At 62.3% G+C, this 54821-nt stretch carries 59 protein-coding genes (2 of these 59 cut by a window edge); 39 read left to right on the top strand and 20 right to left on the bottom strand.

What is annotated here, in order from left to right:
• Window positions 1-749 carry the 3' portion of a HesA/MoeB/ThiF family protein gene (locus AB8A23_RS04545; protein ID WP_439060302.1) on the top strand. 52 nt of this gene lie to the left of the window's left edge, so 749 of the gene's 801 nt are visible here — the last part of the coding sequence; its start codon lies off the left edge, out of view; it ends in the stop codon at window positions 747-749.
• Window positions 750-814: 65 nt separating this feature from the next.
• On the opposite strand, the gene AB8A23_RS04540 is transcribed toward AB8A23_RS04545, so the two are convergent.
• The gene (locus tag AB8A23_RS04540; RefSeq protein WP_439060303.1) at window positions 815-1816 is read right to left on the bottom strand and encodes an aldo/keto reductase; all 1002 of its coding nucleotides are present in this window, start codon (window positions 1814-1816) and stop codon (window positions 815-817) included.
• A gap of 118 nt (window positions 1817-1934) precedes the next feature.
• Between AB8A23_RS04540 and AB8A23_RS04535 the strand changes: the two genes are divergently transcribed.
• Window positions 1935-2888: a LysR family transcriptional regulator gene (locus AB8A23_RS04535; protein WP_439060304.1), complete on the top strand. Its 954-nt coding sequence runs from the start codon at window positions 1935-1937 to the stop codon at window positions 2886-2888.
• Here AB8A23_RS04535 and AB8A23_RS04530 read toward each other — a convergent pair.
• Window positions 2865-3968, bottom strand: a complete 1104-nt coding sequence (locus AB8A23_RS04530; RefSeq protein ID WP_089266433.1) for a DUF2336 domain-containing protein — start codon at window positions 3966-3968, stop codon at window positions 2865-2867. The two genes, AB8A23_RS04535 and AB8A23_RS04530, sit on opposite strands and share 24 nt — an antisense overlap.
• 361 nt (window positions 3969-4329) lie before the next feature.
• On the opposite strand from AB8A23_RS04530, the gene rimP reads away from it, so the two are divergent.
• From rimP to AB8A23_RS04465, 13 genes are all read left to right on the top strand, one after another.
• Window positions 4330-5109, top strand: a complete 780-nt coding sequence (rimP, locus tag AB8A23_RS04525) for a ribosome maturation factor RimP (RefSeq protein WP_439060305.1) — start codon at window positions 4330-4332, stop codon at window positions 5107-5109.
• Window positions 5110-5112: 3 nt separating this feature from the next.
• Entirely contained in the window at window positions 5113-6717 is a 1605-nt protein-coding gene (nusA, locus tag AB8A23_RS04520; protein ID WP_068734140.1) for a transcription termination factor NusA, read from the top strand.
• Between the two features lie 16 nt (window positions 6718-6733).
• A complete protein-coding gene (locus AB8A23_RS04515) occupies window positions 6734-7522 on the top strand; it encodes an RNA-binding protein (RefSeq protein WP_175369427.1) in 789 nt (262 codons plus the stop codon).
• Between the two features lie 9 nt (window positions 7523-7531).
• Window positions 7532-10315 carry a translation initiation factor IF-2 gene (gene infB, locus AB8A23_RS04510; protein WP_175369428.1) on the top strand — a complete coding sequence of 928 codons (2784 nt, stop codon included), beginning with the start codon at window positions 7532-7534 and terminating at the stop codon, window positions 10313-10315.
• 168 nt (window positions 10316-10483) lie between these two features.
• Window positions 10484-10900: a 30S ribosome-binding factor RbfA gene (gene rbfA, locus AB8A23_RS04505; RefSeq protein ID WP_068734171.1), complete on the top strand. Its 417-nt coding sequence runs from the start codon at window positions 10484-10486 to the stop codon at window positions 10898-10900.
• On the top strand, window positions 10897-12057 hold the full coding sequence (gene truB / locus AB8A23_RS04500) for a tRNA pseudouridine(55) synthase TruB (RefSeq protein ID WP_093757901.1): 1161 nt from the start codon (window positions 10897-10899) through the stop codon (window positions 12055-12057). Before rbfA ends, truB begins: the two co-directional genes overlap by 4 nt.
• Window positions 12058-12059: 2 nt before the next feature.
• A complete protein-coding gene (rpsO, locus tag AB8A23_RS04495) occupies window positions 12060-12329 on the top strand; it encodes a 30S ribosomal protein S15 (RefSeq protein ID WP_068734145.1) in 270 nt (89 codons plus the stop codon).
• Window positions 12330-12652: 323 nt separating this feature from the next.
• Complete coding sequence (pnp, locus tag AB8A23_RS04490) at window positions 12653-14800, top strand: polyribonucleotide nucleotidyltransferase (RefSeq protein ID WP_089266441.1); 2148 nt, start codon at window positions 12653-12655, stop codon at window positions 14798-14800.
• Between the two features lie 250 nt (window positions 14801-15050).
• Window positions 15051-15503 carry a MarR family winged helix-turn-helix transcriptional regulator gene (locus AB8A23_RS04485; RefSeq protein WP_439060306.1) on the top strand — a complete coding sequence of 151 codons (453 nt, stop codon included), beginning with the start codon at window positions 15051-15053 and terminating at the stop codon, window positions 15501-15503.
• Window positions 15504-15532: 29 nt separating this feature from the next.
• On the top strand, window positions 15533-16096 hold the full coding sequence (locus AB8A23_RS04480; protein ID WP_439060307.1) for an isochorismatase family protein: 564 nt from the start codon (window positions 15533-15535) through the stop codon (window positions 16094-16096).
• Between the two features lies 1 nt (window position 16097).
• Window positions 16098-16427: a hypothetical protein gene (locus AB8A23_RS04475; protein ID WP_439060308.1), complete on the top strand. Its 330-nt coding sequence runs from the start codon at window positions 16098-16100 to the stop codon at window positions 16425-16427.
• Window positions 16424-17668, top strand: coding sequence for an MFS transporter (locus tag AB8A23_RS04470; protein WP_439060309.1), 1245 nt, complete (start codon window positions 16424-16426; stop codon window positions 17666-17668). The genes AB8A23_RS04475 and AB8A23_RS04470 overlap by 4 nt, the downstream gene beginning before the upstream one ends.
• Before the next feature lie 136 nt (window positions 17669-17804).
• On the top strand, window positions 17805-18551 hold the full coding sequence (locus tag AB8A23_RS04465) for a superoxide dismutase (RefSeq protein ID WP_439060310.1): 747 nt from the start codon (window positions 17805-17807) through the stop codon (window positions 18549-18551).
• A gap of 167 nt (window positions 18552-18718) precedes the next feature.
• On the opposite strand, the gene AB8A23_RS04460 is transcribed toward AB8A23_RS04465, so the two are convergent.
• Together AB8A23_RS04460 and ftsY are read right to left on the bottom strand one after the other, a co-directional pair.
• Window positions 18719-19318: a septation protein A gene (locus AB8A23_RS04460; protein WP_439060578.1), complete on the bottom strand. Its 600-nt coding sequence runs from the start codon at window positions 19316-19318 to the stop codon at window positions 18719-18721.
• Window positions 19319-19331: 13 nt separating this feature from the next.
• Window positions 19332-20276: a signal recognition particle-docking protein FtsY gene (ftsY, locus tag AB8A23_RS04455; RefSeq protein WP_439060311.1), complete on the bottom strand. Its 945-nt coding sequence runs from the start codon at window positions 20274-20276 to the stop codon at window positions 19332-19334.
• Between the two features lie 163 nt (window positions 20277-20439).
• Between ftsY and AB8A23_RS04450 the strand changes: the two genes are divergently transcribed.
• Window positions 20440-21075, top strand: coding sequence for an RluA family pseudouridine synthase (locus AB8A23_RS04450; RefSeq protein WP_439060579.1), 636 nt, complete (start codon window positions 20440-20442; stop codon window positions 21073-21075).
• Between the two features lie 3 nt (window positions 21076-21078).
• Here the strand turns inward: AB8A23_RS04450 and dapF are convergent, their stop codons facing one another.
• Window positions 21079-21951 (bottom strand): diaminopimelate epimerase, encoded by an 873-nt coding sequence (gene dapF, locus AB8A23_RS04445; RefSeq protein WP_439060312.1) that lies wholly within the window; start codon window positions 21949-21951, stop codon window positions 21079-21081.
• A 193-nt stretch (window positions 21952-22144) separates the two neighbouring features.
• Between dapF and AB8A23_RS04440 the strand changes: the two genes are divergently transcribed.
• Both AB8A23_RS04440 and AB8A23_RS04435 read left to right on the top strand, forming a co-directional pair.
• The gene (locus AB8A23_RS04440; RefSeq protein WP_439060313.1) at window positions 22145-22870 is read left to right on the top strand and encodes a GyrI-like domain-containing protein; all 726 of its coding nucleotides are present in this window, start codon (window positions 22145-22147) and stop codon (window positions 22868-22870) included.
• A 70-nt stretch (window positions 22871-22940) separates the two neighbouring features.
• On the top strand, window positions 22941-23654 hold the full coding sequence (locus tag AB8A23_RS04435; RefSeq protein WP_184512632.1) for an SIMPL domain-containing protein: 714 nt from the start codon (window positions 22941-22943) through the stop codon (window positions 23652-23654).
• Window positions 23655-23821: 167 nt separating this feature from the next.
• On the opposite strand, the gene AB8A23_RS04430 is transcribed toward AB8A23_RS04435, so the two are convergent.
• On the bottom strand, window positions 23822-24886 hold the full coding sequence (locus AB8A23_RS04430; protein WP_439060314.1) for an MBL fold metallo-hydrolase: 1065 nt from the start codon (window positions 24884-24886) through the stop codon (window positions 23822-23824).
• Between the two features lie 109 nt (window positions 24887-24995).
• On the bottom strand, window positions 24996-25604 hold the full coding sequence (locus AB8A23_RS04425) for an NAD(P)-dependent oxidoreductase (RefSeq protein WP_184512636.1): 609 nt from the start codon (window positions 25602-25604) through the stop codon (window positions 24996-24998).
• A 105-nt stretch (window positions 25605-25709) separates the two neighbouring features.
• On the opposite strand from AB8A23_RS04425, the gene AB8A23_RS04420 reads away from it, so the two are divergent.
• The 4 genes from AB8A23_RS04420 (at window position 25710) to rimM (ending at window position 28750) form a co-directional block, all read left to right on the top strand.
• Window positions 25710-26120: a winged helix-turn-helix transcriptional regulator gene (locus tag AB8A23_RS04420; RefSeq protein WP_439060315.1), complete on the top strand. Its 411-nt coding sequence runs from the start codon at window positions 25710-25712 to the stop codon at window positions 26118-26120.
• Between the two features lie 199 nt (window positions 26121-26319).
• The gene (ffh, locus tag AB8A23_RS04415) at window positions 26320-27837 is read left to right on the top strand and encodes a signal recognition particle protein (RefSeq protein ID WP_439060316.1); all 1518 of its coding nucleotides are present in this window, start codon (window positions 26320-26322) and stop codon (window positions 27835-27837) included.
• A gap of 49 nt (window positions 27838-27886) precedes the next feature.
• Window positions 27887-28219, top strand: coding sequence for a 30S ribosomal protein S16 (rpsP, locus tag AB8A23_RS04410; protein ID WP_089266465.1), 333 nt, complete (start codon window positions 27887-27889; stop codon window positions 28217-28219).
• Window positions 28220-28225: 6 nt separating this feature from the next.
• Window positions 28226-28750: a ribosome maturation factor RimM gene (gene rimM, locus AB8A23_RS04405; RefSeq protein ID WP_439060317.1), complete on the top strand. Its 525-nt coding sequence runs from the start codon at window positions 28226-28228 to the stop codon at window positions 28748-28750.
• 3 nt (window positions 28751-28753) lie between these two features.
• On the opposite strand, the gene AB8A23_RS04400 is transcribed toward rimM, so the two are convergent.
• Complete coding sequence (locus AB8A23_RS04400) at window positions 28754-29185, bottom strand: hypothetical protein (protein ID WP_439060318.1); 432 nt, start codon at window positions 29183-29185, stop codon at window positions 28754-28756.
• Between AB8A23_RS04400 and trmD the strand changes: the two genes are divergently transcribed.
• The 5 genes from trmD (at window position 29184) to AB8A23_RS04375 (ending at window position 33489) form a co-directional block, all read left to right on the top strand.
• On the top strand, window positions 29184-29942 hold the full coding sequence (trmD, locus tag AB8A23_RS04395; protein WP_439060319.1) for a tRNA (guanosine(37)-N1)-methyltransferase TrmD: 759 nt from the start codon (window positions 29184-29186) through the stop codon (window positions 29940-29942). The genes AB8A23_RS04400 and trmD overlap by 2 nt on opposite strands.
• A gap of 121 nt (window positions 29943-30063) precedes the next feature.
• Window positions 30064-30462 (top strand): 50S ribosomal protein L19, encoded by a 399-nt coding sequence (rplS, locus tag AB8A23_RS04390; RefSeq protein ID WP_089266471.1) that lies wholly within the window; start codon window positions 30064-30066, stop codon window positions 30460-30462.
• A gap of 112 nt (window positions 30463-30574) precedes the next feature.
• Window positions 30575-30703 carry a hypothetical protein gene (locus AB8A23_RS04385; RefSeq protein WP_256438178.1) on the top strand — a complete coding sequence of 43 codons (129 nt, stop codon included), beginning with the start codon at window positions 30575-30577 and terminating at the stop codon, window positions 30701-30703.
• Window positions 30704-30815: 112 nt separating this feature from the next.
• On the top strand, window positions 30816-32231 hold the full coding sequence (gene leuC / locus AB8A23_RS04380) for a 3-isopropylmalate dehydratase large subunit (protein WP_439060320.1): 1416 nt from the start codon (window positions 30816-30818) through the stop codon (window positions 32229-32231).
• An 88-nt stretch (window positions 32232-32319) separates the two neighbouring features.
• Window positions 32320-33489: a winged helix-turn-helix domain-containing protein gene (locus AB8A23_RS04375; protein ID WP_439060321.1), complete on the top strand. Its 1170-nt coding sequence runs from the start codon at window positions 32320-32322 to the stop codon at window positions 33487-33489.
• Between the two features lie 85 nt (window positions 33490-33574).
• Here the strand turns inward: AB8A23_RS04375 and AB8A23_RS04370 are convergent, their stop codons facing one another.
• The 4 genes from AB8A23_RS04370 to AB8A23_RS04355 form a co-directional block, all read right to left on the bottom strand.
• On the bottom strand, window positions 33575-34237 hold the full coding sequence (locus AB8A23_RS04370) for a hypothetical protein (protein ID WP_231078554.1): 663 nt from the start codon (window positions 34235-34237) through the stop codon (window positions 33575-33577).
• Window positions 34238-34547: 310 nt separating this feature from the next.
• Window positions 34548-34991, bottom strand: coding sequence for a hypothetical protein (locus AB8A23_RS04365; RefSeq protein ID WP_184512651.1), 444 nt, complete (start codon window positions 34989-34991; stop codon window positions 34548-34550).
• A gap of 163 nt (window positions 34992-35154) precedes the next feature.
• Window positions 35155-35445, bottom strand: a complete 291-nt coding sequence (locus tag AB8A23_RS04360; RefSeq protein WP_120287769.1) for a hypothetical protein — start codon at window positions 35443-35445, stop codon at window positions 35155-35157.
• Between the two features lie 237 nt (window positions 35446-35682).
• Complete coding sequence (locus tag AB8A23_RS04355) at window positions 35683-36000, bottom strand: hypothetical protein (protein ID WP_439060322.1); 318 nt, start codon at window positions 35998-36000, stop codon at window positions 35683-35685.
• 175 nt (window positions 36001-36175) lie between these two features.
• On the opposite strand from AB8A23_RS04355, the gene AB8A23_RS04350 reads away from it, so the two are divergent.
• From AB8A23_RS04350 to AB8A23_RS04340, 3 genes are all read left to right on the top strand, one after another.
• Complete coding sequence (locus AB8A23_RS04350; protein WP_089266478.1) at window positions 36176-36577, top strand: metallopeptidase family protein; 402 nt, start codon at window positions 36176-36178, stop codon at window positions 36575-36577.
• 71 nt (window positions 36578-36648) lie between these two features.
• On the top strand, window positions 36649-37254 hold the full coding sequence (gene leuD / locus AB8A23_RS04345) for a 3-isopropylmalate dehydratase small subunit (RefSeq protein ID WP_089266479.1): 606 nt from the start codon (window positions 36649-36651) through the stop codon (window positions 37252-37254).
• Window positions 37255-37275: 21 nt separating this feature from the next.
• A complete protein-coding gene (locus AB8A23_RS04340) occupies window positions 37276-38067 on the top strand; it encodes a hypothetical protein (protein WP_439060323.1) in 792 nt (263 codons plus the stop codon).
• Between the two features lie 232 nt (window positions 38068-38299).
• Here the strand turns inward: AB8A23_RS04340 and AB8A23_RS04335 are convergent, their stop codons facing one another.
• Window positions 38300-39178 (bottom strand): HpcH/HpaI aldolase/citrate lyase family protein, encoded by an 879-nt coding sequence (locus AB8A23_RS04335; RefSeq protein ID WP_439060324.1) that lies wholly within the window; start codon window positions 39176-39178, stop codon window positions 38300-38302.
• A 209-nt stretch (window positions 39179-39387) separates the two neighbouring features.
• Between AB8A23_RS04335 and AB8A23_RS04330 the strand changes: the two genes are divergently transcribed.
• On the top strand, window positions 39388-40023 hold the full coding sequence (locus AB8A23_RS04330) for a carbonic anhydrase (protein ID WP_320446209.1): 636 nt from the start codon (window positions 39388-39390) through the stop codon (window positions 40021-40023).
• Between the two features lie 60 nt (window positions 40024-40083).
• Here AB8A23_RS04330 and AB8A23_RS04325 read toward each other — a convergent pair whose 3' ends face one another.
• Window positions 40084-41118, bottom strand: a complete 1035-nt coding sequence (locus tag AB8A23_RS04325; RefSeq protein ID WP_068737914.1) for an aspartate-semialdehyde dehydrogenase — start codon at window positions 41116-41118, stop codon at window positions 40084-40086.
• A gap of 115 nt (window positions 41119-41233) precedes the next feature.
• Between AB8A23_RS04325 and AB8A23_RS04320 the strand changes: the two genes are divergently transcribed.
• Together AB8A23_RS04320 and AB8A23_RS04315 are read left to right on the top strand one after the other, a co-directional pair.
• The gene (locus AB8A23_RS04320; RefSeq protein ID WP_439060325.1) at window positions 41234-42037 is read left to right on the top strand and encodes a hypothetical protein; all 804 of its coding nucleotides are present in this window, start codon (window positions 41234-41236) and stop codon (window positions 42035-42037) included.
• Between the two features lie 186 nt (window positions 42038-42223).
• On the top strand, window positions 42224-42601 hold the full coding sequence (locus tag AB8A23_RS04315) for a hypothetical protein (protein WP_089266485.1): 378 nt from the start codon (window positions 42224-42226) through the stop codon (window positions 42599-42601).
• Between the two features lie 224 nt (window positions 42602-42825).
• On the opposite strand, the gene leuB is transcribed toward AB8A23_RS04315, so the two are convergent.
• The gene (gene leuB, locus AB8A23_RS04310; RefSeq protein ID WP_439060326.1) at window positions 42826-43938 is read right to left on the bottom strand and encodes a 3-isopropylmalate dehydrogenase; all 1113 of its coding nucleotides are present in this window, start codon (window positions 43936-43938) and stop codon (window positions 42826-42828) included.
• Between the two features lie 138 nt (window positions 43939-44076).
• Here leuB and AB8A23_RS04305 point away from each other — a divergent pair, with 138 nt between their 5' ends.
• On the top strand, window positions 44077-45264 hold the full coding sequence (locus AB8A23_RS04305) for a YbfB/YjiJ family MFS transporter (protein WP_439060327.1): 1188 nt from the start codon (window positions 44077-44079) through the stop codon (window positions 45262-45264).
• On the opposite strand, the gene AB8A23_RS04300 is transcribed toward AB8A23_RS04305, so the two are convergent.
• From AB8A23_RS04300 to AB8A23_RS04290, 3 genes are all read right to left on the bottom strand, one after another.
• Entirely contained in the window at window positions 45251-46033 is a 783-nt protein-coding gene (locus tag AB8A23_RS04300; RefSeq protein WP_439060328.1) for a molybdopterin-dependent oxidoreductase, read from the bottom strand. The genes AB8A23_RS04305 and AB8A23_RS04300 overlap by 14 nt on opposite strands.
• A gap of 11 nt (window positions 46034-46044) precedes the next feature.
• On the bottom strand, window positions 46045-46680 hold the full coding sequence (locus AB8A23_RS04295; protein WP_120287775.1) for a cytochrome b/b6 domain-containing protein: 636 nt from the start codon (window positions 46678-46680) through the stop codon (window positions 46045-46047).
• A gap of 256 nt (window positions 46681-46936) precedes the next feature.
• A complete protein-coding gene (locus AB8A23_RS04290; protein WP_068737906.1) occupies window positions 46937-47524 on the bottom strand; it encodes a fasciclin domain-containing protein in 588 nt (195 codons plus the stop codon).
• 408 nt (window positions 47525-47932) lie between these two features.
• On the opposite strand from AB8A23_RS04290, the gene AB8A23_RS04285 reads away from it, so the two are divergent.
• A complete protein-coding gene (locus tag AB8A23_RS04285) occupies window positions 47933-49447 on the top strand; it encodes a malonate--CoA ligase (RefSeq protein WP_439060329.1) in 1515 nt (504 codons plus the stop codon).
• A gap of 74 nt (window positions 49448-49521) precedes the next feature.
• Here AB8A23_RS04285 and AB8A23_RS04280 read toward each other — a convergent pair whose 3' ends face one another.
• A complete protein-coding gene (locus tag AB8A23_RS04280; RefSeq protein WP_439060330.1) occupies window positions 49522-50382 on the bottom strand; it encodes a cation diffusion facilitator family transporter in 861 nt (286 codons plus the stop codon).
• A 232-nt stretch (window positions 50383-50614) separates the two neighbouring features.
• Window positions 50615-51463, bottom strand: a complete 849-nt coding sequence (locus AB8A23_RS04275; protein WP_439060331.1) for a sulfite exporter TauE/SafE family protein — start codon at window positions 51461-51463, stop codon at window positions 50615-50617.
• Between the two features lie 246 nt (window positions 51464-51709).
• Between AB8A23_RS04275 and sdhC the strand changes: the two genes are divergently transcribed.
• The 4 genes in view from sdhC to AB8A23_RS04255 are tightly spaced (at most 24 nt apart) and all read left to right on the top strand, a layout consistent with a single transcriptional unit that may run on beyond the window.
• Window positions 51710-52108 carry a succinate dehydrogenase, cytochrome b556 subunit gene (gene sdhC / locus AB8A23_RS04270; RefSeq protein WP_439060332.1) on the top strand — a complete coding sequence of 133 codons (399 nt, stop codon included), beginning with the start codon at window positions 51710-51712 and terminating at the stop codon, window positions 52106-52108.
• Window positions 52105-52506 (top strand): succinate dehydrogenase, hydrophobic membrane anchor protein, encoded by a 402-nt coding sequence (gene sdhD / locus AB8A23_RS04265; RefSeq protein WP_439060333.1) that lies wholly within the window; start codon window positions 52105-52107, stop codon window positions 52504-52506. The genes sdhC and sdhD overlap by 4 nt, the downstream gene beginning before the upstream one ends.
• A gap of 3 nt (window positions 52507-52509) precedes the next feature.
• The gene (gene sdhA, locus AB8A23_RS04260) at window positions 52510-54348 is read left to right on the top strand and encodes a succinate dehydrogenase flavoprotein subunit (protein WP_439060334.1); all 1839 of its coding nucleotides are present in this window, start codon (window positions 52510-52512) and stop codon (window positions 54346-54348) included.
• Between the two features lie 24 nt (window positions 54349-54372).
• Window positions 54373-54821, top strand: partial view of a succinate dehydrogenase iron-sulfur subunit gene (locus AB8A23_RS04255; protein WP_068737894.1) — the 5' portion only. The gene runs 334 nt beyond the window's last position; only the first 449 of its 783 coding nucleotides appear in the window; its start codon is at window positions 54373-54375; the stop codon falls past the right edge of the window.

Genomic DNA, 54821 nt, shown 5'->3' with positions numbered 1-54821 from the left:
AGGTCGGCGGTCCCGGCCAGACCGCGCTGCAGGGCGCGAAAGTGCTTGTGATCGGCGCCGGCGGGCTCGGCGCACCGGCACTGATGTATCTCGCGGCCGCGGGCATCGGCACGCTCGGTGTGGTCGATGACGACACGGTGTCGCTGTCGAACCTGCAGCGGCAGGTCATTCACGCAACGCCGGATATCGGCGCATTGAAGACCGACAGCGCCGCAGCAAAAATCCATGCGCTCAATCCGCATGTCAGATTTATCGGCCATGCCGTCAGGCTCAATGCAGCTAATGCGATGACGCTGTTGTCGGGCTACGACATCGTGCTCGATGGTTCCGACAATTTCACCACGCGCTATCTGCTGTCGGATGCTTGCTATCTTGCAAAGAAGCCGTTGATCTCCGCGGCTCTCGGCACTTTCGATGCCTCGCTGACCACGATCCGTGCCCATGAGGCCAATGCATCGGGCGCATTGAACCCGACCTATCGCTGTCTGTTTCCCGAAGCGCCGCCGCCGGGCACTGTGCCGAGCTGCCAGGAAGCCGGCGTCATGGGTGCGCTGGCCGGTATGGTTGGCTCGATGATGGCGCTGGAAGCGATCCGCGAGATCGTGGGCTTTGGTGAAGGGCTGGTCGGGCGTCTGCTGATGATCGACGCCCGCAACATGCGCTTCGAGACGCTGCGTTACGGGCGCGATCCGGCGAATCCGCTGAACGGGGATGCACCGAGCATCAGGGATTTGAGCGCGTATTTGTGAGGCGCTTCTTGTCCCTCCCCACTGCGCTGCGCTTGGGGGAGGGAGGCCACTAGCGTCTTCGCGTCTCACGCCCGCTTCTTTTCACTGTCCATATGCGCGAGATGCTCGTCCGGATAACGGCCGCCGGCTGCCGCATCGGCCGGGATCGCCTCCGCCAGCGCCCTGAGATGCGCGGGCGTGAGTTTCACCTCCAGCGATCCCAGCGCTTCAGTGAGCCGATCCCGTCGCCGGGCGCCGACCACGGGCAGGATGTCGTGGCCCTGTGCGGCCACCCAGGCGATCGCGACCTGTGCGACCGAGGCGCCGATCTCGTTGGCGATGGCGCGGATTTTTTCAACCAGAGCCAGATTCTGATCGATATTCGCAGCGCTGAAGCGCGGGCTGTGGCTGCGATAGTCCTTTGCGTTCATCCCGCTCTTGGTGAAGTGGCCACCGATCAGGCCGCGCGAGAGCACACCGTAAGCCGTGATGCCGATGCCAAGTTCGCGGCAGGTCGGCAGGATGTCATCCTCGATACCGCGCGAGATCAGCGAATATTCGATCTGCAGGTCGGTGATGGGATGCACCTTGTGGGCACGGCGGATGGTCTCGGAGCCGACTTCGGAGAGGCCGATATGTTTGACGTAGCCGGCCTTGATCAGGTAGGCGATGGCGCCGACGGTGTCCTCGATGGGCACATTGGGGTCGAGCCGCGCGGGGCGGTAGATGTCGATGACCTCGACGCCGAGCCGCACCAGCGAATAGGCCACGAAATTCTTGATCGCTATCGGGCGGTTGTCGAAGCCCATGAAGGCACCGGCGGGATCGCGCATACCGCCGAATTTGACCGAAAGCTGCAGGCTGTCGCGGCTGCGGCCGCGCAGGGCTTCGGCGATCAGGAGTTCGTTGTGGCCCATGGCGTAGAAGTCACCGGTGTCGATCAGGGTGACGCCGGCCTCCAGCGCGGCGTGGATGGTGGCGATGCTTTCGCCTCGGTCGGCCGGGCCGTAGACATCCGACATGCCCATGCAGCCGAGGCCGAGCGCGGCCACTGTGGGGCCAGTCTTTCCGAGTTGAAGGTGGTTCATGGTGGTTCTCCCAGAAGGCGGCCGGACCGATCCTCCGCCGCTGCCGCCCCGATATGAGCCCGCTCCATTGATCCGATAAGCTGGACAATCCCGAAAGGCTTGTTCACTCTGTCGAACAATGAGCGATCTCGATCTGCGCGATCTGGCGGCCTTTCTGGCAGTGGCACGGACCCGGAATTTCCGGCGGGCGGCGGTGGAGACCCATGTGTCGGTGTCCAGCCTGAGTCAGCGGTTGCGCGACATGGAAGAGCGGCTTGGCGTTCGTTTGCTGCATCGCACAACGCGTAGTGTTGCGCTTACCGAGGCAGGAGAATTGCTGCAGCGCAAAATCGCTCCGGCCATGGGTGATGTCCATGCTGCGCTGCAGCAAGTTCGCGATTTCGGTGATGTGCCGTCTGGCCGACTGAGGATCAACGGTCCAGCACCAGCCATCGATATCGTGGTGGCGCCGATGGTTACGCCATTTTTGCAGCAATATCCGCAGGTTGAGCTTGAGATCGTTGCCGAGACGTCATTGATCGACATCGTCGCCAAGGGTTTCGACGCCGGCATTCGCTATGGCGAGGATCTGGCGCAGGACATGATCGCGGTCTCGCTGGGGCCGCCGCAACGCTTCGTGATGGTGGCTTCTTCGCAATATATTGCGCAGCATGGACGACCTATTGCACCGCAGCAATTGCTGCAGCATTGCTGCATCAGAACGCGTTTCGACAACGGTTCTATCCCGGAATGGGAGTTCGAAAAGGACGGCCAGGTGGTCCGGATACCGCCCCGGGGGCCTCTGCTGGCGAGCTATTCCCGGCTCGGGCTGGAAGCGGCACGGGATGGGCTCGGCTTTTACGCGGTGTTTGAGGGCTATGTGCGGGACGACCTCGCGACCGGGAGGTTGGTCAGCGTTCTGGAGGACTGGTTGCCGCCATTCCCGGGCCCGTTCCTGTATTATCCAAGTCGTCGGCAGCCACCGCCGGCTTTGGCGGCGTTCGTGAGTTTTGTGGCGGAGTGGCGCAAACGGGAGCGACGGGCAGCCGCCCCGGGGAACCCCAGCGGATCAGAGCGGCAGGGGGATCGCTGAGGCGGTCTCGCGGGTCTGCCAGAAGGTCAGCACGCGCTGTGCCGTGGCAGGCACCAGGCGCTCGAAATTCTGTCGGGCTTCCTCGACATCGGCGGCGGCAGGCGAACGGCCGGGGCCGAGACGCAGCGTCATCAGGGCGCGGACGGTGGCCCAGGAAATCCCGATCGATTTGCCGAGTATCAGCATCGGATCGTCGCGGTCGCCTTTGAGGAGCTGGTCGATGGTCCCGATCCGCACGCCCGACAGAGCGGCGAGGGCGGCGGCGGTTTCCTCATATTGATGGGCGCGGGCAAAGCGCAACAAAGCGCCTTCGTCCAGCTCGTCGGCCTGGTGGAGCTTGCGAATGGCACGCTGCGCGGTGGCGAAGTCGCGGGTGACGGCCAGATGCGTCGGCGTACCGGTGATGTCTTGCATCGCGCGGTTGATCGCGTTGCGCAGTTGGGGGGCGGCGGCGTCGAACAGCCGACGGCGAACCACCTCGACCGACTGTGCCAACAGGTGTTTGAGTTGTTCCGGCGCGAGATCGTCGCGCTGCCCGACCGTGACGGCGAGGGCGCCATCGTCGCTGGCGCGGCGAATGAGGCCGGTATAGCCAAGTTGCGAGAAAGCGGCACCGGCATTGCCGGCGACCCGGCGGATCACGTCGCGGTCGCCGCGGCGGACGATCACGTCGGTAATGCGCGGGGTCAGCGTCGAGCGATCGGAGATCGCCAGCAGATGCGACTGGCCCTGGGCCTTGGCGATGTCGACCAGTGTCGGTTCGTCGATCAAAGGTGAGCGGCGCAACAGCGGCCCGGCGATCAGGATTTCGTCATCGCGGACGAGCAAGGCCACCAGTTGCGGCGGTGCGTTGACGAGATCGGACAGCCGTTCGGCCAGCTCGGTGCGTGCTTCGACCTCGGTTTGTGGAACCAGACTCGTCAGAACGCCGTCGAACAGATCGACATGGGCCGGCTGAAAACGGGACGCGCCCCGCAGGAAAAGCTCGGAAATCTTACGGACCGCCTCGCCGCGGCGCTTGGGATCGCCATCTCTGACGATGTTCTCCAGCCCGGGAATGAGCGATTTCGCCTCAGCCATCAAAAAATACTCAACACCACCATACGGAAAGGCTGGGGCACCCTAGATGGGGTTGATGAAGGAACGGTTAGTCCGCAGGATTGGGCTACCGCGGGTTGCAGAAATATTGCGGGGCAGCCACTGCGGCCTTGCCGGGGCGCCGGAAAAGGGCTATATCGCCCACAACTTATTAGGTTCTCATACGATCGCGTTTGAGAGTGGGCCCCTCGGGACCCGCTCTTTTTTATTACCTGAACGGACCTTGGCCATAATCCGGCGGGGGCTCGCAGGGTCCAAAAGGGCCGAAAGCCCGACGCGATACACTTCTGCAGGCTGCACGCGCATTCAGACATCCTCCAACCGGAATACTTCGATCCTGGACATGACCGACCAAAACCCAGAAACCGTTGATACCGAGCTGCTTTCCGAGCCGCGCCTGGTGATCGAGCCGGGTGCTGCGGCGCGGGTATCGGCAGTCGCCACGCCCGTGCTCGAAAACCTCGGTTACCGGCTGGTGCGGATCAAAATTTCCGGCGAGCTCGGCTGCACCGTGCAGATCATGGCGGAGCGGCCGGATGGCACCATGCTGGTCGAGGACTGCGAGGCGATCTCACACGCGCTGTCGCCGGTGATGGACGTCGCCGATCCGATCCAGCGCGCCTATCGCCTCGAAATTTCCTCGCCCGGCATCGATCGCCCGCTGGTCCGACGCTCCGATTTCGAGCGCTATCATGGCTATCTGGTTAAGATCGAGATGGCTGTCGCCGTCGGCGGCCGCAAACGCTTCCGTGGCCTGCTCGGCGCTATCGAAGGCGACGTCGTCCTGATCGATCGGGAAGGCGCCCGCGACGGCGAGGACTCCATCACGCGGTTGCCGCTGGAAGACATCTCCAATGCCAGCCTGGTGCTGACCGACGAGCTGATCGCCGAGTCGATGCGCCGCGGCAAGCACGCCGAGCTTGATCTCAAACGGGAGCTCGGTCTCGCGCCGCCGCCGGCACCGCATGCCAAGCGCAGCGATCCGAAAAAGAGCTTTGCGCCGAAGCCGAAACTCAAGGTCGCGAAAGCTACCAAGAAGCCTTTGCCGAAGAATACCAAAGAACATCGTCTGGCCGCCGACCGTGCGCGCCGAGGCGAAATCGATCCCATCGAAGGAGAATGAGCTATGGCCGCTGTCAGCGCCAATAAACTCGAACTGCTGCAGATCGCCGACGCCGTCGCGCGCGAAAAATCGATCGACCGCAACATCGTCATCCAGGCGATGGAAGAGGCGATCGCGAAAGCGGCCCGCGCGCGCTACGGTTCCGAGACCGATGTGCATGCCGAGATTCATCCCAAGACCGGCCAGCTCTCTCTGACCCGCCACATGCTGGTGGTCGAGGACGTCGAGAATTCGTCTTTCCAGACCTCGCTGTTTGACGCGCAGCGCGCCAATCCGGGTGCGCAGATCGGCGACACCATCGCCGACACGCTGCCGCCGCTGGAATACGGCCGTATCGCCGCGCAGTCCGCCAAGCAGGTCATCGTGCAGAAGGTGCGCGAAGCCGAGCGTGACCGGCAGTATCAGGAATTCAAGGATCGCATCGGCGAGATCGTCAACGGCATCGTCAAGCGCGTCGAATACGGTTCGGTGATCGTCGATCTTGGTCGCAGCGAAGCCATCGTGCGTCGCGACGAGATGCTGCCGCGCGAAGTGTTCCGCAACGGCGACCGCGTTCGCGCCTATGTGTTCGACGTGCGCCGCGAGACCCGTGGTCCGCAGATCTTCCTGTCGCGCACCCATCCGCAGTTCATGGCCAAGTTGTTCGCGCAGGAAGTGCCTGAAATCTATGACGGTATCGTTGAAATCAAGGCCGTGGCCCGCGATCCCGGTTCGCGTGCGAAAATTGGCGTGATCTCGCGCGACTCGTCGGTGGATCCGGTCGGCGCCTGCGTCGGTATGCGTGGTTCCCGCGTGCAGGCCGTGGTCAACGAGCTGCAGGGCGAGAAGATCGACATCATTCCGTGGTCGCCGGATATCGCTACTTTCGTGGTGAACGCGCTGGCGCCGGCAGAAGTCTCGAAAGTCGTGATCGATGAAGATCGTGAGCGCATCGAGGTTGTCGTTCCCGACACGAATAACCAGCTATCCCTTGCGATCGGTCGTCGCGGCCAGAATGTGCGCCTGGCTTCGCAGCTGACCGGCTGGGATATCGACATCCTGACCGAGCAGGAAGAATCCGAACGTCGCCAGGCCGATTTCGAAAATTCCACGCGCGTCTTCATGGAAGCGCTGAACGTCGACGAAGTCGTCGGTCAGCTGCTCGCGTCGGAAGGTTTCACCTCGGTGGAAGAACTTTCGATGGTCGATGCCAAGGAACTGTCGGGCATCGAGGGCTTCGACGACGAAACAGCGGCCGAATTGCAGAGCCGTGCACGTGAATACCTTGAGCAGCTCGAAGCTGAACTCGAAGGCAAACGTAAGGAACTGGGTGTGGAAGACGCTTTGAAGGACGTTCCGGGCGTGACCCTCAAGATGATGGTCAAGTTCGGCGAAAACGACATCAAGACCGTCGAGGATCTTGCCGGCTGCGCCACTGACGATCTGGTGGGCTGGACCGAACGCAAGGAAGGCTCCGAGCCGACCAAGCACCCGGGCATTCTCGATGCCAGCGAAATTTCGCGTGAAGACGCCGAGCATCTGATTATGCAGGCCCGCGTCGTGGCCGGCTGGATCACCCAGGCCGATCTCGACAAGGGTGCGCCGCTCGACGCCACCGAAGAAGCGTAAGGACAATGCCACGCGCATGCTCGCCATTGCTGACCAAGCAGATCTGGACAACGGCCCCCGGAGCACCAAGCCCGGGACGATGCGGATGTGCGTGGTTACGCGGAGCGTGCGCCCGATCGATGATCTGATCCGGTTCGTCGTCGCGCCCACGGGCGAGGCGATCCCGGATCTGAAGCGCAAGCTTCCTGGCCGCGGCCTCTGGGTCACGGCCTCCCGCAAGGCGGTGACCGAGGCGGCGAAGCGCAATCTTTTTGCCAAGGGCTTCAAGAAAGCGGTCAAGGCGTCGCCGACCCTGGCCGACGACACCGACAAGCTCATGGTGCGCGGCGTCATCGAGGCGCTGGCCATAACTGCCAAGGCCGGTCAGGTGGTTTCCGGCTTCACCAAGGTCGAAGACGCCCTGCGCCGCGGAACGGTCGGTGTTCTTCTCCACGCCTCCAATGGCGCCCCCGACGGAATCCGCAAACTGGACAGCGTTGCCCGGCAACGCGTGGAATTTGACGCGGAATCCGGCGACGACGCGCCGAAACTGCCGATCATTACGGTTTTAAGCTCCGATGAATTGGATTTGGCATTGGGGCGGTCAAATGTGATACATGCTGCCGTGCTTACGGGCCCGGCGGGCAAAACGTTCCTGTCGCGCAGCCAGACTCTGGTCCAATACCGGCTGGCTGACGACGACATCAACGCAAGCGCCAAAGCTTCGCTGACAACTGCTGCGCCGGAGACGGAGCCGCTGACGCCAACGATCTCGCTGATCGAAACTTCGACGACTGTGCGACCGCGCACAACGCAACAAGATTAGGACTGCTGAATGGTTGATACGAAAACGCCTGGTGACAAGACTCTGAGCGTTCCCAGCAAGACCTTGACGCTCAAGCCGCGCGTCGAGCAGGGCACTGTGCGCCAGAGCTTCAGCCATGGCCGCACCAAGCAGGTGGTGGTCGAGAAGCGCGGCAAGCGCCGTATGCCCGGCGATGCGCCCGCGACTGCGCCTGTCGCCGCGCCAGCAACTGCTGCTCCCGCACCTGTCGAGACTGCTGCACCAGCTCCCGTTGCTGCTGCGCCGGCTGCTCCCGCTGCAACTGCTGCGCCCGCGGCGCCGGTTGCGCGCGCTGCTGCGCCTGCACCGGCCGCACCGGCTTCCCGCACCGCTGCCCCTTCTCCCGCAGGACGCAGCTCCGCTCCGCCTCCCGCAGCGCAGCCGTCGCGCGCGCCGCAGCGCCCGCAGCCTCCGGCCCGTTCAGGTTCGGGCGTCGTGCTCCGCACCCTGACCGAAGAAGAGCGCAATGCCCGCGCCAGCGCGCTGGCCGATGCCCGCGTGCGCGAGCAGGAAGAGCGGCGCCTCGCCGAGATTGAGGCTGCCCGCCGCAACACCAAGGAATTCAAGGAACAGGAAGAGCGTGAAGCTGCCGAAGCCCGTCGTAAGGCCGAGGAAGAGCGTCACCGCCAGGAAGAAGAAACCAAGCGCCGCGCCGAAGTCGAGGCCAAGCGCCGTCAGGCTGAAGCCGATGCGAAGGCCGCCAAGCCTGCCACGACGACGGCCCGTCCTGGCGCCACCTCAACTACGCCAGCGCGTGCGCCCGGCGTTGCTGCCGACGGCACCGACGAGGATGAAGGTCCACGCGTCATTCGCCGTGGTCCCGGCGGCGCCGCGCGCCCCGTGATCGCGCCGAAGCCCACTGCCAAGCCCGGTCCGCAGAAGGAGCGCGGCCGTCTCACCGTCGTTACCGCGCTGTCGGCTGGCGACGTGCGCGAGCGTTCGATCGCCTCGTTCCGTCGCCGCACCCAGCGTCTGAAGGGTCATCAGTCGAACGAGCCGAAGGAAAAGCTGGTTCGTGAAGTCACGATCCCGGAAGCGATCACGATTCAGGAACTCGCCAACCGTATGGCCGAGCGCGCCGTGGACGTTATCCGTCTGCTCATGAAGCAGGGCGCGATCCACAAGATCAACGACGTCATCGACGCCGACACCGCGCAGCTGGTGGCCGAGGAAATGGGCCACACCGTCAAGCGCGTTGCCGAATCGGACGTTGAAGAAGGTCTGTTCGACAAGGTCGACGATTCCACCGATACCGAGCCGCGTTCGCCGGTCGTGACCGTCATGGGTCACGTCGACCATGGCAAGACCTCGCTGCTCGATGCGTTGCGTCATGCCAATGTGGTGTCCGGCGAAGCCGGCGGCATCACGCAGCATATCGGCGCTTATCAGGTCACGTCGCCCGAGAGCGGCAAGAAGATCACCTTCATCGATACGCCAGGCCACGCTGCGTTCACCGCGATGCGTGCCCGCGGCGCCAAGGTCACGGATATCGTCATCCTGGTGGTCGCGGCCGATGACGGCGTCATGCCGCAGACCATCGAAGCCATCAACCACGCCAAGGCAGCCGGCGTGCCGATGATCGTGGCGATCAACAAGATCGACAAGCCCGACGCCAAGGCGGAGCGCGTGCGCACCGAACTGCTGCAGCATGACGTGCAGGTCGAATCCTTCGGCGGCGACGTGGTCGACGTCGAAGTGTCGGCGAAGAACAAGACCAACCTCGACAAGCTCTTGGAAATGATCGCGCTGCAGGCCGATATTCTCGACCTGAAGACCAATTCGGAGCGTCCGGCGGAAGGTACCGTGATCGAAGCCAAGCTCGATCGTGGTCGTGGTCCGGTGGCGACCGTGCTGGTTCAGCGCGGCACCCTGAAGGTTGGCGACATTATCGTGGCCGGTGCCGAAATGGGCCGTGTCCGCGCGCTGATCTCCGATCAGGGCGAGACGTTAACCGCGGCAGGTCCGTCGGTGCCGGTCGAAGTGCTCGGTTTCAACGGTCCGCCGGAAGCTGGCGATCGCATGGCCGTGGTCGAGAACGAAGCCCGCGCCCGTGAAATCACCGGCTACCGTGCGCATCAGAAGCGCGAGAAGTCCGCGGCCTCCACCAACGGCATGCGCGGCTCGCTCGAGCAGATGATGAGCCAGCTGAAGACCTCGGGTCGCAAGGACTTCCCGCTGATCATCAAGGCCGACGTGCAGGGTTCGCTCGAAGCCATTCTCGGCTCGCTCGAGAAGCTCGGCACCGACGAAGTCGCTGCGCGCATCCTGCATGCGGGCGTCGGCGGCATTTCGGAATCGGACGTCACGCTGGCGGAAGGCTTCAACGCCGCCATCATCGGCTTCTCGGTTCGTGCCAACAAGGAAGCCGCCGCTGCTGCCAAGCGCAACGGCATCGAAATCCGCTACTACAACATCATCTACGATCTCGTGGATGACGTGAAGAAAGCCATGTCCGGTCTGCTCGCGCCCACACTGCGCGAAACCATGCTGGGCAATGCGCAGATCCTCGAAGTGTTCAACATCTCGAAGGTCGGCAAGGTTGCGGGTTGCCGCGTCACCGACGGAACCGTGGAACGCGGCGCGAATGTGCGCCTGATCCGCGACAACGTCGTGGTGCACGAAGGCAAGCTGTCGACACTGAAGCGCTTCAAGGACGAAGTGAAGGAAGTGGCGTCAGGCCAGGAATGCGGCATGGCGTTCGAGAACTACGGCGACATGCGCGCCGGCGACGTGATCGAGTGTTACCGCGTAGAGACCATCCAGCGCTCCCTGTAAGTCCAAATCTTACAGAGAGACCGGATTTAAACGAGACGTCATGCCCGGCCTGCGCGAAGCTAGCTTCGCTAGATGGCCGGGCATCCACGTCTTTGAATTTCAAAAGAGCAGTCGTGGATGGCCGGGACAAACCCGGCCATGACGAATTTTGTTTTCGTAGGGAAACCGATGCCCAAGCATCACCAAAAATCTGCCGCGCCGGGCGGCTCGCAGCGTCAATTGCGCGTTGGCGAGCTGATGCGCCACGCGATTGCCGATATCCTGTCGCAGGGTGGGGTCCACGATCCCGTTCTGCAGACCACCATCATCACCGTGCCCGAGGTGAAGATGTCGCCCGATCTCAAGCTCGCCACCGTCTATGTGATGCCGCTCGGCGGCCAGAACACCGAACCGGTGCTGAAGGCGCTTGCGGCGAACAAGAGCTTCCTGCGAACCGAGGTCGCGTATCGCGTGAACCTCAAATACGCCCCCGATCTTCGCTTCCGCATCGATGAGCGCTTCGACGAAGCCGAGCGCATCGACAAACTCCTGCGCACGCCTGCCGTTGCGCGCGACCTCAAACCAGACTCGGACGAAAACGAATGACTGTGACGACCCCAGCCGCCGCCCTCGATTCACGTCTCGATGAAGCGGGCAATGGCGAGCCCACCCTGTCTCCGGCCGTGCAGCACGGCGACCACGGTCAGCAAGGTGACCGCGGCGGCAATGACCAGCGTCAGCATCAGGGCCATCGCGGCAATAACGATCCCCGCCATCAGGGCGGCAAGCAGCGTCAGCAGGGCCAGGTCCGGCGCGACAAGCGCGACGTTCATGGCTGGGTGATCCTCGACAAGCCGATCGGCATGACCTCGACCCAGGCGGTCGCGATCGCCAAGCGCCTGTTCCAGGCCAAGCGCGCCGGCCATGCCGGTACCCTCGATCCGTTGGCGTCCGGCGGTCTGCCGATCGCGCTCGGTGAAGCCACCAAGACGGTTCCGTTCGTGATGGACGGCCGCAAGCGCTATCGCTTCACGGTCGCCTGGGGCGAGGAACGCGATACCGACGACACCGAGGGCCGCGCGACCTTCACCAGCCCGAATAGGCCAACGGCGGACCAGATCCGGGCGTTGCTGCCGCAATTTACCGGCAATATCGAACAGACCCCGCCGCAATACTCGGCGATCAAGATCCAGGGCGAGCGCGCCTATGATCTCGCCCGCGACGGCGAGGTGGTGCCGCTGGTTCCCCGACCGGTTGTGATTCACGAATTAGTCCTGACAGAACAGCCAGATAGCGACCATGCCGTGTTCGAAGCCGAGTGCGGCAAGGGAACTTACGTGCGTGCGCTGGCCCGCGATATCGGCCGTTTACTCGGCTGCTACGGCCATATCAGTGCGCTCCGGCGTACCCTGGTCGGACCTTTCGCCGAAGCCGACATGATTCCGCTGGAACAGTTGGAGGCTTTGTGCGATAGAGCCGCGTCTGGCGAGGGTAGCCTCGCCGACGCGCTACTGCCCGTTGAGACCGCGCTGGACGACATCCCGGCACTGGCCGTCACACGGGCGGATGCGGCAAGGCTCCATCGGGGCCAAGCCGTTCTGTTGCGCGGACGGGATGCGCCCGATTGTAGCGGCACAGTTTATGTCACGGTGGCAGGGCGATTATTGGCCCTCGCTGAAGTTGGCAACGGCGAACTCATCCCCAAGCGCGTGTTTAACCTGACCGGACTGACCGCCAGTTCGGCCCGCAAAGAAAGTAACTGACGATGTCGATTACCGCAGAACGCAAAGCGGAAGTCATCAAGACCAATGCCAACAAGACCGGCGACACTGGTTCGCCGGAAGTCCAGGTTGCGATCCTCTCCGAGCGCATTGCCAACCTGACCGGACACTTCAAGACCCACACCAAGGACAACCATTCCCGCCGTGGTCTTTTGAAGCTCGTCTCCACGCGTCGTTCGCTGCTTGACTACATCAAGCGCAAGGACGAGGCGCGCTACAAGGCGCTGCTCGAGAAGCACAACATTCGCCGCTAAGCGAAATCACGCGCGCAAAAACCCTTTGCGCGCGTTTTTTGTAGCGGAAGCCATGTGCGGCTTTCGCGATAACGTTCAGAAGCAATCCGGCAACTGGACGATGACGGGCAAGGTGCCCGTCGCGCGGCGCGATCCTCCAAAGATCCCCGCGACCATCGGAAGGATGGACGCCATTCAGAATACCAGAGCCATGGCAGGATCGCCGGACGCTGATTTCGCGACATCGCGAACAGCTTCTTGCCGTCTTGCGCATGGCTTTTGTGTTTTGGACTTCAGTGTTTTTGGCCGTCACGTCCTCCGTGAACCCATGAAAGAAACCTAAGATGTTTAATGTTCACTCCGTCGAGATCGATTGGGGCGGTCGTCCGCTCAAGCTGGAAACCGGCAAGGTTGCCCGTCAGGCTGACGGCGCCGTCATCGCCACCTATGGCGAGACCGTCGTTATCGCCACCGTCGTCGCCGCGAAGACTGCCAAGGATGGCATCGACTTCCTGCCGCTGACCGTCGACTACATCGAGAAGACCTATGCAGCCGGCCGCATTCCCGGTGGCTACTTCAAGCGCGAAGGTCGTCCGACCGAGAAGGAGACGCTGGTCTCCCGCCTGATCGATCGCCCGATCCGCCCGCTGTTCGTCGATGGCTGGCGCAACGAAACCCAGATCGTCGTCACCGTGCTGTCGCACGACATGGAAAACGATCCGGACATTCTCGCGCTGGTCGCCACCTCGGCTGCGCTGACGATTTCCGGCGCCCCGTTCCAGGGCCCGATCGGTGCGGCCCGCGTCGGCTTCATCAATGATGAATACGTGCTCAACCCGACCCTCGACGAAATGGCCGACACCAATCTCGACCTCGTCGTCGCCGGCACCGGCGATGCCGTGCTGATGGTGGAATCGGAAGCCAAGGAGCTCAACGAAGACGTGATGCTCGGCGCCGTGATGTTCGGTCACCGCCACTTCCAGCCGGTCATCAAGGCGATCATCGAGCTCGCCGAGAAGGCCGCAAAGGAGCCGCGCGAGGTCAAGACCATCGATGACAGCGAAATCGAGAAGGAAATGCTCGGTCTCGTCGAAACCGAGCTGCGCGCTGCTTACGCGATCCCTGTGAAGCAGGACCGCTACGCCGCCGTCGGTGCCGTCAAGGCGAAGGCGATGGCGCACTACTTCCCGGAAGGTCAGGAGCCGAAATACGACAAGCTCCGCATCGCCGGCGTGTTCAAGGAACTGGAATCGAAGATCGTTCGCTGGAACATCCTCGACACCAAGAAGCGCATCGACGGCCGCGACCTGACCACGGTTCGTCCGATCGTCGCCGAAGTTGGCGTGCTGCCGCGCGCCCACGGTTCGGCGCTGTTCACCCGCGGTGAAACCCAGGCGCTGGTCGTGACCACGCTCGGCACCGGTGAAGACGAGCAGTACATCGACTCGCTGTCGGGAACGTACAAAGAGACGTTCCTGCTGCACTACAACTTCCCTCCCTACTCGGTCGGCGAGACCGGTCGTATGGGCGGCACCAAGCGTCGCGAAATCGGCCACGGCAAGCTCGCCTGGCGCGCAATCCATCCGGTTCTGCCGGGTCACCACGAATTCCCGTACACCGTGCGCGTGGTGTCGGAGATCACCGAGTCCAACGGTTCGTCGTCGATGGCATCGGTTTGCGGTGCTTCGCTGGCGCTGATGGATGCGGGCGTTCCGATGAAGCGTCCGACGGCGGGTATCGCCATGGGCCTGATCCTCGAAGGCGCACGCTACGCGGTTCTGTCGGATATCCTGGGTGATGAAGATCACCTCGGCGACATGGACTTCAAGGTGGCTGGTACCGATACCGGCATCACCTCGCTGCAGATGGACATCAAGATCGCCGGTATCACCGAAGAGATCATGAAGGTCGCTCTGGGTCAGGCCAAGGAAGGCCGCATTCACATTCTCGGTGAGATGTCGAAGGCGCTCAACAACGCCCGTGCCGAGCTCGGCGAATACGCGCCGCGCATCGAGACCTTCAAGATCGCCACCGACAAGATCCGTGAAGTGATCGGCACCGGCGGCAAGGTGATCCGCGAGATCGTCGAAAAGACCGGCGCCAAGGTCAACATCGAAGACGACGGCACCGTGAAGGTGGCTTCGTCGGATGGTGAGTCGATCAAGGCTGCGATCAAGTGGATCAAGTCGATCGCTTCGGATCCGGAGCTCAACGCGATCTATGAAGGCACTGTGGTCAAGGTCATGGAGTTCGGTGCATTCGTGAACTTCTTTGGCGCCAAGGATGGTCTGGTTCACATCAGCCAGCTCGCCGGCGGCCGCGTGCAGAAGACCTCCGACGTCGTCAAGGAAGGCGACAAGGTCAAGGTCAAGCTGCTCGGCTTCGACGATCGCGGCAAGACGCGTCTGTCGATGAAGGCTGTCGATCAGGAGACCGGCGAAGATCTCGAAGCCAAGCAGAAGGCCGCCGAAGGCGCGACTGCAGCGGAGTAATTTTCGCGACATTGCGAAGTACGAAAGGGCGGCCGAAAGGCCGCCCTTTTTGTTTGTGATTGTTCTGCGAGGCCCGGGTGGGGTCTCCCCACAGACGCTGCCGTCCGTGGCACCCCCACCCGACTGGCCTGACGGCCAGCCACCCTCCCCACAAGGGGGGAGGAAAGGCGCCATGCGGCGCACAGAGATGTGATGCCAAACTAAAAAGTCTTCCTTTGTAGTTTTCCTTAGTATCCTGTAGTCCGAGGGCATGACGGACCATCATGACAACCCCGAAGATGCCCAGGCGCTGGCATTGGCGACCGAGATTCGCGACCTGATCGGTCAGGTGAAGCGCAGATTACGTGAAAAGGCCGGCATCGGCGACCTGACGATGTCCCAGGTGTCGGTGCTGAGCCGGCTGGATCGCGACGGCCCGGCGACGGTGACCCACCTCGCTCGCGCCGAGGGCGTGCGGCCGCAATCCATGGGCGCCACGGTGGCAGCGCTGGAGACCACCGGTCTGGTCAGCGGCACCCCCGATCCGAATGACGGTCGCCAGACCATTTGGGCGCTCACCCCCGCCTGTAAGGAATGGATCCGTGTCGGTCGCGCCGCCCGTGAGGACTGGCTGTTCCACGCCATCCAGAAAACCCTGACCACCGTGGAGCAGGATCAGCTTGCCGGCAGCATCGGGTTGCTTAAGCGCATCGTCGACGCCTGATCGCGCCGTCGCATTCAAAGGACAGCCCCATGCCCCTCACCACGCTCGATCTGAACACCGCACTTGTTGTCGTCGATCTGCAGCAAGGCATCGTCACGCTGCCGACGGTGCATCCGATCGGTGATGTCGTGAAGCAGACACGTTTGTTGCTCGACGCGTTTCGCGTCCGCGAATTGCCGGTCGTGCTCGTCAACGTGGCCGGCGGTGCGTCGGGCCGCACCGAGCAGCCGCGCCGATCGGTGCCGCTTGCCGAGGACTGGACCGATCTCATCCCCGAACTCGATCAGCAACCCCGCGATATCACCGTGACCAAGCACAGCTGGGGCGCGTTCGCCACGACCGATCTCCAACAGCAACTGGAGTCCCGCGGTGTCACGCAAGTCGTCATCGCCGGTGTTGCGACGGGGACCGGTGTCGAAGCCACTGCGCGCCAAGCCTATGAAGCGGGCTTCAACGTCACGCTCGCCGTCGATGCGATGACGGATATGCGCGCCGAAGCGCATGATTGCAGTATCGCCAAAGTCTTCCCCCGTCTCGGTGAGACCGGCACCACGCAGGACGTCATCAACCTGCTCGACAAACGGAGTGCGTGAGATGCTTTGGCTTCATTATCTCGCCTGGTTCTTCGGTGGCGCTTTCCTCATCAATGTGATCCCGCACCTCGTGAGCGGCGCATCCGGCCGGCCGTTTCAAAGTCCCTTCGCCACCCCATCCGGCAAAGGCTTGTCCTCATCGACGGTCAATGTGATCTGGGGCTTCGTCAATCTGGTGATCGGCTATCTCCTCGTCGTCCGCGTCGGTGATTTCGATCTGCATTCCACGATCGACGTCACCGCTTTCGGTCTTGGTGCTCTGCTGATGGCAATCTTTACGGCGCGGCTGTTCGGGCGCCTTCACGGCGGCAACACACCGCTCGGTTCATGAATATATCGGCCACCGGTACGTTCCGCTCGCTGCGCGGTTTCAACTACCGCGTCTGGGCAGGTGGTGCGCTGGTGTCGAATATCGGCTCGTGGATGCAGCGCACCACGCAGGACTGGGTGGTGCTCACGCAACTCACCGACAACAACGCCACCGCGGTCGGCATAGTGATGGCGCTGCAGTTCGGGCCGATGCTTCTGCTGTTGCCATTCACGGGCTATGCCGCCGATCATCTGGATCGCCGCAAGCTACTGATCGCGACGCAGGTGGCGATGGGGCTGCTGGCGCTTGGGCTGGGACTCCTTCTCCTCAGCGGTCACGTGCAGCTCTGGCATGTCTATGTGTTCGCGTTCCTGCTCGGCTGTGTTGCGGCCTTCGATTTTCCGGCACGGCAGACCTTCGTCTCCGAACTGGTCATCGAGGCCGATCTGTCGAATGCCGTCGCGCTCAACTCGACCTCGTTCAACGCGGCGCGGATGATCGGTCCGGCGGTTGCTGGCCTCTTGATTGCCCATGTCGGCTCCGGATGGGTGTTCATTCTCAATGCGGTCTCGTTCATGGCGGTGCTTGGCTCCCTCATGCTTCTGCGCGCCGATGAGATGTATCCGGCGCAGCGTTCTGCAGGTGGCCGCGGCAGTCTGGTCGAAGGCTTTCGCTATGTCTGGAAACGGCCGGACCTGAAAGCCATCTTGCTGATGCTGTTCCTGATCGGCACCTTCGGTTTGAACTTTCCGATTTTCATCTCGACCATGTCGGTCACGGCATTTCATGCCGGCGCCGGTCAATATGGCGTCCTGACATCGGTCATGGCGATCGGGTCGGTGATCGGTTCGCTGCTGGCAGCGCGGCGCGACAGGCCGCGCATCAGTCTTCTGATCGTCGGGGCCGCTGTGTTCAGCGCGGGCTTCGCCCTCGCCGCCGCCATGCCGAATTACTGGTTGTTCGGCCTTACGCTGATCGTGATCGGTATTGCAGCTCAAACCGTGACCACCTCGACAAGCAGCCTGGTGCAGCTCTCGACCGAGCCGGCCATGCGTGGTCGCGTGATGGCGATCCTGCTAGCCATTGCACTTGGTGGTACGCCGATCGGTGCGCCGATTGTCGGCTGGGCCGCTGATCGATTCGGTCCGCGCTGGGCGCTAGCCATCGGCGCGATCTCGGGAATGGCTGCGGCCCTGGTCGGCCTGCATTATCTCCTGAAGCACCGCGACGGCCAACGCAGCGTCCGGCCCGGTGGATCATGATTCGCCCCATGTGAGACGGTATCTCAGACCTGTGATGTGCTATGTCGCGCTGCGTCACAATGCCCGCACACGAAACTGCCAGAGATGCGGTGCGTATTTGCCAGACGTAGCAGTTCATATTCAAGGGAGAAGCCCCATGTCATCGATGTCCCGACGCCATCTCATGCTCGCTGCGACCGGCATCGCTGCCGCGGCCGTCGCGCCCCGTCTTGCTTTCGCCCAGGCGGCTGCGCCGGCCACCCCTGCTGCCGGCAATGCGCCATTCATCCTGCCGCCGCTGACCTATCCGGTCACGGCGTTTGAACCGCATATCGATGCCAAGACGATGGAGATCCATCACGACAGGCATCACGCCGCCTATGTCGCAAACATGAACAATTTTGCCAAGGATACCCCGGTGATCGGCGAGAAGCCGCTGGTCGAGGTGCTCGGCAATCTCAACAGCGTGCCTGACGCGATCCGCACCGGCGTGCGCAACAATCTCGGCGGCCATGCCAACCACACCATGTTCTGGCAGATCATGGGCCCGAATGGCGGCAAGCCGGAAGGCGATGTGCTCGCGGCGATCGATCGCGACCTCGGCGGCCTCGAGAAATTCCAGACCGATTTCAACGCCGCCGGCGGCCGTCAGTTCGGTTCTGGCTGGGTGTTCGTGATCGTCGACAAGGACGGCAAGCTGTCGATCGAGACGCGTCCGAATCAGGACAATCCGATCATGGACGGCAAGCGCGCGCTGATGGGCAACGACGTCTGGGAGCACGCTTATTATCTGACCTACCAGAACCGTCGCGCTGATTATCTCAAGGCGTGGTGGAATACGGTCAACTGGACGAAGGTCGGCGAGCGCTATGCGGCGGCAAAGGCCGGCACGCTGGCGGTGTGATGTTTTCCTTCTCCCCGCTTGCGGGGAGAGGGTGGCGCGGACGAAGTCCGCGACGGGTGAGGGGGAGCTAACGAGTGAAACACTGGCTCCCCCTCACCCGGATTACTCGCTGCGCTCGCAATCCGACCTCTCCCCGCAAGCGGGGCGAGGTTAAGTAAGAGCCGCTTCTACTTCCTCAGATCGCCTTCGTCCGCCGTGCTCTCCGCGAGGGTCGCCGGCTCGATGCTGTAACGCTTGATCAGCGGCATCTGCGCCACCGCGAAGACCATGGTCAGCGGGATGACGCCGAACGCCTTGAAGGTCACCCAGAAATCGGTGCTCTGGGTGCGCCAGATCGCTTCGTTCAGAATCGCCATGGCGAAGAAGAACAGCGCCCAACGCAGCGTCAGCGCGCGCCAGCCTTCGGGCGTGAGATTGAACATCTGGTCGAACATGATGGCGATGAAGGAGCGGCCGAACAGCAGGCCGCCACCGAGGATCGCTGCGAACAATCCATAGATGATCGTCGGCTTGACCTTGATGAAGGTCTCATCATGCAGCACCAGCGTCAGCGTGCCGAACACCAGCACGATGACGGCGGTGACAAGCGCCATGATCGGCACATGCTTGACCACGACGTAGGACGCGATCATCGCAGCCACGATGGCCACCATGAAGGCGCCGGTGGCGACGAACAGGTTGAACTTGGCATTGGCGACGAAAAACACGATCAGCGGGCCGAGCTCGGTGGCGAGCTTGAATAGCGGATGCGGCTGCTTCTTGTCGATCACGTCAGTCATGTCAGCTTTCAATTCCTGCAATCGCCTGCGCGAAATCCCTGGCGGTGAAAGGCGCGAGATCATCGATGCCTTCGCCGACGCCGATGAAATGCACCGGCAATTTGTATTTCTCCGACAGTGCCACGAGGATACCGCCGCGCGCGGTGCCATCGAGCTTGGTCATCACAAGGCCGGTGACGCCAGCCGTACGATGAAACGCTTCGACTTGCGACAGCGCGTTTTGTCCCACTGTGGCATCGAGGACCAGCAGCACCGCATGCGGCGCTGTGGCATCGACCTTCTTGATCACGCGCACGACCTTCTCGAGCTCGACCATGAGTTCGGTCTTGTTCTGCAGGCGGCCGGCGGTGTCGATCAGCAGCACGTCGCGATTGTCGTCGCGGGCTGCGGTGACGGCGGTGAAGGCGAGGCTCGCGGAATCCGAACCCTGCGCGCCGGCGATGACCGGCACCTTGTTGCGTTCGCCCCAGACCTTGAGCTGCTCGATGGCTGCCGCGCGAAACGTATCGCCGGCGGCGAGCATGACCTTGCGGCCTTCGGCGGAGAAGGTGGACGCCAGTTTGCCGATGGTGGTGGTCTTGCCGGAACCGTTGACGCCGACCACGAGGATCACGAACGGCTTGTGCGAAGTATCGATCACCAACGGCTTGGCGACCGCCGAAAGCACTTTCTCGACTTCGGTGGCTACGACGGTTTTGACCTCGTCGGCGGAGATCGCCTTGTCATAGCGGCCATGGCCGACGGCGGCGGAAATCCGCGCCGCCACTTCGGTACCCAGGTCGGCGCGCAACAGCACGTCCTCGATGTCCTCGAGCATGGCGCGGTCGAGCTTGCGCTTGGTCACGAGGTCGGCGACCGCGGTGCCAAGGGCGCTCGAGGTGCGCTTCAGCCCGCCGGAGAGCCGTCGCCACCAGCTCAGTTTTGGCGTTTCGGGAGTGTCGCTCATGTCGGGGGTGTGTTAGCCGTTTCGCGCCATGATTCAAAGTATGACCAGTGAAAGTGACGAAGACGTAAGCTTGGAGGCCGAGCCCCGGCTGGAACCCCGCACCGATGCGGTGGAGCTGACCGAAGCCGAGATCCTGGCGCGAGTGCTGCACCGTGACGGCTTGATGCTGGTGATCGACAAGCCCGCCGGCCTGCCGGTGCATCGTGGCCCCAAGGGCGGCGCCAATCTGGAAACTTCGTTCGAATTCCTGCGCTATGGCCTGCCGCGTGCGCCGGTTCTGGCGCATCGGCTGGACAGGGATACGTCGGGCTGCCTGGTGCTCGGCCGGCACCGCAAGGCGACAGCGTCGCTGGGCCTCCTGTTCAAGCACAGCCGTATCCGCAAAACTTATTGGGCGGTGGTCGAGGGCGGGCCTGCCGAAGATTCGGGCGTGATCGACATGCCGCTCGGGCGGCTCAATGCCGACCGGGGCTGGTGGATGAAGCCGGATCCCGGGGGGCTCAAGGCCGTCTCGAACTTCACGGTGCTCGGCCGCGGCGGTGGCATGAGCTGGCTGGCGCTGGAGCCGGTGACGGGTCGCACGCATCAGCTCCGCGTGCACTCTGCGTCATCCGGATTTCCGATTGTCGGGGACAATATCTACGGCAACGGGCCACGCTTCGGCGAGCCGACACTGCATCTGCATGCCCGCGAGATCGTGATCCCGATTTCGCGCAACAAGGACCCGATCCGTGTCGTCGCGCCGGCCCCGCCGCATCTGCATGAGCGGCTGAAGGAGTGCGGCTGGAACGGGGAGTAGGGCTTACGCGATCGAAGCGAACAGCTTCGGATCGAACGTACCTTCATATTCAAACGCGGCCGGCCCCGTCATCAGCACGTGGTCGTCGCTCTCGCGCCATTCGATGGTGAGTTCACCGCCGGGCAGTGTCATATGCACGGTGCGATTGGTCCGGCGCAGGCGAGCGGCGGCAACAGCGGTTGCGCAAGCCGCGGAGCCACAAGCCTTGGTGAGGCCGGCGCCGCGCTCCCAGGTGCGCATCGCGATGTGATCACGATCTACGATATGGGCCAGCGTGATATTGGCGCGGTCCGGGAAGATCGGGTGGTTTTCTAAGAGCGGCCCGAACTTTTCGAGATCATAGGCCTGGATGTCGTCGACCCAGAAGATCGCATGCGGGTTGCCCATCGAGACCACTGACGGGGTGTGCAGGATGGGCGCGTCGATCGGGCCGATCTGCAGCTCGATGCCGCGGGTGTCACGGAATTCCTCGGCCAGCGGAATGTCCTGCCAGCCGAACTTCGGCGTGCCCATGTCCACCGTGTAGAGATCCGGCGTCGGGCCCTGCCAGCAATTGATCAGGCCGGCCTTGGTCTCGAAAGTCAGCGCCGTCTTGTCGCCGCCGGCAAACGTCTGCCGCGCCACGCAGCGCATGCCGTTGCCGCAGGCGCCGGCCTCGGAGCCGTCATTGTTGTAGATCGAGACGAAGGCGTCGGTGCCGGCCAGCCGGGGCTTCTGCAGCACCATCAACTGGTCATAGGGCACGCCTTCGGGGGTGGCCACAGCGCGGGCGTCGGCAGGCGTGATACCGGATGCCGTATCGCGCAGGTCGATCACGACGATCTCGTTGCCGATACCGTTCATCTTGGCGAAGGAATGGTTGGCCAGTGCGCTCATGTCGTGTCCCGTTATCCCTGCCTTATATGGCGAGCCCGGGCAGATTGGCCAGTGCGGCGATTCTGTGTCGGCTGTTTTGAATGGCCCTGCGCAATTTGGGGAGGGGACGAATGCCGCGGCTGCGTGTTACCATGGTGCCGTATCGCGCATGTTGCCGGACGCTGCGCGCAGGATGTCACTGGAGACCCTTCGAATGACCCGTTCTCGCCTGTCCCGCCTCGCCACTGCGGCGCTGATCCCGGCAGCCGCGCTGACGCTGAACGCCGCGGCCTGGGCACAATCTCCGCCCGCCACGCCGCCAGCGGCAAGCTCCCCGGCCACCCCGCCCGCGCCGGCGACACCAGCTCCAGCCACACCCGCTCCCGCCACACCGGAGACGCCGGCCCCTGCCGCGCCGGCAACGCCGCCTGCTGCAGCGCAGGCCCCTGCAACGCCACCCGCGCCTCAGGTCCAGGTTGCCGATCCGTTCGGCGAGGAAATCACGCTGTCGCCGAAGCAGATGGTGACGTTCGTCGGCAAGGCGAATTGGGATTCGGCCTTCGACACGCTGATGGATGCGTTCAAGCAGATCACCACCGTGCTCGACAAACAGGGCGTCAAATCATCGGGCAATCCGATGATCGTCTATACGACCACCGATGACACCGGCTTCACCTTCCTCGCGGAAATCCCGGTCGATCAGGAGGTGAAGAACCTGCCGAAAGCGATGAAGATGGGCCTGTCGCCGGATGGTAAGGCGCTGAAGTTCGTCCATCGCGGCTCCTACGACAATATGGACAACACCTATGAGGCGATCACCAATCACCTCGATGACAAGAAGTTAGAGGCGAAAGACACGTTCATCGAGGAATACATGACCGATCCCTTGAAGACGGCGGAAGACAAGCTGGTCATCAATGTCTATGTGCCGCTGAAGTAACAGAGCCGTAGCTCGGCGATAAAGAATCTCCGGTCATAAAGAAGCCTTGGACGGTCGCGAGAGAATGGGCATGACAAATCATTTCGCTCTCGCTTCGCTGGCCATTGCGCTCATCGCCACTCCTGCGCTCGCGCAGGTCAATCCACCGCCGGTGATTTCCGTCTCCGGGGAAGGCACCGTCTCGGTGCCGCCGGATCTTGCTGTCGTCGATGGCGGTGTCACGACTGATGCCAAGACGGCACGCGAGGCCGCCGAGGCCAACAATGCCGCAATGGCCAAGGTGTTGGCGGCCCTGAAGAGTGCCGGCATCGCCGAGAAGGACATGCAAACGTCGCGGCTGTCGCTGTTTCCGCAATATGCGCAGCAGACCCGTCCCAATCCCAATCCTGGCCCCAACGTCATCTCGGGCTATCGCGCCAGCAACCGCGTCACCATCCGCGTACGCGACGTGACCAAGGTGGCCGGCACGATCGACGCGCTGGTGTCGTCGGGTGCCAATGAGGTTGGCGGCATCAATTTCATGGTGACCAAGGCGTCGCAACTTCTCGACGATGCGCGCAGCGACGCGATCGCGGATGCGCGGCGCAAGGCGGAGATTTACGCCAAGGCTGCCGGCGTCAAGCTCGGCGCGCCGATCAGCATTTCCGAGGACTCCGGCAGCGCGCCAGCGCCAATGATGTTGCGCAAGATGGGCGCCGATGTGGCATCGGCTCCGGTGGCGCAAGGCGAGGAAGTGCTGCGCGTGAATGTCAGCGTGAGCTGGGAAATCAAGCCGGCGCAGTAACTACAAACTCGGTCATGGCCGGGCAAAGCGCGAAGCGCGGCTTCGCCAGATGTCCCGGCCATCTATGCCTTAGTCTTCAGTCTTCGCTAAAGACCTGGATGCCCGGCACATCTAGCGAAGCTCGCTTCGCGCTGGTCGGGCATGACGACTGAGAGTTCGCGCTCTCCTTAAATCTCCACCACCTGCCCCGGCTTCAGCGCCATAAACTTCTCGCCGGGCAATTCGGCCGCGCTGCATGCGGCAGCCAATCCTTTCACCGGTCCGTCAATCGCCTCATCGGTGAGCTGGAATGTGCTGTGATGGCTGGCCAGCGCCTGCTGCGCGCCGCAATCGCTCAGGGCCTTCACGGCGTCTTCCGGATTCATGTGCTGGTCCTTCATGAACCAGCGCGGCTCATAGGCACCGATCGGCAGGATCGCGAGTCTGATAGCACCATGGGCTTCGCGCACGCGGCGGAAGTGCAGGCCGTCGCCATAGCCGCTGTCGCCGACGATGTAGATCTTGCCCGCCGGCGTCTCCAGCACGAAGCTCGCCCACAGCGACTTGTTGCGATCGAACAGACCGCGCGCGGTCCAGTGCCGCGTTGACACCAGCGTCACGGCGAGGCCGTTGCCAAGCTCGACGCGATCTGTCCAGTCATAGGCCTCGGCTTTGATCGCGCTGTCGGCGCTCTTCATGGTGATGTCATTGCCAAGCGGCGTGATCACGCGCGGCGCAAATTTTGCGGCGAGCTTTGAGAGCGTCGGAAGATCGAGATGGTCGTAATGACCGTGCGACACCAGCACGATGTCTATTTTCGGCAGCTTGTCGAACGCGATGCCGGGTGCGGTGTGGCGCTTCGGGCCGGCGAACGAGAATGGCGAGACACGGTCGGACCACACCGGGTCGAACAGGATGTTGATTCCCGCGGTCTGGATCAGCCAGCTCGCGTGACCCACGTAACTAAAGCGAACGCCCGTACCCTCGACCTTGGCCGGCGGCGTATCGGCAAACTCGTTCTCGACCCAGTCGGGCCAGACCTCGCGCGTACGGCCGCCGCCGAATTGCCACCGCAGCACTTCGCCGAGTGACTTGGGCGGCACGCCGTCGGGATCGAAGAAGATCTTGCCGTCGAAGTGATCGGAGACGGGGCCGTCATAATTGGTCATGCGGGAAGCCCAGAAGGCCGACAGCCCAGCGGCTGCGGCGAGACCGCCCAGCGACGTCAGAAGGCGGCGGCGGGTGAGAATCATGGAGCTGGATCAAATCCGGTGGGACGACGAGCTGCGCCCAACGAGGCGCAGCCCGCATCACATGGAATTTGTCAGTGGATTCCGCAACCCGCGCCGATCCTTTGTTCGCTCAGTAGCCGACGGTGAACCGCTTGCGCGCATGCGCAGGCGTCTCGATCTCGTCGGCCATGGCGATGGCATAATCCTCAAAGGAAATGCTGCTGCCCTTGTCGTTGGCGAGCAGTTGATCGCCGCCAAGCCGGAATGTCCCGGTGCGCTCGCCCGGGATGAACAGGGCCGAGGGCGACAGGAAGGTCCAGTTGAGCTCTTTGTCGTGGCGCAGGATGTCGAGGAACAGGCCGCCCACCGCGGCCTCGGCCCGGTATTCCGCCGGAAATCCCGGGGTCTCGATCAGCTTCAGGCCGGGAGCGACTTCGAGGCTGCCGGCGCCGCCGACCACCAGATAGCGCGGAACGCCCGCCGCCTTCACGGCCGCGATCAGTTTGTGCGGGTCGCTGACGAGGAAATGGATCGCGCTGACGGCGACGTCGTGGCCCTTCAGGGCGGCAGTGAGACCGGCAACATCGTTGGCGTCGGCCTTCAGTGGCGTCACCCCGGCCAGAACAGGGGCTTTCTCCGGGTTGCGGGCGATGGCGGTGACGGTATGACCGCGGCGGGACAGTTCAGCGACAATTTGCGAGCCGGCGCGGCCGGTGGCGCCGATCAGGGCGATTTTCATTTGATATCTCCATGTAGTAACCAATAGAAACTTGCTATTCATTTCGGCAGTAGCTGTGAAGAAGGCACTTTTGCGTTAGCTGGTTACCCCGAGGAGACCGCCGCCATGCAGACCGATATCGAAAGCGCCGCCCAGCGCCGGAAAGCCGGCAACGTCTATGCGAGCAGCTGCCCAACCCGGCTGGTTCTGGACCGGATCGCCGATAAATGGGCGGTTCTGGTGCTGGGCCTGCTCACGGACGGCCCCGTTCGCTTCAACCAGCTGCGGCGGCAGATCGAGGGAATCTCGCAGAAAATGCTGTCGCAGACCCTGAAAAGCCTGGAGCGCGATGGCCTGGTGAGCCGCAAGGCGATCCCCACCGTGCCGGTCACGGTCGAATATGCGATCACTCCGCTCGGACGAACCCTGTCGGATACCGTCGATGCGCTGCGGGTCTGGGCTGAAAACCATATGGGCCAGGTGCTTGAGGCACAGCAGCACTATGATGCCGGCGGAACCCGGAGCGCGGCCGCCTGACCAGGCGATCGCCCTGCAAACCTTGACTTATCGGGCTCCAGCACTGTAAATCCCGCCACTTCTCGAAAAGTTCTCTTTTCGACCCGCCGACCGGTCCTGGAGTCCGGAGGTCAACGCCCGACAGCGCGATGCGCCCTCGGGCGCAAAAGTGTTTGGTTATTTGCCATCATGGGGATGGCACGAGCGGAAGCGACAATCGATGTTCGACAGTCTGTCGGAACGGCTTGGCGGAATTCTCGATCGGCTCACCGGGCGCGGTGCGCTGTCGGAGGCTGATGTCGATGCCGCCATGCGCGAAGTCCGCCGGGCGCTGCTCGAGGCCGACGTCTCGCTCGACGTGGTCCGCAGCTTCATCGATCGCGTGCGCGAACAGGCCATCGGCGCCACCGTCGTCAAGTCGGTCACCCCCGGCCAGATGGTCGTCAAGATCGTCCATGACGAGCTGGTCGCCACGCTCGGCGCCGACGGTGAAGGCGGCATCGATCTGCAAGCCGTGCCACCCGTCGCCATCATGATGGTCGGTCTGCAGGGTTCCGGTAAAACCACCACCACTGCAAAGCTCGCCCGCCGTCTCACCCAGCGCGACAAGCGCAAGGTGCTGATGGCCTCGCTCGACGTCTATCGTCCGGCCGCCATGGAACAGCTCGCGGTGCTCGGCCGCGATCTCGACATCCAGACGCTGCCGATCGTCGAAGGCCAGAAGCCCGCTGAGATCGCCAAGCGCGCGCTGTCCGCTGCGAAGCTCGGCGGCTACGACGTGGTTCTGCTCGACACCGCCGGCCGCACGACGCTCGACGAAGAAATGATGTCAGAAGCGATCGAGATCAAAGCGATTGCTAACCCGCACGAAGTGCTGCTGGTCGCGGACGCGCTGACCGGTCAGGACGCCGTCAATCTTGCACGCTCCTTCAACGAACGCGTCGGCCTCACCGGTATCGCGCTGACCCGTGTGGACGGCGATGGCCGCGGCGGTGCTGCACTCTCGATGCGTGCGGTCACCGGCAAGCCGATCAAACTGATCGGCACCGGTGAAAAGACCGATGCACTGGAAGACTTCCATCCGAGCCGCATCGCCGGCCGCATTCTCGGCATGGGCGACGTGGTGTCGCTGGTCGAGCGCGCTGCTGCGAATATCGACGCCGAGAAAGCTGCGCGCACCGCCGAGCGCATGCGCAAGGGTCAGTTCGATCTCACCGATATGCGTGAGCAGCTGATTCAGATGACCAATATGGGCGGTCTCTCCGGCCTGATGGGCATGATGCCCGGCATCGCCAAGATGAAGAACCAGATCGCCTCCGCCGGTCTCGATGACCGCGTGGTGAAGCGCCAGATCGCGGTTATTGATTCAATGACGCGTCAGGAGCGCAAGAATCCCGACCTCCTCAAGGCCAGCCGTAAAAAGCGCATCGCTGCCGGCGCCGGGCTCAAGGTCGAGGAAGTCAACAAGGTGCTGAAGATGCATCGGAACATGGCCGACATGATGAAGGCCATGGGCTCCGGCAAGCGCGGTCCGATGGCAGGCATCGCGCAGGCCATGGGCTTCGGTGGCGGCGGCATGCCGTCGCCCGAACAGATGAAGGCGATGGCCGAGAAGATGCCAGGCGGGATGCCGCAGGGCATGCCGTCATTGCCGAAAGATTTCCCGGGCCTGTCGGGCCTGGGCAAACCGACGCTGCCGGGACTCGGCGGCTTTCCCGGTCTCGGGAAAAAGAAATAACGCGATCCATTCAACTCACATTCAAATCGAACATACTTAGGAGAATCCCATGTCCGTCGTTATCCGCCTCGCTCGTGCAGGCACCAAGAAGCGCCCCGTCTATCACGTCGTCGTCGCCGACTCGCGTTTTCCCCGCGATGGCCGCTTCATCGAGCGTCTTGGCTACTTCAATCCGCTGCTCGCCAAGGACAATGAGCTGCGCCTGAAGCTCGACCTCGACAAGACCAAGGCCTGGATCGCCAAGGGTGCACAGCCGTCGGATCGCGTCGCTCGCTTCCTCGATGCTGCTGGCGTTCAGAAGCGCGAAGCCCGCAACAATCCCGAGAAGGCCGTGCCGCGCAAGGAGCGCAAGGCCAACGCTGAAGCCGCCGCCAAGAAGTAAGGCGGAATGCCAACCGCGCAAATCTGCGTCGCGCGCATCGGCGCGCCGCATGGTGTGCGCGGTCAGGTCCGGCTGTGGACCTTCACCGAAGATCCATTCGCCGTGCTCGACTACGGTCCGCTTGCCACCAAGGACGGCAAGCGGAGCTTTGAGGTCGATGACGTGCGCGAGGCCAAGGGCCATCTGGTCGCGACGCTGAAGGGCGTTGCGTCCCGCGAAGACGCCGAGCGCCTCAATGGCGTCGAGCTCTATGTGGCGCGCGATGCGCTACCTGACACCGAAGACGACGAATATTACCACGCCGATCTGATCGGCCTCGCTGCGGTCAATGCCGCGGGCGATGCGATCGGCCGTGTCGTCGGTATCCATAATTTCGGCGCCGGCGATATCATCGAGATCGCGCCGCTAGAGGGCGCGACCCTGCTGTTGCCGTTCACCAATGCGGTGGTGCCAACGGTCGATATCAAGGCCGGCAAGGTCGTGATCGAATTGCCCGGTGAGATCATCGGCGACGATCCCACCGCGGCGTAGGGTTTACGCTTTCAACGCCTCCGCTATCGTTCTTGCGAACGGCGTCGTCTTCCGCCCGATCAGCTTACTCAGCGTATGGCTGTCATCGAACAGTGCGCCGTCGGCTGCCGCCGTGTTTGACGTCGCGATCAGATCCGCGAGTTCTTCCGGAAGGCCCGCATTGAGCATGATGGCCTTGAATTCGGCTTCCGGCAGACGAACGTATGGGACTGTTTTGTCGCTCTGCTTTCGGTCGAATATCGGCTGTCGCCGCTGGGACAATCGGCCCTCGGGCCGCTGGCCGGCCTGATCGACTGGGCTGAGCGCAGCTTCGCGGAGATCAAGGCCGCTCGCGCCGCCTTCGATGCCGGTGACACCAGCGAGCAGATGTCGGCGGCCTGACGCGGCGATCGCGGGGGTTTGACGCCTCGCGCCGGACGCGCGATGGAAGGCCATGATTTCCGATCCTTCATCCGCGCCATGGCGCGCGACGGTGCTGACGCTGTTTCCGGAGATGTTTCCGGGCCCGCTTGGCATCAGCCTTGCCGGAAAGGCGCTGGCTTCCGGCCTGTGGGCGCTGGAGGCACGGGACATCCGCGCCTCGGCCACAGACAAGCATCGCAGTGTCGATGATACGCCTGCCGGCGGCGGACCGGGCATGGTGCTGCGGGCTGACGTGCTGGCGGCGGCGATCGATGCGGCGGATGCGCAGGATCGCCCCAGGCTCGTCATGAGCCCGCGCGGTCGGCCATTGACCCAGGCGCGGGTGGTGGAGCTGGCGGCCGGGCCGGGGCCGCTGATCGTCTGTGGCCGCTTTGAAGGCATCGATCAGCGCGTCATCGACGCCCGAGGGCTCGAGGAAGTCTCTATTGGCGACTACGTGCTGTCCGGCGGCGAAATCGCCGCCATGACGCTGATTGACGCCTGCGTCCGGCTTCTGCCGGGGGTCATGGGTAAGTTGGCGTCTGGAACCGACGAGAGTTTCTCTGATGGGCTACTGGAATACCCGCAATACACCCGCCCGCAGACCTTCGAGGGGCGTCAAATCCCGGATGTCCTGATTTCGGGCGACCATGCGAAGGTTGCCAAATGGCGGCTGGCCGAGGCGGAGGCGCTTACCCAGGAGCGCCGGCCCGATTTATGGGCGGCTCGCCCGAAAGCCCCGGAATCGGGCAGAAAGCGAAAACCGCCAAAAATCACGACCGGCGAGTGACAGAGACGGTGACAACGGCTTCGCTTTCCCGTATAGCAGCGCCAAATCCGTGCAATGGCAGGGTAAGAGTTTCGAGCGCAGCCCGCGCAACGTCTGGGCGCGCCGCCGATGGAGATTTTCGATGAACCTGATTCAGACGCTTGAAAAAGAGCAGTTCGACCGCCTTTCCGCCACCAAGTCGATCCCGGAATTCGGTCCCGGCGACACCCTCATCGTCAACGTGAAGGTTGTCGAAGGCGAGCGCTCCCGCGTGCAGGCCTATGAAGGCGTCTGCATCGGCCGTAACGGCGGTGGCATCAATGAGAGCTTCACCGTTCGCAAGATCTCCTACGGCGAGGGTGTCGAGCGCGTGTTCCCGCTGCTCTCCCCGATGATCGACTCGATCAAGGTTGTGCGTCGCGGCAAGGTGCGTCGCGCCAAGCTGTATTACCTGCGCGATCTGCGCGGCAAGTCGGCCCGCATCGTCGAGAAGAAGACCGAGCGTCCGGCCAAGGTCGCGGCTGTGGCTGCAGCTAAGTAATTTTCCGCATCATCGAATGTGCGAGACGAAAAGCGCGGCGCGAGCCGCGCTTTTTTGTTACGTGAAGACTGCATACCTCCGTCGCATTGGCGTCGTGATCGCTGAGTGCTATATGACTGGAATGTTTCTAGACCTGCACCAGCACGCTTTGCGCATCGTCATCGACGATCATAGTCGGCTGCCCGGTCGCTTCTTCGGTCGCTTCACCACGTCGATCGTGGGCGCGCTTAGAAGCGCGTGAGCAATCTCACGCGTTTCTTTTCCCGTTTCTCAGTTGTGCGCTTTGCGCCGCCGATGCGGCGAATCGTTAGCAGCACGCAACTGGCCCACGTTTTCTTTTGAGGCCTGATCTCATGACTGACTCTGCAAAGCCGACCACCCTGTACGACAAGATCTGGAACGACCATCTGGTCGAGGAAGCCGCCGACGGCACCTGCCTGCTCTATATCGATCGCCATCTGGTGCACGAAGTGACGAGCCCGCAGGCCTTCGAAGGCCTGCGCGCCGCCGGCCGCCGTGTGCATGCGCCGGAGAAGACGCTCGCCGTCGTCGATCACAACGTGCCGACCACCGATCGTACCAAGCCCAATCCCGATCCGGAAAGCACCGAGCAGATCGCGACTTTGGCCGAGAACGTGCGCGAATTCGGCATCGAATATTACAACGAGTTCGACAAGCGCCAGGGCATCGTCCACGTCATCGGTCCCGAGCAGGGTTTTACGCTGCCGGGCACGACGATCGTTTGCGGCGACAGCCACACCTCGACGCATGGCGCATTCGGCGCGCTGGCGCATGGCATTGGCACGTCGGAAGTCGAGCACGTGCTGGCGACGCAGACGCTGATCCAGAAGAAAGCCAAGAACATGCGCGCCACCGTCGATGGCGTGCTGCCCGAAGGTGTCACCGGCAAGGACATCATACTGGCAATCATCGGCGAGATCGGTACCGCTGGCGGCACCGGCTATGTGCTGGAATATGCCGGCGAGGCGATCCGTGCGCTGTCTATGGAAGGCCGCATGACCGTTTGCAACATGTCGATCGAAGGCGGCGCTCGCGCCGGCCTGATCGCGCCCGACGAGAAGGCCTATGAATTCCTCAAGGGTCGCCCGATGTCGCCGAAAGGTGATGTCTGGGAGCAGGCGGTGCGTTACTGGGAAACGCTGCGCTCCGACGAAGGCGCGCATTTCGATCATGAGATTCGTCTCGATGCTGCGAAGCTGCCGCCGATCGTCACATGGGGCACGTCGCCCGAGGACGTCATCTCGATCTCCGGCAAGGTGCCGAATCCCGCTGACATCGCCGATGAAGCCAAGCGCCTCTCCAAGGAGCGCGCGCTGGCCTATATGGGTTTGACCGCGGGCACCAAGATCACCGATATCAAGCTGGATCGCGTGTTCATCGGTTCCTGCACCAACGGCCGTATCGAGGACTTGCGCGCCGCAGCCAAGGTCGTCGACGGCAAGACCGTCAACGGCCATGTCTCGGCGATGATCGTGCCGGGCTCGGGTCTGGTGAAGGAGCAGGCGGAAGCCGAAGGCCTTGACAAGATCTTCCTGAAGGCCGGTTTCGAATGGCGTGAGCCGGGTTGCTCCATGTGCCTGGCGATGAATCCCGACAAGCTGGCGCCGGAAGAACGCTGCGCTGCCACCTCAAACCGCAACTTCGAGGGCCGCCAGGGCCACAAGGGCCGCACTCATCTGGTGTCGCCGGCGATGGCGGCTGCGGCTGCAATCGCGGGGCACTTCGTCGATATCCGCGAGTGGCACTAATCTAGCTGCACACGGCGGTACATCCTCGATAAGATCGACGGCCTGCTGATGCAGGCCGTCTTTTTATGAGCCATGTTGAACGCTGTCGATGCCCCGCACACCTGCCAAACCCATCGCACTCACCAACACCGCCGCCCGCCGCATCTGGCTGCGTGCGCAACGGCTCGATGCGCGTGCGCCATTCGGCGATGGCGCGGAGGCGGTGAAGGCCGCGGTTCAGCATCTCGGCTATGTGCAGATCGACACCATTAATGTGATCGAGCGCAGCCATCATCACATCCTGTTCTCGCGGATTCCGAACTACAAACGCGCGGATCTCAGGCAGGCGCAGACCCATGACAAGAGCGTGTTCGAATACTGGACCCACGCGCTTGCTTATGTGCCGACCGATGACATCGGCTTCTTCGTGCCGGACATGAAATATTATCGCCGTGAGGGGCATGGCTGGTTCGCGACCGTGACTCCCGCAGACAAGCGCAAGGTGATGCGGCTGGCCAAGGCTGGTCCGCTGTCGATCCGCGATATCGATGACGATGTGCTACGCGAGAAGGATCATGAATGGGCCAGCCGCAAGCCGTCAAAGCGCGCGCTGCAGCTGGCATTCTATGAGGGGCATCTCACGATCTCTGAACGGCAGGGCATGCTGAAGACCTATGACCTGTTGTTGCGGCACTTTGACTGGGACAAATTGCCGAAAGCGGCATCGGCGAGCGAGAAATTCGCCTATCTGCTGGATCGCGCGCTGCGATCGCAGGGCATCGTCAGTCTGGACTCGATCTGTCATCTCGATGCGCCGAGCAAGGCCGGCATACGCAAGCTGATTGAAGCGCGGGTACGCAAGGGCGCGTTGGTGGCCGTTACGCTTGATGGCGCCGGCAAGCAGGAGCACTGGACGACGCCCGCGGCGATCGAGGACACCAGCTCGGGCGAGGCGGGGCTCGTGCATGTGCTGTCTCCGTTTGATCCCCTCGTGATCCAGCGCAAGCGCACGAATTTTTTCTTCGGGCATGACCATCGCTTCGAGGCTTATGTGCCGAAGGAAAAACGCCAGCTCGGTTACTTCGCACTGCCGGTGCTGGTGGATGATCAGATCGTTGCAGCGGTCGATCTCAAGACCGATCGGCAGAAGCGCAAATTGCTGATGCAGCAATGGAGCTGGGTCGGTGACGGTGCGAAGTCGAAAATGCCGCGCAAGGAATGGAAGCGCCGTATCGAGGAAGAGCTCGGGCGGTTCGAGGCGTTTCAGTTGGGGGAGTGAGCGACTAACACTCAGTTGTCATGACCGGGGAAAGCCCCGCCATGACGGAGTGTGTGGAGAGTCGCTTCAGTCAACCCGACCCATCTCACCAATAAATGTTGAAGCGATGGTGATGCCGCCGGTAGTGCCAGTGGCGGTGATGCCAGGGGCGATAGCGGCAGATCTTGCGTGGGCCGTAATAGGTCCAGACGATCCGGCAGAAGCGTCGCGGCTGGTAGTAGCGCGGGCCGTAATAATAGCTCGGCGCATAGGCGTAATAGCGCGGGCGGAAATGGCGGCGATAGCCGTAATGGCGCGCGCCGTAGTAACGCGCCGGCGCATAATAGGGGCGACGGGCGATCAATGGCGCCGCGTAGCGATAGCCGCCGCCATGGAATGCAGGGCCGCGCCGGAAGCCGCCGCCGACAAAGGCCGGGCCCGGGCGGAAGCCGCCACCGCCACGGAACGCAGGCGCTGCGGCTCGGAAGCCTCCGCCGCCACCGCCACCACGAAACGCCGGCATGCCGCCGCCACGAAATCCGCCGCCGCCTCCGCCATGAAAGGCGTGACCGCCGCCGCCACCGCCGCGGAAACCTCCTCCGCCACCGCCGCCGCGTCCACCGCGATGCTGGACCGGCATGAGCAGCGCGTCGCTAGCCTGTTTGGCTGCGGGTGCCGCGCCGGGATTGATCAGCGAGACCGCCCGTGCCGATGGCGTCAGCGATATCATCATCGCTGCGGCGGCAGCCACGCCGAGCGAGCGCGTCATGAATTGTCTGATCGCAAAACCTCGATCGGCATTCAGGACAGGTTGTCGATTCTGAACATCTCTCATCGGAAACATCCTCCCTCGATCGGCGCATGGGACATGGATCGCGCAAACCTGACAGTGCAGGTCCTCGTTTGCGCGAACGCTGCGTTTGCGCATGGTCGTGTCATGTGAATTGTCGCGCCTTGACCGAAAATTAAGGATGTCGATCTGAACGCGTCATGAATGACGCAGGCGGAAGCCGCGCGGCGCGCACAAAAAAAAGGCGCCGCAAAGGGCGCCTGTCGATGTCGTCTAGAGATCCTGGAATTTACCAGCGGCCGAAGCTGAAGCCGACGCTGAGCGGGCCGCCGAAACCGACGCCCGGGCCATAGCCATAGGCGCCGTAGGGACGATAGCCGCCATAATAGCCGTAGGGCCGGTAGCCGTATCCGCCGTAGTAAGCAGGGCGATAGGCATAGGGGCGTCCGTAATAGGCCGGGCCGTAATAGGAGCGATACGGGCGATAGCCGTATCCGTAGCCATAACGCGGGCCGTAATAGCTGCGATACCCGTAGTGCCGGTGGCCGAAGTGATGATGGCGGTGGTGAAAGTGACGATGGCGCCGCTGCGCGCTGAAGTCCGTGGCCTTTGCCTTGTTGTCTGCCGCAGCCTTTTGAGGCGTCTGTGCGTCAGCCATTGCGGGGGCGCTGGTCAATGCGCCACCAAGTGAAAGTGTTGCAGCCAGCATGGCTGCGCCTACCCAGTTCTTCATGATTTTTCCTTGCCTCGATCGCTTTCCATCGATCGTCTTTCGTCGCCTTCACCCCATAACGCATATAGCTGCAATGATTTCCCGCGACAGACCGACGCGGTCAACATCTCGTCAAAGAAAACAGGCGCGCTTGCGCACGCCTGTTTGGACTTTAGAGGGAGTCTCAGTAGCGCCAGCCGTGACGACGCACATGGTGCGGCCGGTGCCAGCCATGATGGCGGCGGATGTGATGCGGACGATGCCAGCCGTGGTGACGCCGCATGCCGTGGTGCCCGCGATAGCCGCGATTGTGGTGATGACGATACTGCACCTCAGTCGTCAGCTTCTCACCGCCCTGTACGGACGATGCGATGCCCGGGCTGTTCAGCGAGACTGCATTTGCCTGCTGCGTCGGCGCTGCGACGAACAGCAATCCTGCGATGGCGGCGAGGCCGAAAAATTTCTTCACGTTCACGTGTTCTCTCCTGAGTCTGCTGCGTTCATGTCGAGATGCAGCTTCACGAATGGATCATCGCCCATGTGCATGACGCTAGGGCGCAGGAGGTGAACGCGATGTGAATATGCTCGGTGCGATATGTCGCATGGTTTTGTGACGCATCGCTGGAACGAAAGTCAGCGCATGCGAACGCCATCTCCGCAGTTGCAAAGCCTCGGCCTGACGTTATTCAAAATCAAAGTATGAAGTGTCTACTCAGCCGCGGCGCCAGTAGCAGTTCATGCGCGGCACGATCACGGTGCCGCTCGGGCGATATTCCTGCACCAGATTGGCGGTGCAATCGCGGACGGCATTCGGGCCGGGATTGTAGCTGGGATAGACACCGCGTTCGTCCGGGGTGCGATAGATACGAACGCGCGGGCGCGCACGGCGGGGCTGAACGCTGTCGCCGGATTGGGCGACCTGCGTGGCCGTCTGCGCCTGTGCGGTGTTCGCCGTCGGCAACGCGCCGAGCGCAACCGCCAATCCCAGTGCCGCCATCATGATCCGCATCTTAACGCCCCAAACCGCCATACGTATGATCCCGAAAAGTAAATGCCGGTTTTCGCCGACAAACGGGTTCGTTTGTCGAGAGATCATGCCTCAAACGCCGCCGCAAAGTCTCCGATTGACGCCCGCCCGTCAACCGCTCGTGAACGCACTGCACCGGCGCATTGCCATGTCATGGGAATTGGCTAGACAGGGAAACATGTGGCACCAGGCAAAAGCTCCCGATCTCGCGGAAATGGAAGACATGGCCCATGCCATGCTCGCCCTCCTGCCGGAGGATTTTCGCAAGCTCTGCGCGGGCGTGATCATCCGGGTCGACGATTTCCCGACCGATGAGGTGCTGGAGGAGATGCAGGCCGAGACCGAATTCGACCTGCTGGGTCTGTTCCAGGGCGTCGGCCTGCCATTCCAGAGCCAGGACAATACCGGGCAGTTGCCCAACATGATCTGGCTGTATCGCCGGCCGATCCTGGATTACTGGGCCGAACACGACGAAACCCTCGGCCATATCGTCCGCCACGTGCTGATCCACGAGATCGGCCACCATTTCGGGCTCTCGGACGCCGATATGGAGGCCATCGAGGCTGGCGTCGCCGATTAGCCCTGCATAAATCCCCCTTGGACGGACCGCCCGATCGGGCTAAAACGCCCGCTCAATCCGAGGATACGTTCATGGACAAGTTCACCACGCTGGAAGGCGTCGCGGCGCCGCTGAAGATCATCAATGTCGATACCGACATGATCATCCCGAAGCAGTATCTGAAGACCATCAAGCGTACCGGTCTCGGCAAGGGCTTGTTCTCGGAAGCGCGCTACCTCGATGACGGCAGCGAGAACCCGGATTTCGTGCTCAACAAGCCGGCCTATCGCAACGCCAAGATCATGGTGGCCGGCGATAATTTCGGCTGCGGCTCGTCGCGCGAACACGCGCCCTGGGCGCTGCTGGATTTCGGCATTCGTTGCGTGATCTCGACCTCGTTCGGGGACATCTTCTACAACAATTGCTTCAAGAACGGCGTGCTGCCGATCCGCGTCTCGCAGAAGGATCTCGACGCGTTGTTCGACGATGCCGAGCGCGGCGCCAATGCGACGATCACCATCGACCTGCCGAACCAGGAAATCCGCGGCCCTGATGGCGGCACGGTGAAGTTCGAGATCGATCCGTTCCGCAAGCATTGCCTGCTCAACGGTCTCGACGATATCGGCCTGACGATGGAGAAGAAGGCCTCCATCGACAGCTACGAAGAGAAGCTCAAGACCGCACGCGCCTGGGCCTGATCTCACTTCGGAAGGTGACGCGTGATTCCTGACGTCGTCACCTTTTGGGAGGGCCCACTCGATGCGCTGCGCCGGCTGTGCCTGAGATCGCAGGTCGAGGCCGGCCACCGCGTCACGCTCTACAGTTTTGCACCGATCACCGATCTGCCGGATGGCGTGAGCAATGCCGATGCAGAAGCCGTGTTGCCGCGGGCTTTCGCCGAGCGGCTGCGCCCATCAGCTCCCGATGGCGCGTGGGTTGGCTGGACCCCACTGCAGTTCAGCGATTTCTTTCGCATCCGGCTGATGGCCGAAGGTCTCGGCCTCTGGCTCGACGCGGATGTGCTGTTGCTGAAGCCGATCGAGATCGATTCCGCAAAACCCTATTTCGCCTGGGAGAAGCGACGTCAGCTCGGCAATTCGGTGCTGTATCTGCCGCCCGACGATCCGATCGTCGCGGCGTTCGAGGCGCTGATCAGGCAGGACGAGTTGACGCCAGACTGGATGTCATTGCGCCATCGCCTCGCTTTCGCATGGCGCAAAGGGCGCGACAGGTCCAAGCGCGCCAGTGACGTCCGCGTCGCGATCTTCGGCCCGGCATCGCTGACGGCGCTCGCGAAGCGCCACGGCGCGCAGCATCACGCGCTGCCGCGGAAGTCATATTATGCGATTCACGCGGAACCGAAGTTGTTCTTCGAGCCGTCGAACTTTGCAGGGCTGATTGGCGATCCCGAAGTATTGGGCTTTCATATTTCGCCGAAGGGGCGCGGCAAAGAAGCGCCGGTGCCAGGAAGTTTTTACGCGTGGGCGACGGAGCGGGTCGGCGCACGTTAGTATCAGCCTTTGAATCTACAAATTTCGCGCTACGGCCCGCGGTATCCCTCCCCCTTGCGGGGAGGGTCGGCCGAACCTGACGATGCGAAGCATCGTTCAGGTGGAGGCCGGGGTGGGGGTGCCACACGTGAGAGCATCGCCTGTGGCACCCCCACCCGTTGCGCTGCGCTCGCAACGCGCCACCCTCCCCGCAAGGGGGAGGGTGAAGAAAGCGCGTCGTTGCTGACTGGTACTAGTTCCCCATCGCCGCAATCGCGTCCGAAATCGCGATCGTGCGCTTCGCCATGTCCGCATGCAGCCGCTCGACCATCTTGCCGTCGAGCTGAATCGCGCCGCGCTTGGCGTTTTCCGGCTGTTCGAAGGCGGCGATGATGCGGCGGGCCTGGGCGACTTCGTCGTCCGGCGGCGTGAAGACCTTGTTGCAGGCCTCGATCTGGCTCGGATGGATCAGCGTCTTGCCGTCGAAGCCGATGTCGCGGCCCTGTTCGGCTTCGGCGATGAAACCCTCGGTATCGCTGAAATTGCTGTAGGGACCATCGAGAATTTCGAGACCATGCAACCGCGTCGCCAGCACGCAATGCGTGATCATCGGCAGCATTGCCGCGCGACCGGGCATCATGCGGATGCGGGTCTCGCGGGCGATGTCGTTGGGGCCGAACACGAAGCCGGCCAGGCGATTTTCGGAATCGCGCGAGGCGGCCGCGAGTTCTTCCGCATGCAGGATGGCGCGCGAGGTCTCGATCATGGCCCAGACCTTGATCGACATGTCGGCGCCAATGTCACTCAGCCGATCAGCAACGGCTGAGAGATCCTCGACGCTGGAAATCTTCGGCACCAGGATGCCATCGGGCTTGGCCTTGCCGGCCATGGTCACGTCGTCGATCCACCACGGCGAATCCAGCGCATTGATGCGGATGATGACCTCGCGCTTGCCGAAGCCGCCGGCGGCCAACGTCTGCGCGATGGCGTCGCGCGCGGTTCCCTTGGCATCCGGCGCTACGGCGTCTTCGAGGTCCAGGATGATGCCGTCAGCGGCCACGGTACGGGCCTTTTCCAGCGCGCGCGGGTTCGAGCCGGGCATGAACAAATGGCTGCGGCGCGGACGGATCATGGCGTCATTTCCCTGTGATTATGGCCTGTTCGTTATTCAGGCATCCGCGATAACATTTCAGCCCGCCGCCCGGAAGGCTTGTTCGCGCTGGCGTCCTATGGTTATCCGTGGGGACCGTATGTTTGAGCGTGATCTCTCGACAAACGACCCCGTTTGTCGGCGAAAACCGGTATCCACTTTTCGGGATCATGCTCCGAACGAGGCAGACCATGACATCATTTCCGAAGCAGCTCATTGCCGGTTACCAGACCTTTACGTCGGAGCGATTGCCGACCGAGCAGTCGCGCTTCCGCGAATTATCAGAAAAGGGCCAGTCGCCGGAAGTCATGGTGATCGGCTGCTGCGACTCGCGCGTGTCGCCGGAGGTCATCTTCGATGCTTCGCCCGGCGAACTGTTCGTGGTGCGCAACATCGCCAACCTGGTGCCGGTCTATCAGCCCGATGGCGGCGCCCATGGCGTTTCGGCGGCGCTGGAATATGCGGTGCAGGTGTTGAAGGTGAAGCACATCGTCATCCTCGGTCACGCGCAATGCGGCGGCATCCGCGCTTTCGTCGACAATGCGGCGCCGCTGTCGCCGGGTGACTTCATCGGCCGCTGGATGTCGATGTTCATCAAGCCCGACGAGAAGGTCGAGATTCGCAATCACGAAACGATCGTAGATTTCGCCACCCGCATCGAGAAGGCCGCGGTGTTCCGCAGCCTCGAAAACCTGATGACGTTCCCGTTCGTGAGCAGCAAGGTCGAGAGCGGCGAGCTGGAATTGCACGGCGCCTACTTCGGTGTCGCCGTCGGCTCGCTGTCCGTGCTCGATCAGGTCGCGAAAGAGTTTAAGCCAGTGGCGTAAAACAAAAAAAAGCCGGATGCTGAGCATCCGGCTTTTGATTGTTGGAGATCGAAGGTCCGCTTACGCGGCCTTCTTCTTCGCCGTGATCAGCTTGCGGTTGATCAGGCATTCCGCGATCTGTACGGCGTTGAGCGCCGCGCCCTTGCGCAGGTTGTCCGACACGCACCAAAGAACCAGACCGTTATCGACCGTCGAATCCGTGCGGATGCGGCTGATATAGGTGGCGTCTTCGCCGGCGGCCTCATAGGGCGTGACGTAGCCACCCGGCTCGCGCTTGTCGATCACGAGGCAGCCTGGCGCATTACGCAGGATGTCACGGGCTTCATCTTCCGAGATCGGGTTCTCGAATTCGATGTTGACCGCTTCCGAGTGGCCGACAAACACCGGCACGCGCACGCAGGTCGCGGACATTTTGATTTTGGGATCAAGAATCTTCTTGGTCTCCATCATCATCTTCCACTCTTCCTTGGTGTAGCCGTCCTCCATGAACACGTCGATCTGCGGGATCACGTTGAAGGCGATACGCTTCGGGAATTTGTTATTGACCAGCTCAGAGTTGGTGTAGACGGCCTTGGTCTGCGAGAACAACTCGTCCATCGCATCCTTGCCTGCACCCGACACCGACTGATAGGTCGAGACGACAACGCGCTTGATCGTCGCCTTGTCATGCAGCGGCTTCAGCGCCACCACGAGCTGCGCAGTCGAGCAGTTCGGGTTTGCGATGATATTCTTCTTGGTGAAGCCATCGACGGCCGAGGCGTTCACTTCCGGTACGATCAGCGGCACGTCGGGGTCCATGCGCCAGGTCGACGAGTTGTCGATCACGACGGCGCCGGCTGCGCCGATCTTCGGCGACCATTCCTTGGACACGGCTCCGCCGGCCGACATCAGGCAGATGTCGACATCGCTGAAGTCATAGGTCGCGAGGTCTTTGCATTTCAGGGTTCTATCGCCGAAGGACACCTCAACGCCCATGCTGCGGCGCGACGCGAGCGCCACGACCTCGTCAGCGGGGAATTTACGTTCATCCAGAATGCTGAGCATTTCACGCCCGACATTGCCGGTCGCTCCGACCAGCGCGACTTTGTAACCCATCGTTCACTCTCCGAAGAAAAATGCTTCACCCCCACATACCGTGGAAAGGGAAGAGCCGCGCTTCTATGCGAGAAACGTCGCAAAGACAACGTCCTAAGCGTGTTTGCGTGGTTTGATGCGTTCAATTTTGGTTTCGCACCACCCAAAGTCGGCAGGTGTCCATCCGGCCCTGCAGAGCTTTGCCGACGAGTGCGGTGCCATCGCCGTGCGTCTGCTCGCCTATATGGGGGTGCTGGCACTGGTTGTCATGGCCGCGGCTACGGTTTTCGACGGACTGGAATTCGACCTCAGCAGCGAACCAGCCGCCAAGGCTGGCTGGAGCGTCGCCAGCCGTTCCCATCCTGCCTTTGCCGTCAGCCAGTTTGATTCGTCAGGTAAAACAAAATCTTACGAGATTCTGAGACATCCCGACGGCGGCCGCAAGGATGTCCTGCGCTGGACGTCGCCCGGAGAACCCCCAGTCGCCGAACTGGAATTGTATCGTCCTGGCGCCGAGGCTGAGCGGGCAGGTCCGCCGGCAGCGGACATCGCGGGCCGCATGGACCCCGGCGGCGTCCGCGACGTGGTGGGCGAGGGCATTATCGACAGCAAATTCGGGCCGGTCGCCCTGATGGGCTTTGCCGACCGGCTGAAAGACAACAAGCGCTGCCTCGGCTTCATGAAGACGCTGGAGGTGGCCAATCTCAGGATTTCCGGCTGGTCGTGCCAGGGCGACGGCCTGCCGGCGCGGCGGGCGGCCATTGCCTGCACGCTAAACCGGCTGGTGCTGCTCACCGCCGGCAATGAACCCCGGCTGCAGGAGGCCTTTGCCCAGGCAGATTTGAAGCGGGCCGGCTGCATCAGCGGCGCGGCGCTGTCGGCGGCCTCGGCGGATTGGGTGACCGGCGCCCAGAATCCGCTGCTGCGGGGCAGTCTGTGACCTCTTCGTGATGGGCAGGACCAAGGCCTTGGATTACATGCAACATTCGGCCACACCGCGCATTATATCGACGACTGTGGCCGGATAGACCTTGTGGCCGGATACCCCGGCCAGCTAAATTGACCGCAAATCGGATTTGCCGACTCGGCTTTTGAATGCCGATCTTCTGACTGCAATGAGGACCTGATGACCTTGAAATTCCCCGCCGCGAAAACTCTCGCCATGTTGTTCGCGACGGTTGCCGTCATCGCGACCGCTGTTGCTGTCTCGCCGGCCGATGCCGCCACCAAGAAGAAGGTCCGTGTGTCTGACCGTGACGCTGTTTATGGCGCGCGCGGCCCGAACGTGTCCTATCAGCAGGGCCGCACCCGCGTTTACGTGACGCGTCGCTCTTGGCTCGATGCCGGCGTCGAAGTGCTCCCGGGTGACCGCAAGTTCACTGACTATGCCTATCCGCCCGGTTACTCCTTCGCCCGCGACAACAACAACCGTCCGCTGGACCGCCAGCCGCTCAACTCGCAGTGGGATCTCGGCGGCTATCCCGAGCGCTTCCCGCTCTACTGAGCGCAGTGATATATTGATACGAAAATGCCTGGCTCAGCCGGGCATTTTTTGTTTGTGGGGAAGGTCTCACCGATGTCGTCCCCGCGAAGGCGGGGACCCATACACGCCGAAGATCTAATCGAAGCGCTGTAGCCGCAACTCTGTCGCTTAACCCACGCTCATCGTGGTTATGGGTCCCCGCCTTCGCGGGGACGACAGATCGAGAGGCTTGAGCCTTCGCGCGCTTAAGCGTGCAGCGCCTGCAACTCCTTCAGCAGTGCTTCGCCCATGCCGGATGTGCTCACCACGGTTGACCCTTCCGACTTGATATCCGCTGTCCGCAGACCCTTTGCCAGCACCGCCGCGATGGCCTGGTCGACCTTGTCGGCCAACTCGCCCATCTCCAGCGAATAACGCAGCGCCATGCCGAACGAGGCGATCATCGCCAGCGGATTGGCCATGCCCTTGCCGGCAATGTCCGGCGCCGAACCATGCACCGGCTCATACATTGCCTTGCGCTTTTTGGTCTTGGCATCGACTTCGCCGAGCGAGGCCGAGGGCAGCATGCCGAGCGAACCGGTCAGCATCGCCGCGATATCCGAGAGCATGTCGCCGAACAGGTTGTCGGTAACGATGACGTCGAACTGCTTCGGCCACTTCACGAGGTTCATGCCGCCGGAATCGGCGAGCTGATGCTCGAGCGTGACGTCCTTGTATTCGCGGCCATGCACCTGGGTGACAACCTCGTTCCAGAGCACGCCCGACTTCATGACGTTACGCTTCTCCATCGACGTCACCTTGTTCTGACGCTTGCGGGCCAGATCGAAAGCGACGCGGGCGATGCGCTCGATTTCATAGGTGTCGTAAACCTGCGTATCGACGGCACGCTTCTGGCCGTTGCCGAGATCGGTGATGGTCTTCGGTTCGCCGAAATAGACGCCGCCTGTGAGCTCGCGCACGATCATGATGTCGAGGCCCTCGACGACCTCACGCTTCAGGCTCGATGATTCCGCCAGCGCGGGATAGCACACGGCTGGGCGCAGATTGGCGAACAGGCCGAGATCCTTGCGCAGGCGCAGCAAGCCGGCCTCGGGGCGATGCTCATAAGGCACGCTGTCCCACTTCGGGCCGCCGACGGCGCCGAAGATGATGGCGTCGGCCGCATCCGCCTTGGCCATTGTGGCATCGGTGATAGGGAGCTTGTCGGCATCATAGGCGGCGCCGCCAACCAGGCCGTTCTCGATCGTGAATTTGGCGATGCCCTGGGCATCGATCCAGTTGATCAGGCGCTTCACCTCGGCCATCACTTCAGGGCCGATGCCGTCGCCGGGGAGAAGCAGCAATTTGTGCGTTGCCATATTCAAGTGCCCTTGCAATCCGTTACTGATTGCCGCGAGTGCTAAGACGTCATTGCGGGAATGGCAAGACAGTGTTGCCGAAGGGATGATTGCGGGTGCCGTGAAACCTGCGACATTGGTGACGCAGCGGAGATCCCCGTGACGTCATCTGTGCCTTCCCCGGCGCGCCCTAACCCGGCGTGGCTGATACTCGTCCTGTCGCTCGCGCCGGCCATCGGGCTCGGCATCGGCCGCTTTGCCTATTCGCTGGTGTTGCCCGATATGCGCGACAGCCTGCAATGGTCCTATTCGGCGGCCGGCTTCATGAATACCGTCAACGCCGCGGGCTATCTCGCCGGCGCACTGGTTGCGGCCGGGCTCGGCAGGCGCTTCGGTCTGATCGCGGTGATTCAGGGCGGTACGCTTGCTTGCATCCTGTCGCTCATCGTTTGCGGCGTCACCGTGGATTTTACGCTGCTCAGCATCGCGCGGCTGGTCACCGGTTTTGGCGCGGCGGTTTCGTTCGTGGCCGGCGGCGCGCTCGCCGCCACCATCGGCCTCGCTTATCCCGAACGGTCGTCCTATCTGCTCAGTCTGTTTTATGCCGGGCCAGGTATGGGTATCCTCCTGTCCAGTCTGATCGCGCCGTTCGTGCTGCAGGGCTTTGGTCCGGGCTCCTGGTGGATCGTGTGGTTGGTCCTCGGTCTTGTCTCGGTCGTGATCGGCCTGCCGCTATTGCGTCCGCGCGTCGATGCGTCCGATGACACGTCAACGGACGACAAGGTGCCGCTCGCGATCCGCCCGATGTGGATTTACCTCATTGCCTATTTCATGTTTGGCGCCGGCTATATCGCCTACATGACCTTCATGATTGCCTATGTGCGCGATGGTGGCGGCAGCGCTTTGGCACAAAGCGCGTTCTGGTGCCTGATCGGCGTCAGCTCGTTCGCGTCGCCGTGGCTGTGGCGCGGTGTGCTGGCACGTGGCCAGAGCGGCCGCGCCATGGCAATCATTCTTGGCACCAATGCGGTAGGCGCAGCGATGCCGCTGCTCGGGCATTCGCCTGTGGTGCTCGGCATCTCCGCCGCCATTTTCGGCGTTGCATTCTTCGCGGTGGTTGCGGCAACCACGGCCTTCGTGCGCTTCAACTATCCTCGCGCGGCATGGTCGAAGGCCATCGCGGCGGTGACGATCGTGTTCGGCATCGGCCAGACTCTGGGTCCGATCGCGGTGGGTGCCATTTCGGACGCGACCGGCAGTCTCACATCCGCTCTTGTGGTCTCAGCAGCGACGCTGGTGTTCGGTGCGGTGCTGGCGATGTTCCAGAAACCGATCAGCTTCCGCTGAAATCGTTATAGCCCTGATCTTCCCAATAGCCGCCTTTGTAGTCGTTGGTGACTTCCATCGCGACGACGTATTTCGGATTCTTGAATCCGAGTTTGGTCGGTACGCGGATCTTCATCGGGAAACCATAGGCCCGCGGCAGGAGCTGGTTGTCGAATTTGAAGGTCATCTGCGTCTGCGCATGCATCGCCGTGGGCATATCGAGCGAGCTCGCATAGTCCTCGGCGCAGCGAAAATGAACCCACTTCGCATTGGTGTCCGCGCCGACCAGTTTCAGGAAGTCGCGCAGCGGCGTGCCCTGCCAGGAGCCGATGGCGCTCCAGCCTTCCACGCAGATATGGCGGGTGATCTGCGATACTTCCGGCAGCTTGTGCAGTTCATCCAGCGTCCAGGACCTCTTGTCCTGCACCAGACCGGAGACTTCGAGCTTCCACTCCTTGCCGTCCACATTCGGTGCGTCGTCCTCGGCGTAGAAGGCGTTGAACGGGAACGGACGCTTGATGTCTTTCTCGGAATAGGTCGGCGCCAGCGTGTTCGGATTGAAGATTCGGGCCTGAACCATGTCGTTGAACTTGGACATATGCGTCAGCAGGTTCTCGGCCGAGAGACTGTCACTCACGTCGCAGCCGGTGAGCAAAGTCAATGCGCCGAAGCTTGCACCCGACGCGATGAAACGGCGACGCGACAGATCGGGCATCAGTTTGGTGGCATCCTTGACGAGGAGATTCTTGTCGACGCCGGGAATGATGAGGGAGCGGAGTTTCCTGATCATGGTCGTATCCCTCAGCGTCCGATGATCATTGCACGCAGACTCTTCGGCACGATCAGGGCCAGAGCGACGTGGATGACGAGGAAGCCGACGATGGCCGCCATCATGAAGAAATGCACATAGCGGGCGGTGTCGTAGCCGCCGAACAGCGCAGTAAGATATTGCAACTGGACGGGCTTCCAGATTGCGAGGCCCGACAGGACGATCAGAATGCCGACCACGATAATCCCGGTATAGAGCAGCCTCTGCACCTGATTGTAGGTTGAGAGATCAGCGTGCGAGAGCTTGCCGGTCAGCGCAGCCTTGGTGTCGTCGAGCACACCTTTCGCCGAGATAGGCAGCAGCTTCTTGCGGAAGCGTCCGGTGACCATGCCAAGAGTGAGATAAACGAGGCCGTTGATCACCAGCAGCCACATGGCGGCGAGGTGCCACATGATGCCGCCGCCGAGCCAACCACCCAGCGTAATGGATGATGAGAATGTGAAATTGAACAGCGGCGAGGCGTTGTAGATCTGCCAGCCCGACATGATCATCAGCACGATCGCGACGGCGTTGATCCAGTGCACGACGCGCACCCAGGCGGGCTGGATGACTTTGGTGTTCGTAACCTTGGTTGCGGCGCGGTCGCTGGCGGCTGTGATGCTCGACATAGGCATATCCTGGGCTGAGCAGTGGTTCGATTGGTGCTCGGTGACGCGAGTTATTACCAGCTATACGGCATAACCGGTCGTTCGTTACGGCGGCTCCTGTAACAACCCCGGTCGGGCCGGCTCATATCGATCACAAAAAAGCGAGCCGGGTTGCCCCGGCTCGCTCCTTTTGCGCCCCTCGGTATCCTTCGGGGACGCGCGCGCATCCAGTGAGGACAAGTAAGGATGCGCGAACTTGTTGCGCAGAAGCCAGAGATCAGGCTTTCGGCATCAGGACAGTATCGATGACGTGAATCACGCCGTTCGACTGGTTAACGTCGGCGATGGTTACAGTCGAGGAACCGCCCTTGGCATCGACGATCATCACCTTGCCGCCCGAAGCCTTCACGGTCAGCTCTTCGCCTTCCACGGTCTTCAGCTTCTGGCCGTCCTTGAGGTCGGCGGCGTTCAGCTTGCCGGGGACCACGTGGTAGGTCAGGATTTTGGTCAGGGTCGCCTTGCTCTCAGGCTTCACCAGCGTATCGACGGTACCGGCCGGCAGTTTGCCGAAGGCGGCGTTCGTCGGTGCGAACACCGTGAACGGGCCCTTACTGGAGAGGGTATCGACCAGGCCGGCGGCCTTCACGGCGGCGACCAGCGTGGTGTGATCCTTCGAGTTGACGGCGTTCTCGACGATGTTCTTCGACGGATACATCGGCGCGCCGCCGACCATCACGGTCTTTTCGCCCGACATTTCGCTCTTCATCATCTTCTTGTCTTCGGCCTGTGCGGGGGCAAGCACGGCGCCAGTGATGGCGAGGGTGCTGAATGCGACGGCCGACAGAAGTGCAATGCGCTTGGACATGGATCGTCTCCCGAGTGATGTAAGTGACCAGCGATCTTGCTGGTGCGATGAATGGCATCAACCGCGGCAATCCCCTGGAGGCCAGATTGCGCCGTCGATGCCCGAGTTACGCGAGGTCTCGGGACCAGTTTCAGGCTATATTTTTCGGCGCCGTTGAAACTTTTGCGGGCGCATCCCGTTCGCGCGAGGCAACAACGCGTTCGATGCATCGCGTTTGATACAATCACGCGCGGAAACCGCGGCAGGATGACGCGACCCAGGCGGCCGATCCACCAGATATGGGGGCGATCCCCATGGGGCATGCGTTGCCTAGATATAGCCATTCTTGCTAAGGAACGGGACAAATGACGCGATCGTCAGGCTAGCTGCACCGGTCGCTCCCGCACTCCTGCACCGCGTGACCTTGCCATGAACGCCAACCTGTTTTCTCGCCTGTTCGACAAACTCGACGATGCCTCGCGTCTCGCCATCGAGACGCCCGAGGGCAAGCACATCAGCTATGGCGATCTGATCGCGCTAGCGGGCCAGATGGCCAACGTGCTGGTGGCTCGCGGCGTCAAGCCGGGTGACCGTGTCGCGGCGCAGACCGAGAAGTCGGTGCCCGGTCTGGTGCTGTATCTGGCGACCGTGCGCGCCGGCGCGGTCTATCTGCCGCTCAACACCGCCTATACGCTGAACGAGCTCGATTACTTCATTACCGACGCCGAACCGTCGCTGGTGGTGTGCGATCCCTCCAAGGCTGAAGGCTTCGCCGCCATTACGGCCAAGGTCAGTGCGAAGGTCGAGACGCTGGGCGCCGACGGCAAGGGTTCGCTGACCGATGCGGCAGCGAAAGAGAAGCCGGACTTCAGCACGGTCGAGCGCAAGAACGAAGATCTCGCCGCGATCCTCTATACGTCGGGCACCACCGGCCGCTCCAAGGGCGCGATGCTGAGCCACGACAATCTGGCGTCGAACTCGCTGAGCCTTGTTGAATACTGGCGTTTCACCAAGGACGATGTGCTGATCCACGCCCTGCCGATCTATCACACGCATGGTCTGTTCGTGGCGAGCAATGTGACGCTGTTTGCGCGCGCGTCGATGATCTTCCTGCCCAAGCTCGATCCGGAACTCATCATCAAGCTGATGGGCCGCGCCACCGTGCTGATGGGCGTGCCGACTTTCTACACGCGTATCCTGCAGTCGCCGAATCTGACGAAAGAGACTTGCAGCCACATGCGGCTGTTCATCTCCGGCTCCGCGCCGCTGTTGGCCGATACGCATCGCGAATGGTTCGCGCGCACCGGCCATGCTGTGCTCGAGCGCTACGGCATGACCGAAACCAACATGAATACGTCGAACCCTTATGACGGCGAGCGGGTACCCGGCGCGGTGGGCTTCCCGCTTCCCGGCGTCTCCGTGCGCGTCACCGATCCCGAAACGGCCAAGGAACTCGCGCGCGACACCATCGGCATGATCGAGGTGAAAGGGCCGAATGTGTTCCAGGGCTATTGGCGGATGCCGGAGAAGACCAAGGCGGAGTTCCGCGACGACGGGTTCTTCATCACCGGCGACCTCGGCAAGATCGACGCCAAGGGCTATGTCCACATTCTCGGCCGCGGCAAGGATCTGGTGATCTCGGGCGGCTTCAATGTCTATCCGAAGGAAATCGAAAGCGAGATCGACGCCATGCCCGGCGTGATAGAAAGCGCCGTGATCGGCGTGCCGCATGCAGATTTCGGTGAGGGCGTCACCGCCGTGGTCGTGAGCGACAAGAAGACCGCGATCGACGAGGCCTCCGTGCTCAAGGCGCTGGATGGCCAGATCGCCAAGTTCAAGATGCCGAAGCGCGTGATTTTCGTCGACGATCTGCCGCGCAACACCATGGGCAAGGTGCAGAAGAACGTGCTGCGCGATAGTTACAAGGATATCTACGCGAAGTAAGTCCTCGCACGGTCCCTCATGGTGAGGAGGCGCGCAGCGCCGTCTCGAACCATGAGATGCTGTGTGGCCATACCCTAGATCACATGCTCCGGCGCGAGTGCGCAGGCCGAATTCGGATCCATCTCGATCTGGATCGTCGCGTGCTCAATGCCGAAGTCACGCTTCAGGCGCGCGGCGACTTCCATCAGATAGGCGTCGCCGGGCGCGCCTGACGGGATCACCATGTGACAGGTCAGCGCCACTTCGGTTGTGCTCATCGGCCAGATATGCAGGTCGTGCACCTGCGCGACGCCGGGGCATTGTTCGAGGTAGCCGCGCACGGCAACGGGGTCGATACCGCGCGGAACGGCGGCGAGCGACATCGCAGTGGAGTCGCGCAAGAGGCTCCAGGTGCCCCAGACGATCAGCACACAGATGACGAGGCTGGTCAGGGCGTCGATCCACAGCCAGCCGGTGAACATAATGGCGATCGCGGCGATGACCACGCCAACCGAGACCGCAGCGTCGGCGACCATATGCAGATAGGCGCCGCGGATGTTGAGGTCGCTGTTGCGGCCCGAGGCAAACAGCCACGCGGTCACGCCGTTGATGACGATGCCGATGGTGGCGACGATCATAACGGTGACCTCGGCTACCGGTTCGGGATTGAACAGTCTTAGCACGGCTTCCCAGGCGATGGCACCGACGGCAACCAGCAGGAACACCGCGTTGAAGAGCGCCGCCAGAATTGAAGAACCGCGCAAGCCATAGGTGAAGCGCGGCGTCGGCGCGCGCTTTGACAGTACAGCTGCGGTCCATGCCGCGATCAGCCCGAGCACATCCGAGAGATTGTGCCCGGCATCGGCCACGAGCGCCATCGAGCCGCTGGCATAGCCGTAAATCGCCTCGATGACGACGAAGACGGTATTGAGGCTGATGCCGATGGCAAAAGCCATGCCGAAATTAGCGGGCGCATGCACATGTCCGCCGGGACCGTGGGAATGACCGGCGTGATCGCCTTGCGCGTGGTCGTGGCCGGCATGGTCGTGTGTGTGACCGTGGTCGTCATGATCGTGATGTGAGTGCGCCATCGGTGTTCCGTCGTGTGGTCTGACGGCATCCATAGCAAGTTGTGATCCGGATACTATTACGGTTGTTGCTGCGCGTCGGCCGCCCCGATTTACGGGGTCATATTAGAGCGATGACAAACCGGCTACCGACGATGAATAGATAAATTCCAAACGCCATTTCCAGCGCGCGCTTCGACATCGCATGCGCCGCCTTCACGCCGAGCGGCGCCACCAGCAGGCTGGTCGGCATCACCAGCAGCGCACCGATCAGCGAGACATAACCGATGGCGAACGGCAGCTGCAGCGCTGCGACATCGGGAAAGCGCGCAGCGGCCGGCCAGCCGGCATAGATGTAGCCGATGGCGCCGGGGATCGAGATCAGCACGGCGAGTGCTGAGGATGTCGCCACCGCCTGATGGATAGGCCGGCCATAAAAGGTCATCAGCAGGTTCGAGAACAATCCGCCGCCAATGCCCATCAGCGTGGAGAGAAGACCGACGTAGAAGCCGTAAATCTTCATCAGTGGGCCGTCGGGCAAGTCGTCGCCGAGCTTCCAGCCGTCGCGCGCGAGCAGCAGCCGTGCCGCCGCGGACCAGGCAACGGCAACGAAAACGATCTTGAACAGCCGCTCCGGGGCATAACGGGCTGTGACGCTGCCGATGACGACGCCGATCAGGATCGGCCACCACCACTTCCGCAGGATCTCAATATCGACGGCGCCTCGGGCCATATGGGCACGGAAGGACCGGATCGAGGTCGGGATGATAATGGCCAGCGAGGTGCCGATACAGAGCGGCATCCGTACTTCCAGAGGCACTCCGGCGATGCGGAAACACTCGTAAAATACGGGGACCAGGATGGCGCCTCCGCCTATCCCGAAGACACCTGCCAGGAAACCGGCCAGTGCGCCGACGGCAATAAGAAGCGCCGCCAGTTCGACAATCTCGGTTACATTGAGCCCAGCCATTCCCGCCCCGATTGCCATTTGCTATCGCATCATGAAGTTCTCATGAATCGCGCTTCACCAAGGCTGTCAGCAACAAGCCCGGCAACTGTCAATACCCGCAAATGCAAGGCTCATTTGAAGCTCTGAACGATTGTTCGGAGTATGTCATTTCGCGATTGCACTGGTTGTTTTGAGTTCGTAAATAGAATTGCTCTACGCGATCCCCAATCGGGCACCGTCTGCCCATTAACCTGTCAAAGTTGCTAAATGACCGCTCGGATCGAACGACCCCTTTCGCCGCATCTCCAAGTGTACCGCTGGACCCTGACGATGGCGCTGTCCATCGTGCATCGCGCTACTGGCGTCGCCTTGTATTTCGGCACCTTGCTTCTTGTCTGGTGGCTGATCGCCGCTGCGTCCGGCCCAGCCGCCTATGCCCATGTACAGGCCTTCACCGGCAGCATCATCGGTCGCCTGATCGCATTCGGCTACACGTGGGCGCTGATCCATCATGCCATGAGCGGCGTCCGCCATCTGGTTTGGGATCTCGGTTACGGTTTCAAGCCATCCGAGCGTGAATGGCTCACCTGGGCGGCATTGATCGGCGGCATCGGCATCACCATCCTGCTCTGGATCATTGCCTACGCGATCGGAGGCGGACGATGAGCGGTTCCAACTCTCCGAAGTCGGTGCGCACGCCGCTCGGCCGCGTCCGTGGTCTCGGCTCCTCGCATTCGGGCACATCAGACTTCTGGCGTCAGCGCCTGACCGCCGTGGCTATGCTGCTGCTGATGATCCCTGTGATCTTCATCGTGATGTCGGTTTTCAGAAGCAATCAGGCCGGCGTGGCGCAGGTCCTTGGTTCGCCTATTGTCGCCATCGTCATGTTGCTCTTCATCGTTGCCAGCGTCTGGCACATGAAGATCGGCATGCAGGTCGTGATCGAAGACTATGTCCATGACGAGAAGATCAAGCTGATCTCGATCATCGGCAACAATTTCTTCTCTGCCGCCGTGGCGCTGGCATCGATCTACGCCATCCTTAAACTTTCATCCGGAGTGTAGCGCATGGCCGTCAACGGCACTGGCGCGAACGGCGTTGGCGGCCCCGCCACCAACGGCCACGCCTATCCCATCGAAGATCACACCTATGACGTCGTTGTCGTTGGCGCCGGCGGCGCCGGCCTGCGCGCGACCGTCGGCTGCGGCGAAGCTGGTCTGCGCACCGCCTGTATCACCAAGGTGTTCCCGACCCGCTCGCACACGGTTGCTGCCCAGGGCGGCATCTCTGCCTCGCTCGGCAACATGCACGAGGACAACTGGCGCTGGCACATGTACGACACCGTGAAGGGGTCGGACTGGCTCGGCGATCAGGATTCCATCGAATATATGGTGCGCAACGCGCCCGATGCCGTTTACGAGCTCGAACATTGGGGCGTGCCGTTCTCGCGCACCGAAGACGGCAAGATCTATCAGCGCCCGTTCGGCGGCATGACCATGGATTACGGCAAGGGCCAGGCCCAGCGCACCTGCGCGGCCGCTGACCGGACCGGTCACGCCATGCTGCACACGATGTACGGCCAGGCCCTGCGTCACTCGGCCGAGTTCTTCATCGAATACTTCGCCATCGATCTGATCATGGACGATCAGAATGTCTGCCGCGGCGTCATTGCACTCAAGCTCGACGACGGCACGCTGCATCGCTTCAAGGCGCAGACCGTCATTCTCGCCACCGGCGGCTATGGCCGCGCTTACGCCTCCTGCACCTCGGCGCATACCTGCACTGGTGACGGCGGCGGCATGGCGCTGCGGGCTGGTTTGCCGCTGCAGGACATGGAATTCGTTCAGTTCCATCCGACCGGCATTTACGGTTCGGGCTGTCTCGTCACCGAAGGCGCGCGCGGCGAAGGCGGTTATCTCGTCAATGCCGAAGGCGAGCGCTTCATGGAGCGTTACGCACCGTCAGCCAAGGATCTCGCCTCGCGCGACGTGGTTTCGCGCGCCATGACCATCGAAATCCGCGAAGGCCGCGGCGTCGGCAAGAAGAAGGATCACATCTTCCTTCATCTCGACCATCTCGATCCGAAGGTGCTGGCCGAACGTCTGCCGGGCATCTCCGACTCGGCGCGCATTTTCGCCGGCGTCGATGTCACCAAGGAGCCGATTCCGATCGTTCCGACGGTGCACTACAACATGGGCGGCATCCCGACCAACTATCACGGCGAAGTCGTCACCAAGAAGGACGGCGACGACAATGCGGTGGTGCAGGGCCTGATGGCCGTGGGCGAAGCTGCCTGCGTGTCGGTGCACGGCGCCAACCGTCTCGGCTCCAACTCGCTGATCGATCTCGTGGTGTTCGGCCGTGCGGCCGCGCTGCGCTGCGCTGAGAAGCTGACGCCGAATGCCAAGCAGCCCGACCTGCCGAAGGACTCGGCCGACCGCGCGCTGAGCCGTCTCGATCACTACCGCTATGCGAAGGGTGGCACTTCGACCGCGAAGATCCGCGAGAACATGCAGCATGTGATGCAGACCAACTGCGCCGTGTTCCGCACTGGTGAAGTGCTGAACGAAGGCAAGGAGTTGATCCACAAGGTGTATGGCGGTATCGGCGATATCGCCGTGTCTGACCGGTCGCTGGTGTGGAATTCGGATCTCATCGAGACCCTCGAATTCGACAACCTGATCACTCAGGCCATCGTCACCATGGACTCGGCTGCGAATCGCACCGAGAGCCGCGGCGCGCATGCGCGCGAGGACTTCTCGGATCGCGACGACAAGAACTGGATGAAGCACACGCTGGCGTGGATCGATGGGGGCGGCAAGACCACCATCGATTATCGCCCGGTGCACGACTACACGATGACCAACGACGTTCAGTACATCGTGCCCAAAGCGCGCGTGTACTAATGATGACAGCGAAGGCTTGAGAGAATGGCTGAGTTCGCACTTCCGAAGAATTCCAAGATCACCGGCGGCAAGGAATGGCCGAAGCCGGCCGGCGCCACGCAGACGCGCGAATTCCGCGTCTATCGCTGGAATCCGGATGACGGCAAGAACCCGTCGGTCGACACCTATCACATCGATACCAACGACTGCGGTCCGATGGTTCTCGATGGTCTGATCTGGATCAAGAATAACATCGATCCGACGCTGACCTTCCGCCGCTCTTGCCGCGAAGGCGTCTGCGGCTCCTGCGCCATGAATATCGATGGCCAGAACACCTTGGCCTGCACCCGTGCGATGGACGAAGTCGACGACGGCGCCATCAAGGTCAATCCGCTGCCGCATCAGCCCGTCGTGAAGGACCTGGTGCCGGATCTCACCAACTTCTACGCCCAGTATGCGTCGATCGAGCCGTGGCTGAAGACCACCACGCCGAC

Origin of the sequence: Tardiphaga sp. 619_E2_N8_4, assembly GCF_051810905.1 — a bacterium.
GTDB classification, from domain to species: Bacteria; Pseudomonadota; Alphaproteobacteria; order Rhizobiales; family Xanthobacteraceae; genus Tardiphaga; species Tardiphaga robiniae.
This window is presented reverse-complemented; position numbering and strand designations above follow the sequence as displayed.

Coding starts and splice junctions, on each gene's coding strand:
- trmD (WP_439060319.1), top strand. CDS start 29,184: ATGATTTCCGATCCTTCATCCGCGCCATGGCGCGCGACGGTGCTGACG.
- ffh (WP_439060316.1), top strand. CDS start 26,320: ATGTTCGACAGTCTGTCGGAACGGCTTGGCGGAATTCTCGATCGGCTC.
- AB8A23_RS04295 (WP_120287775.1), bottom strand. CDS start 46,680: ATGTCGAGCATCACAGCCGCCAGCGACCGCGCCGCAACCAAGGTTACG.
- AB8A23_RS04315 (WP_089266485.1), top strand. CDS start 42,224: ATGACCTTGAAATTCCCCGCCGCGAAAACTCTCGCCATGTTGTTCGCG.
- sdhD (WP_439060333.1), top strand. CDS start 52,105: ATGAGCGGTTCCAACTCTCCGAAGTCGGTGCGCACGCCGCTCGGCCGC.
- AB8A23_RS04420 (WP_439060315.1), top strand. CDS start 25,710: ATGCAGACCGATATCGAAAGCGCCGCCCAGCGCCGGAAAGCCGGCAAC.
- pnp (WP_089266441.1), top strand. CDS start 12,653: ATGTTTAATGTTCACTCCGTCGAGATCGATTGGGGCGGTCGTCCGCTC.
- nusA (WP_068734140.1), top strand. CDS start 5,113: ATGGCCGCTGTCAGCGCCAATAAACTCGAACTGCTGCAGATCGCCGAC.
- leuB (WP_439060326.1), bottom strand. CDS start 43,938: ATGGCAACGCACAAATTGCTGCTTCTCCCCGGCGACGGCATCGGCCCT.
- AB8A23_RS04435 (WP_184512632.1), top strand. CDS start 22,941: ATGACAAATCATTTCGCTCTCGCTTCGCTGGCCATTGCGCTCATCGCC.
- AB8A23_RS04515 (WP_175369427.1), top strand. CDS start 6,734: ATGCTCGCCATTGCTGACCAAGCAGATCTGGACAACGGCCCCCGGAGC.
- AB8A23_RS04375 (WP_439060321.1), top strand. CDS start 32,320: ATGCCCCGCACACCTGCCAAACCCATCGCACTCACCAACACCGCCGCC.
- AB8A23_RS04530 (WP_089266433.1), bottom strand. CDS start 3,968: ATGGCTGAGGCGAAATCGCTCATTCCCGGGCTGGAGAACATCGTCAGA.
- AB8A23_RS04480 (WP_439060307.1), top strand. CDS start 15,533: ATGCCCCTCACCACGCTCGATCTGAACACCGCACTTGTTGTCGTCGAT.
- AB8A23_RS04540 (WP_439060303.1), bottom strand. CDS start 1,816: ATGAACCACCTTCAACTCGGAAAGACTGGCCCCACAGTGGCCGCGCTC.
- sdhC (WP_439060332.1), top strand. CDS start 51,710: ATGACCGCTCGGATCGAACGACCCCTTTCGCCGCATCTCCAAGTGTAC.
- AB8A23_RS04355 (WP_439060322.1), bottom strand. CDS start 36,000: ATGGCGGTTTGGGGCGTTAAGATGCGGATCATGATGGCGGCACTGGGA.
- dapF (WP_439060312.1), bottom strand. CDS start 21,951: ATGAGCGCACTGGCCAACCATTCCTTCGCCAAGATGAACGGTATCGGC.
- AB8A23_RS04365 (WP_184512651.1), bottom strand. CDS start 34,991: ATGAAGAACTGGGTAGGCGCAGCCATGCTGGCTGCAACACTTTCACTT.
- AB8A23_RS04450 (WP_439060579.1), top strand. CDS start 20,440: ATGCTGGTGATCGACAAGCCCGCCGGCCTGCCGGTGCATCGTGGCCCC.
- rplS (WP_089266471.1), top strand. CDS start 30,064: ATGAACCTGATTCAGACGCTTGAAAAAGAGCAGTTCGACCGCCTTTCC.
- AB8A23_RS04320 (WP_439060325.1), top strand. CDS start 41,234: ATGCGTTCAATTTTGGTTTCGCACCACCCAAAGTCGGCAGGTGTCCAT.
- rimP (WP_439060305.1), top strand. CDS start 4,330: ATGACCGACCAAAACCCAGAAACCGTTGATACCGAGCTGCTTTCCGAG.
- AB8A23_RS04350 (WP_089266478.1), top strand. CDS start 36,176: ATGTGGCACCAGGCAAAAGCTCCCGATCTCGCGGAAATGGAAGACATG.
- AB8A23_RS04300 (WP_439060328.1), bottom strand. CDS start 46,033: ATGATCAGGAAACTCCGCTCCCTCATCATTCCCGGCGTCGACAAGAAT.
- AB8A23_RS04440 (WP_439060313.1), top strand. CDS start 22,145: ATGACCCGTTCTCGCCTGTCCCGCCTCGCCACTGCGGCGCTGATCCCG.
- AB8A23_RS04465 (WP_439060310.1), top strand. CDS start 17,805: ATGTCATCGATGTCCCGACGCCATCTCATGCTCGCTGCGACCGGCATC.
- sdhA (WP_439060334.1), top strand. CDS start 52,510: ATGGCCGTCAACGGCACTGGCGCGAACGGCGTTGGCGGCCCCGCCACC.
- AB8A23_RS04290 (WP_068737906.1), bottom strand. CDS start 47,524: ATGTCCAAGCGCATTGCACTTCTGTCGGCCGTCGCATTCAGCACCCTC.
- AB8A23_RS04430 (WP_439060314.1), bottom strand. CDS start 24,886: ATGATTCTCACCCGCCGCCGCCTTCTGACGTCGCTGGGCGGTCTCGCC.
- rpsO (WP_068734145.1), top strand. CDS start 12,060: ATGTCGATTACCGCAGAACGCAAAGCGGAAGTCATCAAGACCAATGCC.
- AB8A23_RS04325 (WP_068737914.1), bottom strand. CDS start 41,118: ATGGGTTACAAAGTCGCGCTGGTCGGAGCGACCGGCAATGTCGGGCGT.
- AB8A23_RS04385 (WP_256438178.1), top strand. CDS start 30,575: ATGACTGGAATGTTTCTAGACCTGCACCAGCACGCTTTGCGCATCGTC.
- AB8A23_RS04335 (WP_439060324.1), bottom strand. CDS start 39,178: ATGATCCGTCCGCGCCGCAGCCATTTGTTCATGCCCGGCTCGAACCCG.
- leuC (WP_439060320.1), top strand. CDS start 30,816: ATGACTGACTCTGCAAAGCCGACCACCCTGTACGACAAGATCTGGAAC.
- infB (WP_175369428.1), top strand. CDS start 7,532: ATGGTTGATACGAAAACGCCTGGTGACAAGACTCTGAGCGTTCCCAGC.
- AB8A23_RS04330 (WP_320446209.1), top strand. CDS start 39,388: ATGACATCATTTCCGAAGCAGCTCATTGCCGGTTACCAGACCTTTACG.
- rbfA (WP_068734171.1), top strand. CDS start 10,484: ATGCCCAAGCATCACCAAAAATCTGCCGCGCCGGGCGGCTCGCAGCGT.
- AB8A23_RS04470 (WP_439060309.1), top strand. CDS start 16,424: ATGAATATATCGGCCACCGGTACGTTCCGCTCGCTGCGCGGTTTCAAC.
- rpsP (WP_089266465.1), top strand. CDS start 27,887: ATGTCCGTCGTTATCCGCCTCGCTCGTGCAGGCACCAAGAAGCGCCCC.
- rimM (WP_439060317.1), top strand. CDS start 28,226: ATGCCAACCGCGCAAATCTGCGTCGCGCGCATCGGCGCGCCGCATGGT.
- AB8A23_RS04285 (WP_439060329.1), top strand. CDS start 47,933: ATGAACGCCAACCTGTTTTCTCGCCTGTTCGACAAACTCGACGATGCC.
- AB8A23_RS04275 (WP_439060331.1), bottom strand. CDS start 51,463: ATGGCTGGGCTCAATGTAACCGAGATTGTCGAACTGGCGGCGCTTCTT.
- AB8A23_RS04475 (WP_439060308.1), top strand. CDS start 16,098: ATGCTTTGGCTTCATTATCTCGCCTGGTTCTTCGGTGGCGCTTTCCTC.
- leuD (WP_089266479.1), top strand. CDS start 36,649: ATGGACAAGTTCACCACGCTGGAAGGCGTCGCGGCGCCGCTGAAGATC.
- ftsY (WP_439060311.1), bottom strand. CDS start 20,276: ATGAGCGACACTCCCGAAACGCCAAAACTGAGCTGGTGGCGACGGCTC.
- AB8A23_RS04280 (WP_439060330.1), bottom strand. CDS start 50,382: ATGGCTTTTGCCATCGGCATCAGCCTCAATACCGTCTTCGTCGTCATC.
- AB8A23_RS04400 (WP_439060318.1), bottom strand. CDS start 29,185: ATGGCCTTCCATCGCGCGTCCGGCGCGAGGCGTCAAACCCCCGCGATC.
- AB8A23_RS04535 (WP_439060304.1), top strand. CDS start 1,935: ATGAGCGATCTCGATCTGCGCGATCTGGCGGCCTTTCTGGCAGTGGCA.
- AB8A23_RS04370 (WP_231078554.1), bottom strand. CDS start 34,237: ATGACGCGCTCGCTCGGCGTGGCTGCCGCCGCAGCGATGATGATATCG.
- AB8A23_RS04425 (WP_184512636.1), bottom strand. CDS start 25,604: ATGAAAATCGCCCTGATCGGCGCCACCGGCCGCGCCGGCTCGCAAATT.
- AB8A23_RS04485 (WP_439060306.1), top strand. CDS start 15,051: ATGACGGACCATCATGACAACCCCGAAGATGCCCAGGCGCTGGCATTG.
- truB (WP_093757901.1), top strand. CDS start 10,897: ATGACTGTGACGACCCCAGCCGCCGCCCTCGATTCACGTCTCGATGAA.